Genomic DNA, 57671 nt, shown 5'->3' with positions numbered 1-57671 from the left:
CGGCGGTCCATCGGCACCACGATCGCCACGGTGCCGTCCACCTCGGCCAGCAGCCGCTCCAGCTCGGCCCGGGCGGCCTTGCCGAAGGCCTCCGGCGAGGGGTCGGCGGTGGCCGCGAAGCGCGGCTCCACGCCGACGTGGCGCACCGCGCTCGGCGACGGGGTGCCCGGCGCGGCCAGCGCCAGCACCTTGGCCGCGACCTCGGCGATCTCGGCCGGGTTGCGGTAGTTCACGGTCAGCGTGAAGCGGCGGCGCGGCTTGCCGGAGAGCACCTCGTCCATCGCGGCCTGGGCCTCCTGCGGGAACGGCCAGGAGGACTGCGCCGGGTCGCCGACGATCGTCCAGGTGGCCGTCCGGGACCGGCGGCCGATCATCCGCCACTGCATCGGGGTGAGGTCCTGTGCCTCGTCCACGATGATGTGCGCGTACTCCGTGCGCTCCACCGGCCGGCGGTCGCGCTGGCGGGCGCTGCGGTCGGCGAAGGTGGTGACCTCGTCCAGACCGCTCAGCAGGTCCACCGCGTCCACCTCGCGGATCTTCGGGCGGGCCGGCTCGCCGAGCAGCACCTGGAGCTCGTCGATCAGCGCGACGTCGTGCGCGGACAGCGCGCCCTCGCCCGCCGCCGACAGGTGGCGCCAGGAGGCGGCCAGCAGCCTGGCCTCGTCCGGGGTGACGGCGCGGCGGGCGATCCGGTTGGTGTGCCGGTGCTGGCGCAGCGTGGCGAGCACCCGGCGCGGGGTCAGCGCCGGCCACCAGGCGTCCAGGAAGTCCAGGAAGGACGCCTCGTCCGAGACGTACTCGTCGAAGGACTCCTTCTCCTCCTGGCGCTGCTCGCGGGCGTAGTGGTCGGCGGGCTTCGGCAGGTCCCTGGTGGCCTGCTGCCACAGGGCGTCCAGCAGCAGCCGGCGGGCGCGCGGGCGCAGCAGGTTCAGCGGGGTGCCGCCGGAGCCCACCACGTTGCCGCGCACGGCCTTCAGCCGGGAGGCGTCCAGCTTCAGCACCTCGCCGCGGGCGACCACCTTCAGCTCCTGCGGCGCGCCCAGCTCCAGGGCCGCGCGGGCGGCCCGGCGCAGCAGCTGCACCATCCGGGCCGAGCCCTTGACCCGGGCCGCCTCGGGGGTGTCGTAGGTGTCCGCCTCGACGCCGTCCACCAGCGAGCCGATCGCCCGGATGGCGACCTGGCCCTCCTCCCCCAGCGCGGGCAGCACGCCCTCGGTGTAGGAGACCAGCAGCGGGGTCGGCGAGACCACCAGGATGCCCCCGGCGTAGCGGCGGCGGTCCTGGTAGAGCAGGTAGGCGGCGCGGTGCAGGGCGACGGCGGTCTTGCCGGTGCCGGGGCCGCCGGTGACCAGGGTGGCGCCCGCGGCGGCGGCGCGGATCACCTCGTCCTGCTCCCGCTGGATGGAGGAGACGATGTCGCGCATCGAGTGGCTGCGGGCGCGGCCCAGCGAGGCCATCAGCGCGCCGTCGCCGACCACCGCCAGCTCCTCGCCGTCCAGGGTCGGGGTGAGGTCCGGGCGCAGCAGGTCGTCCTCGACGCCGATCACCTTGCGGCCCTTGGACCGGATGACGCGGCGGCGGATCACCCGGCCCGGTTCGACCGGGGTGGCCCGGTAGAACGGGGCGGCAGCGGGCGCGCGCCAGTCGATCACCAGCGGGCCGTACTCGGCGTCCAGCACCCCCAGCCGGCCGATGTGGAGGGTCTCGGCGACGGCCGGGTCGGCCGGGTCGAGCGGGGTGTTCGACGGGATCCCGTGCTCCTCCGGGGCGTCCGCCCGCTGGAGGTCGATCCGGCCGAACAGGAAGTCCTCGAACTCGTTGTTCAGACGCTGGAGGTGGGCGCCGGCCCGGTAGACCTGCGCGTCGCGTTCGGCGAGCGCGCCGGGAGTGCCGACCTGGACCCGTTTGGCGGCGTCCTCCAGGATGTACTCGGCCTCGGCGAGCTTCTCCTCCAACCGGTGGTAGACGGTGTCGAGGTGCTGCTGCTCACCGGCGATCTCGCGCGTGCGGACGGTCTCGTGGTCGGTGGCGGGGGTGGTGGGCGTGTTGCTCTGCATGGCCTCGGTGGTAGCGACGGAATCGGGCTCCGGAAAACGAGCGGACGGATGATCCTACGCCGCGACCCCCCGGCCGCGCTGCTCCGGAGCGGACAAAAGTCGAAGGCCGCCCTCCGCGGAGCGGAGGACGGCCTTCGACGTCAACATGGGGTGGTGGAGATGCCGGGAATCGAACCCGGGTCCAGTGGAGTTAATTCAGGGCTTCTCCGAGCGCAGTCCGCTGTGCTTTTCTCGGCCCTGGCGGTCACACGGACAAGCCGCCAACAGGCCCAGCTGCTGTTTGATTTCCCATCCGCCCTCGCAGCCCGGGCGGACGGTTGAGTTCCCTAGATTATGCCAGGGTCCGGGTCGGGAACTCCCCGGTCTGACACCCAAGCGCTATCGGTGCTTATTAGGCAGCGAGAGCGAACTGCTGGGAATCGCGCTTAGAGTTGGCGATTATTTTTTTGCGACACGTGGTTTACGAGATCATTGCCGCGTTCCTCGGCTCGCTTCCCCTGTTTCAACATCCCCTGTCGAAACCGATCATCCCCATGTTTTGTTGAGAAACAGCTCGGACGGTGAGCGTCCGTGTTGCTTGCGCCATAGTACGCGAGGCGACGGGCGAGGGTCCAGCGGATTAACCCTGGCGTCGGCGGGCCGCCGCCACCGCGCGGGCCGTCTCGCGGGTGTCCTGCTTCTCGCGCAGCGTCTGGCGCTTGTCGTACAGCTTCTTGCCGACGGCGAGCGCCAGTTCGAGCTTCACCCGGCCGTCCTTGAAGTACAGCGACAGCGGGACCAGGGTGTGGCCCGCGTCGCGGACCTTGGTCTCGATCTTGCGGATCTCCAGCTTGTGCAGCAGCAGCTTGCGCTTGCGCCGGGCCGCGTGGTTGGTCCACGTCCCCTGGGTGTACTCGGGGATGAAGACGTTGTCGATCCACGCCTCGTGGTTCTGGATGTACGCGTAGCCGTCGACCAGGTTGGCCCTCCCCTCGCGCAGCGACTTGACCTCGGTGCCGGTGAGCACGAGGCCGCACTCGTAGGTGTCGAGGATCGTGTACTCGTGTCGCGCCTTCTTGTTCTGCGCGATCAGCTTCTGTCCGGTTTCCTTTGCCATAGCCCGGTCATTCTCGCACTTCGACGCCCGATGGGGCAGCTGCTTTAGGCGCGGGTGCCGAGCCCGGCGAGGACCCGCAGGGCGAGCTCGTCGGCCTCCTCGCCCGAGCCGGCCTGGACGTCGGGGGTCAGACCGGTGCCGTCCGGGGAGCGTCCGGCCGGGGTGTAGTAGCGGCCGACGGTCAGCTCCAGCACGGCGCCGTCGGCGAGCCGGCTGGGCTGCTGGACGGTGCCCTTGCCGAAGGTCCGCGAGCCCACCACCACGGCGCGGCTGCGGTCCTGGAGGGCGCCGGCGAGCAGTTCGGCGGCGCTCATCGTGCCGCCGTCCACCAGCAGCACCAGCGGGGTGCGCTGGTCGCCGCCCGGCGGGGCGGTCAACTCCCTGGTCTCGCCGCGCTCCTGGTACGAGCCGACCGCTCCGCCGTCCAGGAAGATCCCGGCGGTGCCGGCCGCCTCGTCGACCAACCCGCCGGAGTTGCCGCGCAGATCGAGCACCACGCCGGTGTGCGGGGCGCGCAGCGCGGCGCGCACCTGGTCGGCCACGCCGCTGGTGAAGGCGCGCACGGTCACCCGCAGCACGCCCTTGCCCAACTGCTCGGCGGTGACCTGCCGGCTGTCCAGCAGGACGCGCCGCAGCCGCAGTTCGCGCTCGGCGCCCTCGCCGCGCCGGACCGCCAGGGTGACCTCGGAGCCCGCCCGGCGCTCCTCGCCCTGGCCGCGCAGCCGCGCGACCACCTCGGTGACCGGGAGGTGGTCGGCCTGGTCCTGGCCGATCCGCACCAGCCGGTCGCCGGGGGCGATCCCGGCCGCGGCGGCCGGGCCGCCCGGCGCGACCTGCGAGACCTCGGTGACGCCGTCCTGGCCGCGGCCGACCGACAGGCCGACGCCGGGGTACCGGCCGTCCAGGCCCTGGCTGAACTCGGCGTACTCCTGGGCGCTGTAGTACGCGCCCCAGCGGTCGCCGCCGGCCGCCAGCAGGTGCTCGGCCTGCTGCTCGGACAGGGCGGCGCCGGCCGGGTCGGCCGGGAGCCCGCCGGCGGCCCGGACGGTGTCGGCGGAGGGCCGGTGCGGCGGATCGCCCGGGTCGCCCCAGGCACCGGTCGCCGCGCCGGTCAGCAGCACGGCGCCGAACACCAGGCTGAGGGCGGCCACCTGGCGGGCCCTGCGCGGAGTTTGCAGCATGGCATCGGAGTGTAGACACCGGTCCGCGCGGGACGGGCCCGAACGGTGGACCGCGGAACGCCGACGGCCCCGGACGGCGCAGTGCCGTCCGGGGCCGTCGGGGCGTCCGGGGATCAGACCTTGAGGTACTTGCGCAGCGTGAAGAACGCCGCGACGCCGGCCATGCCCATACCCACCACGATCAGCAGCGGTATCACCGCGAGCACCGAGCCGAGGCCGATGAAGTGGATGAACTGCACCCGGTCGGCCAGCCAGTTCTGGACGAAGAAGTGCCCGCCGATCAGGAGTCCGGAGGCCATCATCGCGCCGAGCAGCGCCGAGAAGGCCGCCTCGGCGATGAAGGGCATCTGGACGTAGAAGTTCGAGGCACCGACCAGGCGCATGATCCCGGTTTCGCGCCGTCGGCTGTACGCCGACACCCGGACGGTGTTGACGATCAGCAGCAGCGCGACGAACAGCATCAGCACCATGATCACGAAGGCCGCCGTCTGGAGGCCGTTGAGCAGGCCGAACAGGTTCTCCAGGATCTTCCGCTGGTCCTCGACCGACTTGACGCCGGGCTTGCCGGCGAAGGCGCTCTGGATCACGTCGTACTTGGTCGGGTCGTTGAGCTTGACCCGCCAGGACTGCGGCATGGCGTCCGGGCCCAGGACGGAGATGAGCGGGTTGTCCGGGTTCATCTCCTTCCAGTGCTTGTACGCATCGGGGGAGCTCTCGTAGGTGGACGACTGGACCACCGAGGTCATCTTGTCCAGCTGGTCCTTGATGTCCTGGACCTGCTGGTCGGTGGCCGCACCCTTGTCGCACTGGGGCGAGTTGCGGGCGTCCGCCTTGGTGCAGAAGTAGATGCTCACCTCGACCTTGTCGTACCAGTACCCCTTCATGGAGTTCACCTGGTCGCGGACCAGGAGCGAGGAACCGGCGAGGGCGAGGGAGAGCGCGACGCTGACCACGACCGCGATGGTCATGGTCAGGTTGCGTCGGAGACCCACACCGATCTCCGACAGGACGAACTGGGCACGCATGCGGGAAACAACTCCAGGGTCGGTACTGCTCCGGGACTGGCGGTTCGGGCCGACGGCCCTACGGGTCAGCGCTGGGTCAGTGCTGGTACCCGTAGACGCCGCGGGCCTGGTCGCGGACCAGCAGCCCCTTGTCGAGCTCGATGACGCGCTTGCGCATCTGGTCGACGATGGCCTGGTCGTGGGTGGCCATCAGCACCGTGGTGCCGGTGCGGTTGATGCGGTCGAGCAGCTTCATGATGCCGACCGAGTTCTGCGGGTCGAGGTTGCCGGTGGGCTCGTCCGCGATGAGCAGCATCGGACGGTTCACGAAGGCGCGGGCGATCGCCACGCGCTGCTGCTCACCACCGGACAGCTCGCCCGGCATGCGGTCCTCCTTGCCGCCGAGGCCGACCAGCTCCAGCACCTCGGGCACCACCTTGCCGATGGCGCTCTTGGGCTTGCCGATCACCTCCAGGGCGAAGGCGACGTTCTGCGCGACCGTCTTGTTCGGCAGCAGGCGGAAGTCCTGGAAGACGGTGCCCAGCTGGCGGCGCATGTGCGGCACCTTCCAGTTGGACAGCTTGCCGAGGTCCTTGCCCAGCACGTGCACGGCGCCCGTGGAGGGGCGCTCCTCGCGCAGGCACAGGCGCAGGAAGGTGGACTTCCCCGAGCCGGACGAGCCGACCAGGAAGACGAACTCACCCTTCTCGATCTCCAGCGAGACGTTGTCCAGGGCGGGACGATTCTGCTTGGGATAGGTCTTGGAGACGTTGTCGAATCTGATCACGGCTGCATCACGGAGGCCATCCTAGGCGGCGCCAGTCCTCGGTCGGTCCGCCCCGGAGGCCCGGTCCATGGGCGGGCGACGGGAACGCAGAGGGCCGCTCCCGGACTGGGACCATACGCGAATCGGGAACTGGCCCGCAGGGCCCGCCCGTGACAACGGCCACCCCTTGGGGGAGAATGTCCGCTTATGCCCCGAATATTGGGAGGCATCTCACAGCCCGGGAGCCGGAACCGCCGGAACCTGGCAGAGTGGAGGGGGCGACCGTGTCACGGCCGCTCCCCCCGTACAGGGCAGTGCGTGGAACCAAAGCCCCGTCCGGTGCGTTGGCTGTAGCAGCAAGGAGGAGATCGCATGACCTGCGACCATCTGGTGTGCGCCAACTGCAACGGCCGCGTCAGCGACGGGCGTTGCCCGGTGTGCCGGGCCAACCGCGCCCGGATGCAGGAGCAGCAGGGGCCGTTCGCCGCGCTCTCCCCCGCGATGCTGCTGGCCGTGCTGGCCGGGCTGCTCGCGGTGGCGCTGATCGCCCGGCAGGCACTGGCCTGATCCCCACGAGACGTGACGAGAAGGCCCCCGACCACTGCGGTCGGGGGCCTTCTGCGGTGTTCGGCGCCCAATCGGCGCCGTGCCTACTCGGCGCGGTGCCTACTCGGCGCTGGTCTCGCGCTGCTTGCGCCAGCGGATGCCGGCCTCGATGAATCCGTCGATGTCGCCGTCCAGCACGGCCTGCGGGTTGCCGGCCTCGTACGCGGTGCGGACGTCCTTCACCATCTGGTACGGGTGCAGCACGTAGGAGCGCATCTGGTTGCCCCAGGAGCTTCCGCTGTCCTTGAGCGCGTCCATCGCCGCCTTCTCCTCCTGGCGGCGCCGCTCCAGCAGCTTGGCCTGGAGGACGTTCATCGCGGACGCCTTGTTCTGGATCTGCGAGCGCTCGTTCTGGCAGGAGACCACGATGCCGGTCGGGAGGTGGGTGATGCGCACCGCCGAGTCGGTGGTGTTGACGCCCTGGCCGCCGGGGCCGGAGGCGCGGTAGACGTCCACCCGCAGGTCGCCCTCGTCGATGTCGACGTGGTCGGACTGCTCGACGACCGGGAGGACCTCGACGCCGGCGAAGGAGGTCTGCCGGCGGCCCTGGTTGTCGAACGGCGAGATGCGGACCAGGCGGTGGGTTCCCTGCTCGACCGAGAGGGTGCCGTAGGCGTACGGCGCCTTCACGGTGAAGGTCGCGGACTTGATGCCGGCCTCTTCGGCGTACGAGGTGTCGTACACCTCGGTGGGGTACCCGTGCCGCTCGGCCCAGCGCAGGTACATGCGCATGAGCTGCTCGGCGAAGTCGGCGGCGTCCACGCCACCGGCCTCGGCACGGATGTTGATCAGCGCCTCGCGGGCGTCGTACTCGCCGGAGAGGAGGGTGCGGACCTCCAGCTCCTCGACGGCCTTCTGCAGCGAGACCAGCTCGGCCTCGGCCTCGACGCGGGTGTCCGCGTCGTCCTCGGACTCGGCCAGCTCGAACATCACGCCCAGGTCGTCGATGCGGCTGCGGAGGCCCTCGACGCGGCGCAGTTCGCCCTGGAGGAAGGAGAGCCGGCTGGTCACCTTCTGCGCGTTCGCGACGTCGTCCCACAGGGTGGGGGCGGCTGCCTCCTCCTCCAGGACCGCGATGTCGGCCCGGATCTTGTCCAGGTCGATGACGGCCTCGATCGACCCCATGGTCGTATCGAGGTTCTTGAGCTCTTCGGAAGGATCGACGGCTGCCACGCCCCCAGGGTAATGGTTCCGGGAGTGGTCATGACGACACCCCCGGTTCCCCCGGCGTCACGACGGCGGTCAGGGAGCCCGCGGGGCCGTGCCCGAGACCGCCGGGCGGGTGTGCTGAGCGCCGTCCGGGACGGTGGCCGCGAAGGCCGTCCAGGCCGCGGCGGCGCCCGCCAGCAGCAGCACGGTGGCGATCAGGACGGCCAGCAGCCGGCGGCGGCGCAGCAGCGCCTGGCGGTCCCGGCGGTGGCCCGGGGCGGCGCGCTGGGCGCGGGACTCGAGGGCGTAGGCGGCCAGCTCGTCGGCGGACGGGCGGCGCAGGCTGGTGTGGGTGTCCCGGGTGGAGTCCGGGACGGCGCCGGGCACCAGCGGCACGGCCGGGCCGCGGCGGCGCTTGTGGGTGCCGGGGCCGGCGTCGATCTCGGCGTAGACGGCCTCGCCGGGGGTCAGCTGCTCCTCGGCCGGGGCCCGGCCCTGGACGGGCACGGCGAGCACCGGCAGACCGGCCAGCGAGGGCAGCTGCTCGCGCAGCCGGGCCGCCAGCTCGGCGGCGCGCAGCCGGGAGGCCGGGGCCTTGGCCAGGCACTCGGAGATGATCCGCCACAGCCCGTCCGGCAGACCGGGGATCGGCGGCACCTGCTCGGTGACGTGGCGGCGCAGCACCGCGCCGGTGTGGCCGCCGCCGAACGGGGTGGAGCCGGCCAGCAGCTCGTACAGCACGGTGGCGAGGGCGTAGATGTCGACGGCGGCGCGCGGCTCCAGGCCCTCGATGATCTCGGGGGCGAGGTAGTCGGGGGTGCCGATGATCCGGGTGGCCCGGGTGCGGCGGGGGGCGTCGACCAGGCGGGCCACGCCGAAGTCGGTGAGCTTGGCGCGCGGGGCGCCGCCCGGGCCGGGGGCGGCGGCGAGGTCGAGCAGGACGTTCTCCGGCTTGACGTCGCGGTGGACGATCCCGGCCGCGTGCGCGGCGGCGAGGCCGTCGGCCACGTCGGCGATGATCGAGGCGGCGGTCTGCGGCGGCAGCGCGCCGTCCCGCTCCAGCCGGGAGCGCAGGTCGGTGCCCTGGACCAGCTCCATCACCAGGGCGAGGTCGCTGCCGTCCACCACCATGTCGCGCACGCCGACCACCCGGGGGTGGTCGAGGCTGGTCAGCGCGGTGCGCTCCTGGACGAAGCGGCCGACCAGCACCTGGTCGGCGGCGAGGTCCTCGCGCAGCAGCTTGACCGCCACCGGGCCGTCCGGGCCCTCACCGAGCCAGACCGTCCCGGCCGAACCCCGGCCGATCACCTGGTGGACGGTGTACCGGCTGCCGATCTTGCGTGCCAATGCTGCTCCGTGGGCGGCGCGGGAGCGCTCCGGGGGTCCGGCGCGCTCGGTGGGGCGGGACAACAGCGACCAACCTACGCGCCCGGAGGCCCTGCGCGGGCCGCCTGAGGGGCCCTGGGCGGGACTCCCGGCCGAGAAATCTCGCGAATTGTCGACATAGCGTCAATATCGCCGTCCGGCGGGGCCCAGGCCCGGATCGGTCCCGGCACCGAGCGGGCGTCGGCACCGGCTCGGGCTCGGGGCGGCGCTACTTGCCGAAGACGCTGTCCACCCAGTCGCGTGCCGAGTCGTACCAGCCCACCACGTTGTCCCAGTACTGCGGAAGCGGCGTGAAGTTCCACAGCGCCACCCCGGCCACGGCCAGCACCAGCAGGACCATCAGGCAGCCCTTGAGGCAGCCGAGCCCCGGGATGTACATCCGGTTGCGGCTGCGCGGACGCGGCTCGCGGGCCGGCGCGGGCTCGCGGCGGGCCGGTGCCGACGGCTCCTCGCGGCGCTGCGGCGGGGCCTCCCGGTACTGCGGCGCGGGCGGCTCGGCCCGGCGCGGCGCCGGGGCGGGCGCGGGCGGCGGCGGGTAGCCGCCCTGCGGCTGCCCGTACCCGGACGGGGCCTGCCGGTAGCCGCCGGGCGGCTGCGGCCCGGGGCGTCCGCCCTGGCCGCCGTGGCCGCCCTGGCCCGCCTGCCCGGCCTGGTAGGGCGGCGGGGCCACCGGCGGGCGCTGGGCGTAGCCGGGCGGGGGCGGGGCCTGGCGGTAGCCGCCGGGCTGCTGCGGTCCGGGGCGTCCGCCCGGGGCGCCCTGGCCCGGCCGGCGGCCCTGGCCGGGGTGGCCGCCCTGGCCTGCCTGGTAGGGCGGCGGGGCGACCTGCGGCTCCGGGTAGTCCTCGTAGTCGTCCGGGCCGAAGTAACCGACCTGGGTCTGCTGGTTGCGGTCCCGCGCCGCGCGCAGCTGGGTCTGCCACGGGTGCGGCGCCTCCTCCTGGGGCGGCGCGGCGGGCGGGGGCGGCGGCACGGCGGCGGGCGGCATCACCCGGGTGCGGTCCTCGGCGCCCTGCGGGGGCGCGGGCGGCGGCTGGGTGCCCATCACCCGGGTCGCCCCGGCCGGGTCGTACTGCGGCCCGCCCGGGGGCGGCGGCAGCACCTGGGTGCGGTCGTCGGCGCCCGGGGCCGCGGCGCCCGGGACCATCGCGCCCGGCACCGTCGCGGGCGGCAGCGGCGACGCGGTGGAGGGGACGGCGGTCGGCTGCGGGTCCGGCAGCAGCAGGGCGCCGACCGCCAGCGCCTCGTCCACCGCCGCCGGGGAGGCGTGCACGCCGACGCCCGCCGCGACCACCCGCAGCGCGTGGGCCAGCGAGGTGGCGCCGGGCCGCTGGGCCGGGTCCTTGCGCAGGCAGCGCTCGATCACCGTCCAGAGCGGCTCGGGCATGGTGCTGGGCCGCTGCGGCTCCTGCGCCAGGTGGGCCTGGAGCACGGCGAGCGCGCTGTCGCCCTGGAACGGCTGGCGGCCGGTGACCAGCTCGTACAGCATGATCCCGGCGCCGTACACGTCCACCGCGGAGGTCTGCGGGCGGCCCTCGGCGGACTCCGGCGCGACGTAGGCGGGGGTGCCGACGAACTCGTGGGTACGGGTGACGCCCGGGGAGTCGGCCAGCCGGGCGATGCCGAAGTCGGTCAGCAGCGGGTGCATCCGCTCGACACCGTCCACCAGGGTGGAGGCGAGCAGCACGTTGGCCGGCTTGAGGTCGCGGTGGACGATCCCGTCCGCGTGGCTGGCCGCCAGCGCGTCCGCGACCTGGGCCATCAGCAGGGCGCCCGCGATCGGGCTGAACGGGCCGTTGGCGCGCAGGTAGCGGGCCAGGTCGGGGCCCTCCACCAGGTCCATCACCAGGGCCAGCAGCTCGCCCTCGACGACCAGGTCGCGGACCCGGACGATGTTGGGGTGGGTCAGCCGCAGCAGCAGCGAGCGCTCGCGCAGGAAGCGCATCACCACGTCCGGGTCGGCGGCCAGCTCCTCGCGCAGCACCTTGATGGCGACCCGCTGCCCGGGCGCGCAGCCCGGCACCTGGACGTCCTCGCGCACCACGCCGCGCCAGACGGTCCCGGTCGCACCCCGCCCGAGGGTCTCATCCAGCAGATACTTGCTGCCGACTGGCCGCACCTGTCGCACTCCTCGCCGTGCCGCCCGCGCGGGGCGCTCCTCCGCTGGTGCGGTGAGCCTGCCGGGCCCGTGTCTGCGGCCACTCTAACCGTGTCCGTTCGGGATTCAGAGGTGGCTGGTAGGCCATCCGCACGGTCTGGGGAAGGGTTGGGGGACATCCCCTAGGGAAGGTCCCGGGCACCCCGCGAAGGGCCGGTCGACCTGACCCTCCGTCGCCCCCGCCACGGCGATGATCGCAAGATCGTCAAATCCGGTACGGTGCGCGGACCGTCCTCGACGGATGGCAGGATGGACACTCGCCACTCATGTGGCCCAACGGTGCCCACGGCACCGGGCAGCGGCACCAGGCTTCACATCAGCAGAAGGGACCCGCGGGCGAGATGCAGATCCGGCTGACCGTCCTCCGACCGCGCAGCGGCCCGTCCGCCGCCGGCTCCGCCATCCCCTACGTGGACGTGCTGGTCACCGCGCCCGTCGGCACCGCACTCGGCGCCATCGCGGGCGCGCTCGCCGGCGCCGTGGGCGTCCGCGGACCGCGGGCCGCCACCCACGTGCACCTCTATGCCGGGGCGCACCGGGTCGACGAGCACACCCTGCTCGGCCACCCCCCGCTGCTCGACGGCGCCGTGCTCAGCCTGAACGAACCCGACCCCACCGCCGACGACCCCGACGACGCCCCCGCCGCCGCCGAACTGCGGGTGGTCGGCGGCCCCGACGCCGGCGGCGTGCACCGGCTGCACGGCCGGGAGATCCGGGTCGGCCGCTCCGCCGAGGCCGACGTCCCGCTCGACGACCCGGACGTCTCCCGGCTGCACCTGTCCCTGCACCTCGCCGAGGACGGCCGGGTCTCCGTCCGCGACCTCGGCTCCACCAACGGCACCGCCCTGGACGGCCGGCTCGTCCCGCCCGGCCCGCCGGAGGCAGCCGTCCCGCTGGAGCCCGGCGCCCTCCTGCGGATCGGCGAGTCCACCCTCCAGGTGACCGCCCCCGAACCGGCCGAAGCCACCGGGGCCGTCCGCGCCGCCCTGCCGGACGGCCACGGCCACCTCCAGCTCGCCGCCCCCGGCCCGGTCCGGCCCGCGCCGACCGTGGTCGAACCGCCCGCCGCCCCCGAACCCGCCCCGGGCCGCGGCCGCGGCCTGTTCTCCCTGCTGCCCGGCCGCGCCGCCGAACCGCCCGGCCAGGAGAGCGCCGAACGCCACCACGCCGCGGTACGGCTGCGCCAGACCGCCGCCCAGCGCGAACGCTGGCCCGACCTCGCCACCCTGCTGCTCAACGCCGTCGGCCCCGGCCCCCGGCTCTGGGAACGCGGCCCCGGCCACCCCGACGCGCTCACCCTGCGCCTCGGCACCGCCGACCGCCCCGGCGGCCCCGGCACCACGCCCGGCACCACGCTGCCCGCCGTCCCGGTCACCCTCGACCTCCAGACCGCCGGCAGCCTCGGCCTCAGCGGCCCGCGCGAGCGCCTGGACGCGCTCACCCGCGCCGTCGTCGCCCAGCTCGCCGCCCTGCACCCGCCGACCGGGCTCAGCCTGGTCGTGGTCGACGCCGACCCGGCCCGCCCCGCCGAGGACCGCGCCGACACCTGGGCCTGGGCCCTGTGGCTGCCCCACCTGCGCCCGGTCGACGGCCAGGACTGCCGGCTGCTGGTCGGCCTCGACGACGAACAGGCCACCGCCCGGCTGACCGAGCTCACCGCCCGGCTCAGCGGCCCCAGCGGCCTCGGCGGCCACCCCGCCACCGTGGTCGTGGTGGACGGCCGCCCGGCCACCGAGGCCGCCCGGCAGGCGCTCGACCTGCTGCTGCGCCAGGGCCCCGCCGTCGGCATCTTCCCGATCTGCCTCGCCGAACAGCCCGAACTGCTCCCCCGGGGCCTCGGCGCCACCGCCGTGATCACCGGCGAGGTCGGCACCCAGTTCTCGCTGGACCGCCCGGTCGCCCGCGGCCGGGAGGCCCTGCACGAGGTCTCGCTGGACGCCGTCTCGGACGCCTGGGCCGAACGGCTCGCCCGGCTCCTCGCCCCGCTGCGCGAGGCCGCCCCGGCCGCCCGCGGCCCGCTGCCCGACGCCCTGCGGCTGCTCGACCTGCTCCAGCTCGACACCGTCACCCCGGCCAAGCTCTCCGCCCGCTGGGACGCGCACGCCGGCGGCATCGGCGCCGCCACCGCGCTGCTCGGCACCACCCGGGACGAGCTCTGCACGCTCGACCTCGCCGACCCCGAACTCACCCTCCCCTCCCCCGACCCGGGCGGCCCGCACCTGCTGATCGGCGGCGCCCGCGGCTCCGGCAAGACCGAGCTGCTGCGCACCCTGGTCGCCTCGCTCGCCGTCTCCGAGCGGCCCGAGCGGCTGAGCGTCACGATCATCGAGGGCCGGGCCGTGTCGGACGGCCAGGACGGGCTGGACGGCTGCACCGAGCTGCCGCACGTCGCCGGCCGGGTGAACGCCGCCGCCGACCCGCGTGCCGCCCTGCTCGCGGCCGAGGCGCTGGAGGACGAACTCACCCTGCGGGAGCGGCTGTTCGACGGGTTGGACTTCGCCTCCTGGCACGCCGCGCGCATCCTGGACGAGCAGAGCCTGGACGGGCCGGAGGCGGACGCGGAGCACACCAAGGTCCCGGTGCCCGCAGGCGTCGGCGGCGGAGCCGCCACCACGCCCCGGATCATCCCGCCGCGCAGCGCGGAGGGCCCCCGCCCGACCGGGCCGGCCGCTCCCCCGGCCCGACTGGTCGTCGTCGTCGACGACTACGACGCGCTGCTCTCCCCCACCTCCGCCGCCGGTCGGCCGCTCGCCCGCGCGCTGGCCGCCGTCGCCCGCCGGGGCGGGCCGCTCGGCATCCACCTCGCCGTCGCCACCGGCCGCCCGGAGGAGAGCGCCGGCACCGAGGTGGACGAGTCCGCGCTGCTCCGGATCGCCCTGCGCACCGACGACCCGGCCGACTCCGACCTGCTGATCCACCTCGGCGACGCGGCCGCCCTCCCGGAGGACACCCCCGGCCGCGGCTACCTCCGGCTCCCGGACGGCGGGGTCACCGCCTTCCAGACCGCCCGGATCAGCGGCCGCATCCCGCGCACCGCCACCCTGCGGCCCACCGTCGTCGCCATAGACCCGCTCCAGCTCGGCGCCCCACCGGCCCGCCGCCCGGTCCGCGAACTCGGCAACGGCCCCACCGACCTCGCCCTCCTCGCCAGCGCCCTCCAACGCGCCGCCGCCCGCTGACCCGCCTTTCCCGTTGCCCTGCGCAGGAAGTCGGCCCGTCCGACTTCCTGTGCGGGGGCTTCGGCCCCGGCCATAGGTGGCCGGGGCCGCCCCGGTCTCGCCCTCAGCGGCGGCAGATCAGGATGCCGCCGAGGCCGTTGATCTCGAAGACGCCTTCGGTGGCGATCACCGCGGCGACGATCTCCGCCGCCCGGCCGACGGTGTCGTGGAACGGGACACCGCTCTGGTCGGCCCAGGCCTCGTACGAGGCCAGGTGGGCGACGACCGGCGCGGGGTCGGAAACCCGGATGACCCCGGGCAGTTCCCGCACCCGGATGTCCTCGAACACCGCACCGAGGTAGCCGGAGGCCTTCTCCAGCGAGAACCGGGAGCTGAGGGTGACCCTCCCCGGGCCCTCGGGAACCCCGAGGACGTCCCCTGCGGCCCTGGCCCAGAGTTCGTCGAGCTCCTGCTTGTCGGTGTCGCTGTTGGTCGAGGCGATGAGCACACCGCCAGGCCGGAGGACGCGGGCCAGTTCCTCGATCGTGGCCTCGATGTCGCCCACGTGGTACAGCATGTGCAGGGCCAGTACCGCGTCGGCGCTGCCGTCGCCGAACGGCAGGGCCTGGGCGTCGGCCACCAGGACCGGCTTCGGGACGTCGGCGAGGATGCCCGCCGAGATGTCCACTCCCACGACCTGGAGGTCCGGTCGGTCCCGGTGCAGGCGGTTGACGTACCTGCCGTTGCCGCAGCCGATGTCGATCACGGTGCCGCTGGTGCCGGCCAGCTCTTCGACGACGATCCCCGGCAGGTCGTACCGCGGCCGCTGCCACTGGTAGAGGGACTGCCGGGCGGCCAGGTGGCGGCCGTCGGCGTAGGCGCTGTTCGCGAGGATCGCCTTGTCGGCGACGGCGGCGTCCTGCTGTGCGATGTTGCTCGTCACTGTGGCAGCTCCGGAGGATTCGTGAGTGCGGGGCGAGAGCAGGCTTCTCCGCCATTCTCACGACGCCTCGGGACGATTGGGAAGCCCGCCCCGCCTCTCCTTCTCCCCGTCGCCGCTTCGGTGAGCCGAACGACGACGGGGAGGTCCGGCCGTCTGCGCGGGAAGTCGGCGGGGCCGACTTCCCGCGCTCACAGGCAGGTTGCGCGGGTGCGGCAGTGGGTGAGGGCGTACCTGATGCGGTGGTCGGAGGGGAGGGTGGTGGCGAGGAGTTCGCCGGCGGTGACGAGGCTGGCCCAGTAGCGGGTGGGGTCACCGGTGCGGGGCAGGGGACGGGCGGCGGCGAGGGAGAGGTAGGCGGTGGTGAGGTTGCCGGTGGTGAACCAGCGCTGGAGGCCGTGCTGGTGGCCGGGCCGGATGCCGCCCATGGCCTCGATGGCGACCAGGAAGTGCTCGACGACGGTGAGTTCGGTGTCGGTGAGGGCCTTGGGGACGTCGAAGACGCCGAGGGCTTCGAGGAGTTCGCCGGTGTCGTGTTCCGAGTCGGGGCGGGGGTCGGCGAGCAGGGCGTCGTGGCAGTCGCCGAGGCGGCGGACGGTCTCGGCGAGGGGGATGCCGAGGGCGAGGCAGACAGCGCGGGCGGTGGTCAGGGGCTGATGGCCGAGGCGGGCGATCAGGGCGTAGGTCGCGGCCGGGGTGGCGCCACGGGAGAGGGTGTGCCGGGCGAGGGTGGCGAGGTGCATGGGGAATCGGGCTTTCAGGGGATGGTAGCGGGGGCGATGAGGGCCCAGACGTACTTGCCGATGCCGCAGGGACGGGAGGTGCAGCCCCAGCGTTCGGCCAGTTCGCCGACGAGGAACAGGCCACGTCCGTGCTCGTCGTCCGGCGCGGCGGTATACGGAGGAGGGGGCGGGTGGTGTCGGCGTCGTGCACTTCGAGGCGCAGGAGGTCGTCGGGGGTGAGGGTGAAGCGGACCTCGACGTGCCGGTCGTCGGGCGCGTCGGAGTGCTGGACGGCGTTGGCGAAGAGCTCGCCGAGGAGCAGCTCGGCGGTGTCGCGGTAACGGTCACCGGTGGGGAGGCCGGAGAGGTAGGCGCGGAGCAAGTAGCGCGCCAGGGGCGCGGATTCGGTGCGGGAGTCGAGGCGCGCAACGAACATGCGGGGACAGTGGGTTTCGAGCATGGAGGCCTCGTCGGGGGCATAGGGGCGAACGAAGGGAGCGTGATTTCCGGTGAGCTGCCGCTGTGTTGGGCCGACACTTCGCGGATATGCACACGCCACCTCTGTGAACCTTGAGTTCGAGAACGGTGCTGCTGCGGCAGGCCGATCGGAGCGTCGACGCAGATGACAGGTGTCACGTACTCAGCGTCGTCCGGTGTTCCGTCACGCCCGATACCCTGCCGGTAATCTCACTGTGAGATATGTGCCCGAGCGCCTGGGAGCGACCCATGGGAACCGCCCTGGAACCGATCAAACTGCCGGAGCTCGCATGGCAGAACGCCGAAGTCCGTGACGCGCTCCGACGCAGGGACATGGCGGCCTTGTTCCGCTACGTCCAGCACCACAGCGGCGCCAGCCAGGCTCGGCTCGCGGTCCAGGTAGGAATGACCCAGAGCCGCGTGAACGAGATCATCAACGGTCGGCGGGAGGTCGTTCGCCTCGACGTGTTCGAGCGAGTCGCGGACGGCTTCCAGATGCCCGACCCCGCACGCCGCCTCCTCGGGCTGGCGTCACGAACTTCAGGGCAACGCACAGTTGGATCAGCATTCGATCTTTCTGCGTTCCCCGAAGTGGTCAGGGTGTACAACGATCAGGCCGCCGCGACCGCCGAGATCCAGCGCGCGGCACGGTCCGCAGTTGAGCTGGACGTGCTGGCCGTACGTGGCCTCGGACTCCTTGCCCTCCGGGACTCCCTGCTGCGCCAGCACCTCAATCGCAACGACGTCCCGGCGCCGCGCCTACGTGTGCTTCTCCTCGATCCGGATTCGCCTGCGGCCAGGCAGCGTGCGACTGAAATCGGCGAGTCGACCGAGTCCCTCGCCAGTGGGATCCTCCTTGCCGAGGCCCGGCTCCGGGAGCTCGCCGATGCGGGCCACGTCGAGGTCTACCGGTACACCGCAGTGCCGGTCTGGCGGATCATCCGACTGGACAGCACCCTCTATGTGGGGGCATTCGATGCGGGCTGGGAGGGGCATGAGTCGGCAACGTATAAGGTGCTGCCCACTCCGTCCGGCCCGCTCTATCGGGGCTGGCAGCGGCAGTTCGAGGTGCTGCTGGACGGCGCTCAACGCGTGATCTGAAGGAGGAACCGGCATGGCGATCGAGGCGGAGCTCAAGGCCGTCGTACGCGACCCCGAACTCGTCCTCGCACGACTGGAGAAGTCGTACGGCGCCGGGCGCGCCGAGGTGTACCGCGACACGTACTACGAAGCCTCGGACGGCAGCCTGATGGGAGCCGACCGCGAGCTGCGGATTCGCACCGTTCACGGACCCGACGACACCCGCACCGTGCTCACATACAAGGGCGCCCGGGTGGACGAGGCGTCCGGGTCGAAGTGGGAGGCCGAGACCCGGGTAGAGGACGCCGAGGCGGCCGACGAGATCATCCAAGGCCTCGGCTTCACCCCGCGCATCCGGTTCGAGAAGCGTTGCCGCAACTACGACTTCGAACGCAGCAGTCGGCGCTTCCTCGCCACGCTCGTCCGCGTGCCGGAGCTCGACGCGACATTCATCGAGGTCGAGACCGCTGCGACCGCCCAGGGTGACCTAGCGGCGGCACTCGACGCCGTGCGGGCCGTACTGGCCGACCTCGGGATCAACGAGGACGACCTGACAACGGAGCTCTATACAGACGCGGTGGCCGCAGCTCGCACTTGATCCCGGGGGAGCGCGAGCGGGCAGTGTGTGTTCACGCCTGCGGGCTGTCGCACCCCGCCCCACCGGTAGGGCCGCAATGCCCAACGGTTCGCACTCTGCGTAGCCGATGTGCTACTTTCCGCATCATCAACAGAACATAGGAGACCCCGGCGGTGGTGACACACCCCGGGGTCGGGCACCAGGAGCAGCAACTCCAGATGCAGATTCATCGTAGCGTTCACACGCGCGCGTTCACCGTCCTTCCCAACGGCCTGTTGCAGGACCGTCGGCTTTCCTACACCGCTCGCGGCCTCCTCGCCGATCTCCTCTCCCGCCCGGACGGGTGGCGGGAGGACGGGCGGCAGATGGCGGACAGCAGTCCGCAGGGGCGGGGCGCCGTGCGGCGGGCGCTCAAGGAGCTGAAGGACGCCGGGTACTACCGGGTCGACACCGTCCGGATGGCCGACGGGACGGTCCGCTCCGAGGCCCACGTCTTCGACACCCCGCACCGCGCACCGGCTGTCCCCCGTCCGGATTCCGGTGGAGGAGGGACCGGCGGCGCTGTCACCCCTCCCGTAAAGAACCCGGAGCAAGAACCCACCCTCCCGGATGAACGGACGCGGGCGGCCGTGGCCACCCTGTTCCGGGTGATCCGGCCCGAGCCGCGCCTGCGCCTCGGCGAGGCCGAGGCGCGGACGCTGGCGCCGCTCGTCGCGCAGTGGCTGGAACGGGGGTGCGGCGAGGCCGAGTTGGCGCACGCTCTACTCCCCGGACTGCCACAGCCGATGCACTCCCCGGCGGCGATCCTCCGGGACCGCCTCCAGCGCAAGCTGCCGCCGGAACGCCCCGTAGCCCCACCCCCGCCCCATGCCGAGTGCGGCCGCTGCCACGACCCGGTGCCCCGGCCCGGCATCTGCCGCGCCTGCGCGGGCCTGGGCACGAGAACGGTCGCCGTCGGCAGCGGAGCGCCCGCCACCCCCGGCGGCGTCGCCCTCGCCCGCGCGGCCCTGCGCGGGCTGCCCCTGCCGAATCGTCAGGCCGTCACGCGCACTTGACGTCGCGGTTCACCACGGCCATCCCGGTGACCTTGCCGCCGTCCACGGTGAACTCGTACTGCCAGCCCTGCTGACCCTCGACCGGCATCACGTACCTGCCGCTCTTGTCGAGCTGGAGGCCCTTGGCGCCGTACGCCTGCTGGAGTGCCTCCACGGTGGAGCCGGCGCCGACGCCCTCGGCCGTCCTCGCCTCCGCCGGGGCTGCAAGCTCGCGCAGGCCCGTCGCGGCGAAGGAGACCCGGCCGGTGGCCAGGTACGCCTTGTCCTTGGCCTCCTGCGCCACGCGCAGGTCGACCAGCGCCATCGTCGCGTCCGCGATCGTCTTCGCGGCGGCGGCCGAGTCCTTGGCGGAGGCGGCCGACCCCGCGGCGGCGGCCGCCGCGTCCTTGGCGGAGGCGTTCGGCGGCAGGGTGCCGCCGCCCGGGGCGGGCCCCCTGCCCGAGGCCGCGTCGGCCTGGGCGTTCAGGTCCTTGTAGCGGGCCTCGGTGGCCGCCTCGGCTGCCATCCGGGCCTGGTCCGGCGCCGGGCCGCCCTTGTAGACGAAGTCCGTGCAGCCGCCGAGCAGCGAGACCGGCGCGCTCTCCAGGGCGTCGGTGGCCAGCCCGGCGTCCTTGGCCATCCCGGGCTTCAGCCCCCGGTACCCGGCGGCCGCGAAGGCCTCCGGGCCCTTCGGGGCGGTCGCGGACGCGGACGCGCCGGTGGCGGCCGGGGCCGCCTTCGCCGCGTCCTTCTCGTCGTCGGACGAGCAGGCCGCCGCTCCGGCGACCAGCAGTACCACCGAGATGCCCACGCCCACCGCGCGGACCGAGGCTCGATCGCTCCCCATGCCGTACCCCCACTTGATCGTTCGAAGGTCACCGTACCGAGGGTGCGACCACGATCCACAACCGGTTTCCGCGCGCGTGCGGAGGAGGGGCACGGGCGCCCCTCCTCCGCACCGCCGGTCAGTCGACCGGGTGCTGGGTGGCGAGGCCGCGGGCGTAGTGGGCAGCGGCGAGGACGGAGGCCATCAGCTCGGAGTCCAGCACGGAGGCGTCGGCCAGCCGGGTCGCCGACGCGTGGGAGGCGAGCAGCGTCTTGGTGACCCGCAGGGCCGCCTCGGGGCGGCGGGTGACGGGCCTGGCCCACTCGGCCACCGCCCCGTCCAGGTCCTCCTCGGCGACGACCCGCTGAAGGATGGCCAGCTCCCGCGCCTCCACCGCGCCGACCGGGCGGCCGGTGAGGATGATCTCCCGGACCCGGGCCGGGCCGACCTCGTTGAGCAGCCGGGGCAGCAGACCGCCCCAGGCGACCGGCAGGCCCAGGGCCAGCTCGGGCAGCCGGAAGACGGCGTTGTCGGCGCCGACCCGCAGGTCGCAGGCGAGCGCCAGGGCGAAACCGGCGCCGGTCGCCCGGCCCTGGACCCGGGCGACGGTGACGGCGGGGCTGTTGGTGAGGGCGTCGCAGACCCGGCGCGCCTTGTCCCCGTACGTCCGGATCCGGCCGCCGGTCGGGTCCTCGTCCAGGCCCGCGAACAGTTCGTCGCGATCGCCGCCGAGGCAGAAGTCCCGGCCGGCCGCGGACAGCACGATCACGCGCACGGCCGGGTCGGGTACGGCGAGGACGGCGAGGAGTTCGTCCAGCATCGCCAGGGTGACGGCGTTCCCGGTCTCCGGGCTGGCCAGCTCGACGTGGAGCACCGCGCCCCGGAGCTCGGAGCGGACGGTACGGGCCGGCGCGGGCTCGGGCTCGGGGGCCGGCGCGGGCTCGAAGGCAACGGGCCCGGGGGCCGCGCCGGGCTGCGGGACGGACGGGTACCAGTCGGCGGGCGCCGAGGGGTGCGCGACGTACGGGGGTTGCATCGCGTACGGGTGGTACTGGGGAGCCTGCGGGGAGACGCTCATGCGGCGACTCTCAGGGACGTCACCCGGTGGAAGACCATCCGGGGCGCGTGCTCGGGCGGGCTCACCGCCCGCAGCGTCGGGAAGCGCTCCAGCAGCTGGCCGAGCAGGGCGCGCGCCTCCAGCCGGGCCAGGCCCGCGCCGAGGCAGTAGTGGGCGCCGCCGCCGAAGGTGAGGTGGGTGCCCCGGCGCAGCGGGTCGAAGGTGTGCGGGTCCGGGTTGCGACGCGGATCGCGGTTGGCCGCGCCGTACATCACGTGGACCATGGTGTCCTTGGCGAGGAACACCCCGGCCAGCTCGGTGTCCTCGCCCGCGATGCGGCTGTTGACGCGGATCGGCGGGTCGTAGCGCAGCGCCTCGTCGATCACCCCGTCGATGTGCTCCGGCCGCTCCCGCAGCCACTCCCACTTCCCCGGCGAGCGCAGCAGCTGCCACACCATCGAGGAGAGCATCGTCGCCGTGGTCTCCAGCGAGGCGATGGTGACGAACATGGTGAGCTGGTAGACCATCCGGTCGGTGGCCTCGCGGTCGGACTCCAGCGCGTCCCAGGTGCGGATCCAGCCGGCGATCACGTCGTCGCCGTCCCGCTCGCGGCGCTCCTGGACGAGGCGGGTGAAGTACCGGCGCAGCTCCGTGGTGGCCTGCTCGGAGATCGCCAGCTGGCTCTTGGTGGGCAGCAGTTCCTGGGCGTGCACCTGGTTGTGGGTCATCGTCAGGATGTGCGGGTAGTCCACGGGCGAGATGCCCAGCCAGCGCCCGACGGTGCCGATCGGCAACTGCTCGCTGACCACGGCGGCGAAGTCCGCCTCGCCGTCCGTCCGTATTCGCTCGGCGAGCTGGTCGAGCAGCCCGGCGGCGTCGGCCTCGATGTCCGGCGCCATGTCCCGGAGGGTGTTGCGGTCGAAGAGGCTCCCGAGGCTGCGCCGTTGCCGGGTGTGCTCGGGGGCGTTGAGCCGCGAGAGGGTCCGGCTCATCTCCTGGGTGGCGACGGCCTCCCAGCGCTCCGTGCCGGTCTGCCGCTCCTGCCAGGCGAAGTCGGGGACGAGCCAGTTCCTGCCGCGCAGGACCTGGTCGCACGCCTCGTATCCGGTGACCAGGTAGCCGCCCCAGGGCGCCGGGACGAGGTCGCCCAGCGCCCGCAGCTCGTCGTAGACCGGGCTCGGGTCGGCGAGCCCCTCGGGTGACCGCAGCCTCCGCAGCAGCGGCACGGCGGCGCGGCGGTCGGCCCTCCCGTCTGGTCGCTCCGGCGCGGGGCGGGCTTCCAACACAGCGGTCACACGGGGCTCCTTAACGCGCGGGCGGGCAGTACGGCGGCGTACTACCCAGCACCAGCGCGCTCAAGCGTCGATCCGTGTTGCCCCCGTCACGTACTGCACCGCCGTCGCACGCCGTTCACCTCGCGGTGACCGTAGGATCCTTGACGGCACCTCCGATGACGCCCCGACCGGAGCCCGGGCCCCGGCCGGCCCCGACCCTGGGCCCCCGGAGCCCGGACCCGGAACTCCCCGGGGCCCGAGGACGCCTCAGAGCCGGAAGACGTCCAGGAAGGAGCTCCACCACCCCTTCTTCTGCGGAGCCCGGCCCGCCGCCGGGGCGGTGGCCTGCGGGTACGCCTGCGCCGGCTCGGAGCCGGCCGGCGCCGCCGACGGGGCCGGTGCGGCGTCCGCCCCCGCGGCCGGCCCGGTGGTCCGGGCGGGCGCCGGGCTGAACCGCACCGGCAGCGAGACCAGGCCGCGCTGGAACGGGCCGGGCCGCCACTCCACGCTCTCCGCGGGCACCGCGAGCGTGACGTCCGGCAGCGCGTTGAGCAGGCACTCGATCGCGCTCAGGGCGATCAGCTGGGCCGGGGACTTGGCCGGGCAGGCGTGCGGGCCGGCACCCCAGGCCAGGTGGGCGCCCTTGCTGAGGGTCAGCCGGGCGTCGGTCAGCGCCGGGTCACTGTTCGCGGCGGCGAAGCTGATCACCACGGGGCTGCCGGCGTCCATCGGGACGCCGCCCAGGTTGAGGTCCTGCATCGGGTAGTGCGTCGCGTAGTTGGCGATCGGCGGGTTGTTCCACAGCACCTCGTCGAGGGCGTCCTCGATGCGCAGCCCGGCGCCGCCCTCGCCGGAGAGCAGCAGGAGCAGCGCGTTGCCGATCAGGTTGCGCTCGGGCTCGACGCCGGCGCCCATCAGCATGACCAGCTGGTCCTTGAGCTCCTCGTCGCGCAGGCCTGCCGGGTGCTGGATGAGCCAGGAGGTGATGTCGTCGCCGGGCTGGCGGCGCTTCAGCGCGACCAGGTCCATCAGGCAGGAGGTCAGCTCCTCGTTGGCCTGGATCACGTCGAGGCCGTCGAAGAGCGCGGACATGCTGCGGGTCAGCCGGTCGCCGATGTCGGCCGGGCAGCCGAACAGCTGGTTGAACAGCAGCAGCGGCAGCAGCTTGGCGTAGTCGTTGAGCAGGTCTGCCCGGCCCAGCGGGCTGAACTGGTCTATCAGGTAGCCGGCTATCCGCTCGACGTGCCGGTTGAGCCGGCTGTCGTTGAGCCGCTCCAGGCTCTCGGTGACGGCCTTGCGCAGCCGCAGGTGCTCGGCGCCGTCCGTGAAGAGGCAGTTGGGCCGGTAGAACATCATCGGCAGGACGGGGCTGTCCATCGGCACCCGGCCCTCGTTCAGCGCCGCCCAGCGCCGCGAGTCCCGGGCGAACATCCCCGGGTTCTGCAGCACCCGCAGCGCGGCCTCGTGCGAGGTGACCAGGGTGGCGTCCACCCCGGGGGCCAACTCCACCGGCGCGGCGGGGCCGTGGACGCGCAGCTTGTCGTAGACCGCGCCGGGGTCGGCCGAGAACATCTCCCCGTAGAGCGGGGTGCTCACGCCGGCGTGCATCGGGCAGCCCGGCGGGGGCGACGGGACGGGTCGCGGCAGAGATTCCATGGGTCGTTCCTTGGAGGTGGCCCCGGGCGGATGCGGACCCGGGAGGCGGGGGGCGGAGGCGTGGGGGGAGGAAGGCGTGGGAGGTCAGGAGGCGCGGTCGAGCAGGTGCCGGACGAGCGTCAGCAGGGCGTTGGCCGAGGAGCGCTGGTCCCGCGCGTCGCAGAACACCACCGGGGTGTGCGGCAGCAGGTCGAGCGCCTCGCGCAGCTGGTCCTCGGTGTAGTCGCTCTGCCGGTCGAAGCTGTTGACCGCCACCGCGTACTCCAGGCCGTACTGCTCGATCAGGTCGATGACCGGGAAGGTGTCCGCGAGGCGGGTGGGGTCGGCCAGCAGCAGCGCTCCCAGCGCACCCCTCGCCATGTCCTCCCAGAGCTGCATGAACCGCTGCTGCCCCGGGGTGCCGAACAGGTACAGCACCAGGTCGTCGCCGAGCGTCAGCCGGCCGAAGTCCAGGGCGACGGTCGTGGTCTTCTTGTCCGGTACGCCGCGGAGGTCGTCGACGCGGACGGACGCCTGCGTCATGCTCTCCTCGGTGCTCAGCGGGGCGATCTCCGAGAGGGCCCCGATGAGCGTCGTCTTGCCGACCGCGAAGTGCCCCACGACCAGGATCTTGACGGCGGTCGTCACCGCGCCCGGGACGTAGATGTCCTCAGGCGAACCGGCGTTGAAGTCCATGCAGTACCTTCTCTAGAAGTCTCGGGTCCGGAGCCTGGGCCGGAGGCGGGGCCGACCGGCGCAGCAGCCGTCCCTCCCGGATCAGGTCCGTCAGCAGCAGCCTCACGACCCCCACCGGAAGCTCCAGCCGTGCCGCGACCTCGGCCACCGAGAGGTAGCCGCCGGAGCACAGCTCCCAGATCGCCCGGGTCTCCGGGCTCGGCAGGACGGGCAGGCCCTGCTCGGGCGCGACGGTGACCAGGGTGATCAGAGACAGGTCGTCCGCATTCGGTAACTCGCGTCCACCGGTGATGACGTAGGAGCGGATGAAGCCGCCGGTGACCCGTTGTTCCTCGCCGCCGGCCGTCATGAGCCGCTGAGTGTGCTCTGGCGCGGCGCCGCCGACATCGCCCGGCCCAGTGCGCCCACCTGCTGCTGCATCCGGAAGGACATCGCCTCCATGTCGACGTCGGGGGCGGTGGAGGCGGCCAGGTACGCGCCGCTGCCGGCCGCGATCAGGAAGATCCAGCCGTGGTCGTACTCCAGGAGGGTCTGGCGCCAGGTCCCGCCGCCTCCGCCGACGAACGGGGCGACCGCGCGGCTCAGCGACTGCATGGAGCTCATCGCGGCGGCGTTGGTCTCCGCCTCGTCGCGGCCGATCTCGCTGGACCGCTCGAGCAGGAGGCCGTCGGCGGAGACGAGGATAGCGTGCCGGGCGCCCGGTACCTGGAGTACGTCGTTGAGCACCCAGGAAAGATCGCGGCTCACTGGATCTCGGTTCCTTCCGTGGTCATGGTGTTGCGCCCGGACAGCGTGCCGCGCTGGAACGCGCCGAGGCGGGACGGCGTGTGCTGGCCGGTGCTCCGCACCGGTTCCTCGACCCGGACGGGGTCCTGCGGGGCGGGGACGACCGACACGGGGCGCTGGCGGCGCCGCCGGGGCAGCAGTCCGTCCGCGGTGGTCTCCGGTGCCGCCGGGGCCGCCGGCTGCGGCGCCGGCACCGGGGCCAGCGGCGCGGCCGGCTCGGACAGCGACACCAGCCGCTGGCCGGCGGCGGGCGCCCAGGCCTGCGCGGGCTGCTCCACCGGCGCGGGCTGGTAGTCGGTGCGCTCGGCGACGGGCGGGGCGGCGACCTCGCTGCTGAGCAGCTCGGCCGGCAGCAGCACCACGGCCCGCACGCCCCCGTACGGGGAGACCGAGTCGACGGAGACCCGGAAGCCGTAGCGGGCGGCCAGCATGCCGGAGACCGCGAAGCCGAACTTCGGGGGGTTGCCCAGGCTGGTGAGGCTGATCGGCGCGCCCGGGTTGAGGAGCAGCGCCGCGCGGTCCTTCTCCTCCTGGCCCATGCCGAGGCCGGCGTCGTCGATGATCAGGCAGACGCCGGTGGGGACGGCCTGGACGCTGACCTCCACCGGGGTGTCCGGGGCGGAGTAGTTGGTCGCGTTGGCGAGCAGCTCGGACAGCACGACGGCGACCGGCTCGACGACCTTGCTGGCGAGCGAGACGCTGACCCGGGAGTGGATCCGCACCCGGTCGAAGTGCCGGATCCGGCCCTGGGCGCTGCGGGCCACGTCGTAGACCGAGGCGACGCTCTCGCGGCGGCCCAGCCAGCCGCCGCAGAGCACCGCGATGCCCTGGGCGCGCCGGCCGAACTGGCTGTTGGTGTGGTCGATCGTCATCAGGTCGGCGAGGATCTGCGGGCTGTCGCCGTACTTCCGCTGCACCTTGTCGATGACGACCTGCTGCTCGTCGGCCAGGCCCTGCAGCGTCCGCATCGCCGCCTTGAGGACGGCCTTGGTGTCCTCCTCGGCGTCCCGGCGGACGGCGGTCAGTTCGGACGCGTGCTGCGCCTGCGAGCGGTCGTGCAGCGCGGCGACCTCGTCGCGCTGCCGCTGTGCCAGGGCGCTCTCCTCCTCCAGGGCGGCGTTGCGCCGCCGCAGGGCGAGGTTCGTTCTGCGTGCTTGGAGGGCCGCTCCGACGGCCACGAGCATCACCACGATGAAGACCCAGAAAAAGGGTTCCTGCACAAATGACGTCATGAAACTCTCTTCAGGTGGCATCGCGTGGAGCCGGTCCGGGCCCCGAAGCGCGAATGGGACTGGCGGCCCGAACCTCCCCGAAAGGCACCTGATGTCACATCACATCGAAGTGCTTTGCGGCATGAGACCTGCGGCGACGCCTATCGCGGAGTCAGCCTACTGCAACTCATGCCAGGTCAGAACAGCTGCCAAAAAGGGCAGTTGGGGCGAAATTCCGCGACCCGCCGGGAACTCCGGCGGTAATTGGCGGAGTTTGTGATGCCGCGTTAACCGCAGGGACACATCCCGGGCCCGACCCGGTTCACGCGCAGAGTGATCCGGCCGTCACGCTCCGGAATCCGGGCGGTGTCCCGGAACGCGGAAGGGGCCCGCGTCCGAAGACGCGGGCCCCTTCCGGTACGGCCGTCCGTCAGCGCATCGAACCGGTGCGCAGCAGGGTGCGGATGACGCGCATCGCGACCGAGAGGCTGGACAGCTCGTAGTTGTCCGAACCCCTTATGTCGTCGAGGGTGCTCTTGGCGCGGTTCAGCAGGGTCGAGTTGAGCTCGGCCCAGGCGGTGTACCGCTCCTCCGGGGTGGCCGCCTCGGGGCCGCAGGCCAGGATGTCGGCGGTCAGCGCCGCGTGCGCCGCGAAGAGGTCCTCGCGGATCGCGGCCCGGGCCATCGACGACCAGCGGTCGGTGCGGGGCAGCTCGATGATGCGGTCGAGCAGGTGCGAGATCTGGAGCCGGTCGCCCAGGTCGTAGTAGAGGTCGGCGACCTCGGCGACGTCCTTGCCGGAGCGGTCCGCGACCTCGACGATGTCCAGGGTCGGGAAGACCGAGGAGAGGCCGGCGATCCGGGTGGCCAGCTCCTCCGGCACCCCGGCCGCGGCGAGCTCGTCGTACACCGACTCGAACCAGGTGAGGTCCTCGCCGCGCAGCGGCTTGGGCAGCGAGGCCCAGACCTGGTTGACGCGGTCGTGGAAGAACTCGATGGTGCCGGCGATGTCGAGCGGCTGGCGGCGGTTGTTGAGCATCCACCGGGTGGCGCGCTCGACCAGGCGCCGCGAGTGCAGGCGCATCTTGGTCTGCACCCGGGCCGGGACCTTGTTGTCCAGGCCCTCGATCTCGGCCCAGATCGGCTCCAGGTCGAAGACGGCCCGCGCGGCGGTGTGCGTCCGGGCGATCTCCTCGTAGGTCGCGCCGGTCTCCTCCTTCAGGCGGAAGGCGAAGGTGCAGCCACCGCGGTTGATCGTGTCGTTGACGATCAGCGTGGTGATGATCTCGCGGCGCAGCGCGTGGTTGTCGATGGCGTCGGCGAACCTCGCCCGCAGCGCGCTCGGGAAGTACTCGTGCAGCGCGGTGCGGAAGAACGGGTCGTCCGGCAGCTCGGTGGCCAGCAGCTCCTCGGCCAGGATGATCTTGGTGTACGCGAGCAGGACGGACATCTCGGGCTGCGAGAGGCCGCGGCCGCCCTGCTGGCGCTCACGGATCTGGCGCTCGGTGGGCAGGAACTCCAGCCCCCGGTCCAACTGGCCGGCCGACTCGAAGCGGCTGATCATCCGGGCGTGCACGTTGACCATGCTGTGCGCCTGGGCGACGGCGTTGGCCAGCACCACGTTCTGCGCGTAGTTGTTGCGCAGCACCAGGTGGCCGACCTCGTCGGTCATCTCGGCCAGCAGGGCGTTGCGCTGCTTGACCGTCATGTCGCCCTCGGCGACGACCTGGTTGAGCAGGATCTTGATGTTGACCTCGTGGTCCGAGGTGTCCACGCCGGCCGAGTTGTCGATCGCGTCGGTGTCGATCCAGCCGCCGGCGCCCTCCGGGCCGCCGGTGGCCGCGTACTCGATGCGGCCGAGCTGGGTGCAGCCGAGGTTGCCGCCCTCGCCGATGACCCGGGCCCGGACCTGCTCGCCGTTGACCCGGATGGCGTCGTTGGACTTGTCCCCGACCTCGGCGTTGGTCTCGGTGGAGGCCTTGACGTAGGTGCCGATGCCGCCGTTCCAGAACAGGTCGACGGGCGCCTGGAGGATCGCCTTCATCAGCTCGGCCGGGGTCAGCCGGGTCTCCTCGACGCCGAGGGCGGCCCGGACCTGCGGGGTCAGCTGGATCGACTTCGCCGACCGGGGGTGCACCCCGCCGCCGGCCGAGATCAGCGACTTGTCGTAGTCGTCCCAGGAGCTGCGCGGCAGCTCGAACAGGCGGCGGCGCTCGGCGTACGAGGTGGCCGCGTCCGGGTTCGGGTCGAGGAAGATGTGGCGGTGGTCGAAGGCGGCGACCAGGCGGATGTGCTCACTGAGCAGCATGCCGTTGCCGAAGACGTCGCCGGACATGTCGCCGATGCCGATGACGGTGAAGTCCTCGGTCTGGGTGTCGACGCCGAGCTCGCGGAAGTTGCGCTTGACCGACTCCCAGGCGCCGCGGGCGGTGATGCCCATGCCCTTGTGGTCGTAGCCGGCCGAGCCGCCGGAGGCGAACGCGTCGCCCAGCCAGAAGCCGTAGGACTCGGCGACGCCGTTGGCGATGTCCGAGAAGGTCGCGGTGCCCTTGTCGGCGGCGACGACCAGGTAGGTGTCGTCCTCGTCGTGGCGGACCACGTCGGCCGGGTGCACGACCTCGCCGCCGACCAGGTTGTCGGTGATGTCGAGCAGCGCCGAGATGAAGGTCTTGTACGAGGAGACGCCCTCGGCCAGCCAGGCGTCGCGGTCGACCGCCGGGTCCGGCAGCTGCTTGGCGACGAAGCCGCCCTTGGCGCCGACCGGGACGATGACGGTGTTCTTGACCATCTGCGCCTTGACCAGGCCCAGGATCTCGGTGCGGAAGTCCTCGCGCCGGTCGGACCAGCGCAGACCGCCGCGGGCGACCTTGCCGAAGCGCAGGTGGACGCCCTCGACCTGCGGCGAGTAGACCCAGATCTCGAACGCCGGGCGCGGGGCCGGCAGGTCCGGGATGGCCTTCGGGTCGAACTTCATCGACACGTAGGAGTGCCACTCGCCGGAGCCGGAGCGCTGGAAGAAGTTGGTCCGCAGGGTGGCCTTGATGAGGTTCAGGAAGGAGCGCAGGATGCGGTCCTCGTCCAGCGAGACGACCTCGTCGAGGGCGCCGGCCAGCTCCTCCAGGATGCCCTCGGTCAGCTCCAGGGCGCCCGAACGGTGGCTCGGGCTCAGCCGGGCCTCGAACAGGTTGACCAGCAGCCGGGTGGTGTGGGTGTTGTTGCGGAGCGCGTCCTCCATGTAGTCCTGGGAGAACGTGGAGCCCGCCTGGCGCAGGTACTTGGCGTACGCGCGCAGCATCATCGCCTGGCGCCAGGTCAGCCCGGCGGTGAGGACCAGCTCGTTGAAGCCGTCGTTCTCGGCCCGGCCGGTCCAGGTGGCGGCGAAGGTCTCCTGGAAGCGCTCGCGGGCCTCGTCGGTGAGCTCGGTGGCCTCGCGCAGCTTCAGGCCGAAGTCGTAGACCCACGCGGTGGTGCCGTCGGAGCGGCGCAGCGCGTACGGGTGCTCGTCCAGCACCTCGACGCCCAGGCGCTGGAGCACCGGCAGGACCTCGGTGAGCGAGATCGGGCCGCCGACCCGGTAGATCTTGAAGCGGCGCTCGTCGTCGCCGGCGCCGACCGGCTGGTACAGGTTCAGCCGGAAGTCGCCCTCGCCGTGCAGCGCCTCGATCTGCTTGATGTCGGCGACGGCGGTGCGCGGCGGGAAGTCGGCGCGGTAGCCGTCGGGGAAGGCGTTGGCGTACTTGTGGCCGAGCTCGGCGGCCTTCTCCTCGCCCAGCTCGGTGTGCAGCTGGTCGTGGAAGCCGTCCATCCAGAACCGGGCGGCCTCGGCCAGGCGGTTCTCGATCCGCTCGATGTCCGTCTCGGTGAGCTGCGGCAGCTCGGTGCCCGGGGCGACCCGGACCACGAAGTGCAGACGGGTCAGCACCGACTCGGTGGCGTACACCGTGTAGTCGATGGTGGCGCCGTTCAGCTCCTCCTTGAGGATGTCGGTGATCAGCAGCCGGATGCGCGTGGTGTAGCGGTCGCGCGGCAGGTAGATGAACGCCGAGAAGTAGCGCCCGTACTCGTCCTGGCGCAGGAACAGCCGCAGCTTGCGGCGCTCCTGGAGGTAGAGCACGCTCGTCGCGATGGAGAGCAGCTCGGAGGCCGGGGTCTGGAAGATCTCGTCCCGCGGGAAGGTCTCCATGATCTGGAGCAGGTCGCGGCCGTCGTGGCTCTCGCTGGAGAAGCCGGACTCCTCCAGCACCTCCTGGACCTTGCGGCGCACCACCGGGATGCGGGTGACCGACTCGGTGTAGGCGGCGGAGGAGAACAGGCCGAGGAAGCGGCGCTCGCCGACCGGCTCGCCGTTGGCGTCGAACTTCTTCACGCCGACGTAGTCCAGGTAGGCCGGGCGGTGCACGGTGGCACGGCTGTTGGCCTTGGTGAGGACGAGCAGCTTCTTCTCGTGGGCCTTGGCGCGCACCGGCGCGGAGAGCCGGCCGAAGGCTTCGCTGACCGCGTGGTGGCGGTCGTCGTGGCTGTGCGGGTCGGAGCGCAGGATGCCGAGGCCGGTCCCGGCGACGGCCTTGAGGACCTCCTCGCCCTCGTGCTCGACCAGGTCGTACTCGCGGTAGCCGAGGAAGGTGAAGTGGTCGTCGGCGAGCCAGCGCATCAGCTCCCAGGCCTCGCCGACCTCCTGCTCGGGCAGGCCGGCCGGGGGCTGCTCGGCCAGCTCGTCGGCCAGGCGCAGGGCGCTCTCGCGCATCTTGCCCCAGTCCTCGACGACCTCGCGGACGTCGCCGAGCACGCGGCGCAGGTCGGACTCGATGGCGCGCAGGTCGTCGCGGTCGGTCTCGCGGTCGATCTCGATGTGCATCCACGACTCGACGGTCGCGTCGGCCGGCCACTCGGTGCCGGCGGCCTGGCTGCGGGAGCAGGCGTCGACGTCCAGGATCTCCAGCAGCTTGCCGGTGATGTCGCGGCGGACGACCAGCTGGGGGTGGATCACGACGTGGATGCCGCGGTCCTGGCGGGACAGCTCGTTGGTGACGGAGTCGACCAGGAAGGACATGTCGTCGGTGACGATCTCGACGACCGTGTGGCCGCAGGACCAGCCGTTCTCCTCGACCGAGGGGGTGTGGACCCGCACCTCGGCGGTGCCCTGCGGGCGCTTGAGCCCCAGGCGGTAGTGGGAGGCGGCCGCGCCGTAGACGTCGACCGGGTCGCGGTCGACCAGGTCCTCGGGCGCGGTGTGGAGGTAGTAGTGGTGCAGGTACGCGGTCAGAGCACCGTTGCTCAGACCCTCCCCCGGCGCCGCTCCCCCCACCTGGCTGTTCTCAGCGGCTGCGGCTGCCTTCTTGAGCAGTTCGGCCTTGGCTGCGTCCAGCTTGGTCTGCATGACTTCTTGGCTCCTGTCGCGCGCCGTTGCGTGACTCGGTGGTGTGTGGATGTACACCGACGGGTCACCGCAATCCTGCCGCACCATCCGACTGAAAGGCTCATGCACGCATGAAACGTCCTCCCAGCGGGTAGGACGTCACGTTCGTCCTGCAAGCCACCCGACGACGCCAGCCAGCCTAACCGGATCAATCGAAGGTGCACAGGGACAGGTAGGAGCAAACCCGCAGGAAGTGGCGTCCGTCCTGGACACCTTGTCCAAACCGGACCCCGATGTTCACTCTCAGCCCATGTGCGGGTAGCCGTGGTGGGTCGGCGGGACGAAGGTCTCCTTGATCGACCGGGCCGAGGTCCAGCGGAGCAGGTTCTGCGCGGCACCCGCCTTGTCGTTGGTGCCGGAGGCCCGGCCGCCGCCGAAGGGCTGCTGGCCGACGACGGCGCCGGTGGGCTTGTCGTTGATGTAGAAGTTCCCCGCGGTGAAGCGCAGCTCCTCGACGGCCTGGGCGATGGCGTAACGATCCTGCGCGACGACCGAGCCGGTCAGGCCGTACGGGGCGCCGCCGTCGACCCGGCGGAGCACGTCGTCCCAGCGGGAGTCCTCGTAGACGTGGACGGCGAGGATCGGGCCGAAGTACTCGGTCCGGAAGATGTCGCCCCGGTGGTCGGAGGAGACCAGTACGGTCGGCCGGACGAACCAGCCGATCGCGTCGTCGTACTGCCCTCCGGCCGCCAGTTCGATCGTCGGATCGGCCTTCGCCCGGTCGATGGCGTCCCGGTTCCTCTCGAAGGCCCGCCGGTCGATCAGGGCGCCCATGAAGTTGGACAGGTCGGTCACGTCGCCCACCGGGAGCGCGTCCACCTCGGCCAGGAAGTCGTCCTTGATCCGCTGCCAGAGGCTGCGCGGCAGGTAGGCGCGGGAGAGCGCCGAGCACTTCTGGCCCTGGTACTCGAAGGCGCCGCGGACCAGCGCGGTCCGCAGGATGTCCGGGTCGGCCGAGCGGTGGGCCAGCAGGAAGTCCTTGCCGCCGGTCTCGCCGACGATCCTCGGGTACGTGCGGTAGCCGCCGATGTTGGCGCCGATGGTCTGCCACAGGGACTGGAAGGTGGCGGTGGAACCGGTGAAGTGCAGCCCGGCGAACGCCGGATCGGCCAGCACCACCGGGGAGACCTGGAGGCCGTCGCCGGTCACCAGGTTGATCACCCCGGGCGGCAGGCCGGCCGCCTCCAGCAGCCGCATCAGGTGGTACGCGGCCAGGGTCTGGGTCGGCGCGGGCTTCCAGACCACGGTGTTGCCCATCAGCGCGGGGGCGGTGGGCAGGTTGCCGGCGATCGCGGTGAAGTTGAACGGGGTGACCGCGTAGACGAAACCTTCCAGCGGGCGGTGGTCGGTGCGGTTCCACACGCCGGGCGAGGAGACCGGCTGGTCGGCCAGGATCTGCCGGGCGAACCGGACGTTGAACCGCCAGAAGTCGATCAGCTCGCAGGCGGAGTCGATCTCCGCCTGCTGGGCGGTCTTGGACTGGCCGAGCATGGTGGCCGCGTTGAGCGTCTCCCGCCAGGGGCCGGCCAGCAGGTCGGCGGCGCGCAGGAAGACCGCCGCGCGGTCGTCGAAGGAGAGCGAACGCCACTGCCGCCCGGCGGCCAGCGCCGCGTCCACCGCCGCCCGGGCGTCCTCCCGGGTGGCGTTGCCGAGCACGCCCAGCTTGGCGGCGTGGTGGTGCGGCTGGACCACCTCGATCCGCTCACCGCCGCCGAACCGCTGCTCGCCGCCGATGGTCATCGGCAGCGGGACCTGCTCGGCCGCCAGCTCGTCCAGCCGCCGGACCAGCCGGTCCCGCTCCGGGCTGCCGGGCGCGTACGACCGCACCGGCTCGTTGACCGGCACCGGCACCTCGGTGACTGCGTCGATGGGCATGGGGCTCCGTCCTGGCGGCTGGTCGGGTGTGACACCAGCCTGACCAGCCGGAGCGCGATCCGCCCGTTCAGACACGCGGACGGCGGACGTGGCGCCCGCCACGTCCGGCCGGTCGGGGGCGGCCCGTGAACCGTCCGCGTGTCTGAACCGGGGGGTCAGCCCGCGATCCGGCCGGCCAGCTCGACCGCCTCGGCCAGGCTGTCCACCACCGGCACGCCGACCGGCTCCAGCTTCTCCCGGGTGTGCGAACCGCCGGTGTAGAGCACCGCGTGGGCCCCCGCGCCGAGCGCCGCCAGGGCGTCGTCCGCGGCGTCGCCGATCAGCACCGTACGGGCCGGGTCCACCCGCTCGCCGAGCGCGGCCAGGTGCCGGGTCAGGTGCTCCGCCTTCTGGCCGCCGGACGGGCCGCTGCGGCCGTCCACCCGCAGGAAGCCGCCGGTCAGGCCGAAGGTGTCGACCAGCGGCACCAGCCGGTCGTGCTCGTACATCGACAGCAGCGACTGGCTGTTCCCGGCCTCCCGCCAGCCGTCCAGCAGCTCGCGCACGCCCTCGGCCAGCCCGCAGGCCCGGCTGAGCTCCCGGTAGCGGTCGTGGAACGCGTCGTCGAGCCTCAGCCACTCCTCCGTGGAGGGCATCCGGCCGAGCAGTCGCTGGTAGAAGCGGGGGATCGGGACCTCGTACTGCTCCCGGTACTCCTGGAGGGTCATCGGTCCGATGCCGATGGTCGCGAAGGCGGCGTTGCTCGCCCCCAGCACGGCCTCCATGTCGTGGAAGAGCGTGCCGTTCCAGTCCCAGACGATGTGAGTGCGCACAGGGTGAAACGGTAACCCGGCCGGGTGACACGCCGGTAGGACGGAACTCACGCCGACCGGGCCCACGCCGACCAAGGCTCAGGCCGACCAGGGCTCAGGCCAGCAGGGAGGGGATCTCCTGGGTCGCGTACCAGAGCAGGTCGTGGTCCTCGGCGCCGTCCACGGTGAACTGGGCGTCCTGGTCGCCCGCGTCGGCCGCGGCCACCGCGGCCACCGCCGCCGCGACGTCCGTGACCACCTCGTCGTCGGCCACGTCGGCGTGCACCGCGGCCGCCTTGGCCAACCGCACCGGGCCGGCCAGCACCACCCGGCCGAGCGAGGCCTGGTCCTGGTACTCGTCACCGGGGAAGGGCCGCACCGAGGCGTCGGCCACGTCCAGCGCCACCACGACCCGGCGGCGCGGGGCCCGCGGGTCGGCGGCCAGCTGCCGCAGCGAGGCCTGCGCGGCCCGGTTCAGCGCCGCGTACTCCAGCTCCTCGAGGTCGTCGCTGACGTACCACTCGCGCAGCGCGGGGGTCACGGCGTACGCGGCGGACTGCTCCAGGGAGCCGCCCTCGTGCGCCGCCGCCAGGCCGGTCAGGGTGGTGGGCAGGTACACGCGCATCGGTGGCACTCTCCGGTTCGTCCAGCGGGGTTCGTCCAGCGGCACAGATTCTGCAGCGCCCCCAGAATAAGCGCCGCCGGACCGGCCGTGATCACCTCCGGTGCGGGGGCGGGCGCTCACCGCTGGGCGCCGAGCGCCTCCCGGCTGGTGCGCAGGGCGCTCTCCAGGACGGCGCCCCGGCGGGCCGGGTCCATCATGTTCGGGCCCATCACGGCGAGGTCCGCCGGGGTCGGCGCGAGCAGCCGCACCCGGACGCCCTCGGCCCGCAGCAGCGCGGCCTCGCGCAGCAGCTGCCGGGTGACGGCGCGGCGGTAGCGGCTGACCAGCTGGGCGAGGACGCCGCGCGGGCGGTCCCGGGCGCGCCACTCGCGCAGGGCGGCCAGGACGTCGCGGCCGCGCCGGAGCCGCCCCTGACCTCCGGCCCGCCCGGGCCGGGGGTCCAGCCGCAGGGCCATCGGGGCGAGCACGTACACCTCGTCCAGCCCCCGGCCGAGCATCAGGTCGGCGTTGGTGGCGGACCAGCAGCCGCCGTCCACGTACGCCGAGCCGTCCAGCCGCACCGGCGCGAACCAGCCGGGGATCGCGCAGGAGGCCATCACCGCGTCGGGCACCGGGACGGCGGGGGCGTCCGGGTCGCCGAACACCACCCGGCGGCCGCTGCGGTAGTCCACGGCCACCACCCGCAACGGCGATCCCCCGCCACCGGGCGGCCCACCGGCACCGGACGTCGCACCGGAGCCGGACGTCGCACCGGAGCCGAGCAGGCCGCGGACCAGCTCGCCGACCGGCGTCAGCGAACCGCGGCCGTGCGGCGCGATCGCCGAGACCATGGTCAGCAACGGGTAGGTGCGCGGGTGCCGGACGGCGTCGCGCAGCAGGCCGGGCGAGCCGATGCCGGCCCGGGGGCGGGGCGGCAGCGCGCCGCCGACGGCGGTGTCGTAGTCGAAGGCCGCCCCGGCCAGCGGCCCCTCGGTGATCGGCAGGCCGCGCTGGTGGTCGCGCAGCTGGTCGGGGCGGATGCCGCCGGCCAGCATCGCGGCGAGGATCGCGCCGGCCGAGGTGCCGAGCAGCACGTCGGCCTCGCCCGGTTGGCGCCCGGTCACCTCCTCGACGGCGCACAGCGCACCGACCGTCCAGGCCGCGCCGAGCATCCCGCCGCCGCCCAGCACCAGGCCGCGCCGGGGCGCACCCGCGCCGGCCGGGGCACCGCCCGCGGCCCGCGCCGCCGCCCGTGTCGTCATACCGGCCGCCCCTCGTCGTGGGAGCCCCCGTCCGCTCCCGGCCAGGCTCCGATGGTGCGCGCCGGGCCGGTACGGCGCAATGCGGCGGCCGGGCGCCGCCACCCGGTCCGCCCAGCCGGAGCGTCCCCTTTCGGACCGTACGGCCCGTCCCCGCACGTCAACCGGACGCCGCGGCCCGACCCTCCGACCCGGCGCCGCACTGGCCGGTTCACCCGGATAGGTGAAGTCGGCAGCCCGCTCCGGCCGCCCCGGAAACCCGTTGCCGCCCCGCGTGGGACGCCCCCAGCCTGGACCCGTCCGTACCCGCACCACCCGGCCGAGGAGCCCCGCCGTGACCGTCCGCTGCAACGCCCACCCCACCGTCCACCCGCACCGCCGTCCGCGCACCGCCGGCGGCTGCGACCCGGCCGGGCGCCGCCCGCGCCACCCGCGCGCCGCCTGCGCCGCCGCCCCCGGGGCCACCCCCGGACCCGACTCCGGGGCGCTGGCCGGCCGGTTCGCCCGCCGGCTGGTCGAGGTGCTCACCGGCGCACGGCCCTCCGGCCAGCTGATGCGGCACACCAGCCTGGACGGCTACGGGCAGCTCGCCTCGCTGGTCCGGGCCGGCGCGCTGCGCCGCGGCGGCCCCGCCGACCGGCCCCGGCTCGGCCCGGTGCACGAACGCTCGCCCTCACCGGACGCGGTCGAGGCCTGCGTACGGGTCGACCTCGGCCGACGGCACCACATGGTGGCCTTCCGGCTGGAGCAGCGCGGCCCGGCCGGGCAGTGGCAGTGCACCGCCGTGGAGGCCCGGTGAGCGTCCTGTCGCACCCCCGGCGGTACCCGACGGCGCAGGGCGCCGCCCCGGTCCGGGAACGGCGCCCTGCGAGGCGTCCTGGCTGGTCTCCAGCGGCGGGCTCAGCCCTTGCGGCGGCGGCCCTTGGCCGACTTCGCGGCCTTGCGGCGCTCGGCGCGGGTCAGCCCGTCGCCCTCGTCCTCCGGCGCGAGGTCCTCGAAGTCGCCCTCGATGACACCGCCGCCGATCTCGTCCGAGGGGGCCGTGTAGTGCAGCCGCTGCGGCTTCGGGGCCTCCAGGCCCTTGGCCTTGATCTCCGGGCGGGCGGCTTCCTTCTCCAGCTTGTCGAGCACCACCTGGGCGTCCTCGACCGGGACCTCCTCGACCTGCTGCTCGACCTGGACCTCCAGGTTGAACAGGTAGCCGACGGACTCCTCCTTGATGCCCTCCATCATCGCGGTGAACATGTCGAAGCCCTCACGCTGGTACTCGACCAGCGGGTCGCGCTGCGCCATGGCCCGCAGGCCGATGCCCTCCTGGAGGTAGTCCATCTCGTAGAGGTGCTCGCGCCAGCGGCGGTCCAGCACCGACAGCACGACCCGGCGCTCCAGCTCGCGCATGATCTCCGCGCCCAGCTGGTCCTCACGGGCGCCGTACTGCGCCTGGATGTCCTCCTGGATGGACTTGATCAGGAACTCGGGGGTCAGCCCGGCCTGGCCGCCGGCCTCCTCCTCCAGCTCCTCCAGGTCCAGGGTGACCGGGTAGAGCTGCTTGAGCGCCGTCCAGAGCTTCTCCAGGTCCCAGTCGTCCTCGAAGCCCTCGCCGGTGGCCGCCCGGACGTACGCCTCGACGGTGTCGTCCATGAAGTGGCCGACCTGCTCCTGGAGGTCCTCGCCCTCCAGCACCCGGCGGCGCTCGCCGTAGATGACCTCGCGCTGGCGGTTGAGCACCTCGTCGTACTTGAGGACGTTCTTGCGGATCTCGAAGTTCTGCTGCTCGACCTGGGTCTGCGCGGAGGCGATGGCGCGGGTGACCATCTTCGACTCGATCGGCACGTCCTCGGGCACGTTGGCCATCGAGAGCACGCGCTCGACCATGCCGGCCTTGAACAGGCGCATCAGGTCGTCGCCCAGCGACAGGTAGAAGCGGGACTCGCCCGGGTCGCCCTGACGGCCGGAGCGGCCGCGCAGCTGGTTGTCGATCCGGCGGGACTCGTGCCGCTCGGTGCCGAGGACGTAGAGGCCGCCGGCCTCCTTGACCTCGTCCTGCTCGGCCTTCACCGAGGCCTTGGCCTTCTCCAGCGCGGCCGGGAAGGCGGCCTCGTACTCCTCCGGGGTGTCCGTCGGGGTCAGCCCGCGCTGCGCCAGCTCGGCGGCGGCCAGGTGGTCGGCGTTGCCGCCCAGCATGATGTCGGTGCCGCGGCCGGCCATGTTGGTGGCGACGGTGACGGCGCCCTTGCGGCCGGCCTGCGCGACGATCTGCGCCTCGCGCTCGTGGTGCTTGGCGTTCAGCACCTCGTGCGGGATGCCGCGCTTGCGCAGCTCCTGCGACAGGTACTCGGACTTCTCGACCGACACGGTGCCGACCAGCACCGGCTGGCCCTTCTCGTGCTTCTCGGCGATGTCCTCGACCACGGCGGCGAACTTGGCCGGCTCCGACTTGTAGATCAGGTCGGGCTGGTCGATGCGCAGCGGCGTCTTGTTGGTCGGGATCGGCACCACGCCGAGCTTGTAGATCTGGTGGAACTCGGCGGCCTCGGTGGTGCCGGTACCGGTCATGCCCGCGAGCTTGTCGTACAGGCGGAAGAAGTTCTGCAGGGTGATGGTGGCCAGGGTCTGGTTCTCGTTCTGGACCTCCACCCCCTCCTTGGCCTCGATCGCCTGGTGCATGCCCTCGTTGTAGCGGCGGCCGGCCAGGATGCGGCCGGTGTGCTCGTCGACGATCATGACCTCGCCGTTCATCACGACGTAGTCCTTGTCCCGCTTGTACAGCTCCTTCGCCTTGATGGCGTTGTTCAGGAAGCCGACCAGCGGGGTGTTCACCGACTCGTAGAGGTTGTCGATGCCCAGGTAGTCCTCGACCCGGGAGACGCCCTCCTCCAGGATGCCGACGGTGCGCTTCTTCTCGTCGACCTCGTAGTCGCGGTCGATCTTCAGGCGCAGCACCAGCTTGGCGAAGTCGGCGTACCACTTGGTCGCCTGGTCGGCCGGGCCGGAGATGATCAGCGGGGTGCGGGCCTCGTCGATGAGGATCGAGTCGACCTCGTCGACGATCGCGAAGTAGTGGCCGCGCTGGACGAGTTCGTCCTGCGACCAGGCCATGTTGTCGCGCAGGTAGTCGAAGCCGAACTCGTTGTTGGTGCCGTACGTGATGTCCATCCCGTACTGGCGCTTGCGCTCGACCGGCGTCATGCTGCCGAGGATCACGCCGACTTCGAGGCCGAGGAAGCGGTGCACCCGGCCCATCCACTCCGAGTCGCGCTCGGCGAGGTAGTCGTTGACGGTGATCAGGTGGACGCCCTTGCCGGTGAGCGCGTTCAGGTACGCCGGCAGGGTGCCGACGAGGGTCTTGCCCTCACCGGTGCGCATCTCGGCCACGTAGCCGTAGTGCAGCGCGGCGCCGCCCATCAGCTGGACGTCGTAGTGCCGCTGGCCGAGGACGCGCTTGGCGGCCTCGCGGACGGTGGCGAACGCCTCGGGGAGGAGGTCGTCCAGGGTCTCGCCGTCGGCGAGCCGCTGCTTGTACTCGTCGGTCAGTGCGCGCAGCTCGGCGTCGGTGAGGTTGACGAAGTCCTCTTCGATGGAGTTGACCTGGGCAGCAATCCGCTGCAGCTTGCGAAGGATCTTGCCCTCGCCTGCGCGCAAGATCTTGTCGAAGACGGACACGTGAGCGGGCTCCTTGCCTGTATTGGCACTGGACGACTGCACGGGGGGTCCACCCCACCGCACGGGCCATCGTATGCGAGGAGTCCAACCCCCCGGGAGGTGCGTCAGCACGGTATTCCCGTGTCACCCGCGCGAGCACATGGCCCGATAGCACCGTCCACCGGGACAAAACGGTCGGCGGGCCGGAGAGTTGGCCGTCCGCGGTACCGGCGGACCGGCGGACCGGCGGAATAACCGGATGCCCGCTTTCCTCGTCCGGCGAAATAATCCGTTCATGGAAGAAACCAGCACCGAACCGGTCGTCCTCACCACCGAACGACTCGTCCTGCGCGCTCCGCGGGAGTCCGACATCGACGCGGTCTTCGCCGCGTGCCAGGACCCGGAGATCCAGCGCTGGACCGTCGTCCCGTCCCCGTACCGGCGCGAGGACGCGGAGTTCTTCGTGCGCGATCTCGCCATTGAGGGCTGGCGTACCGGGGCGAACCGGATCTGGTGCGTTTTCGAGCGCGATTCCGGCACCCTGGTCGGCTCCCAGGGCCTCGTCCTGCGCGCCCACGACCCGGGCTCCGCCGAGATCGGCTGGTGGGCCGCGAAGGAGTTCCGCGGCCGCGGTTACACCACCGAGGCCGCCCGCGCCGTCTCCCACTACGGCCTGCGCGAGCTCGGCCTGCGCCGCCTGGAGTGGCTGGCCTACGTCGGCAACGCGGGCTCCCGCGCGGTCGCCGAGAAGGCGGGCTACCGCTTCGAGGGCACCCTGCGCTCGTACGCGGAGCAGCGCGGCGTCTTCCACGACGCCTGGGTCGCCTCCCTGCTGCCCTCCGACCTGGGCTGAGTCCGCGCTGTCGGTGCCCCCGGCTACGCTCGCCGGCATGACCGCCGCTGCCGCCCGCCCCGCCCCCGTCGCCGTCCTCAGCGCGGACGACGCCCGCCGGATCGCCCTGCGCGCCCAGGGCCTGCTGGGCGCGCCGGACCGCCGCGGCGGGGTGCGGGGGGTGCTGCGGCACCTGGGCGCCGTCCAGTTGGACACCATCTCGGTGCTCGCCCGCTCGCACGAGCTGGTGCCGTACGCCCGCCTCGGCGCGGTCGGCCGCCCGGCCGTCGAGGCGGCGTACTGGGGCGGCGGCACGAGCTTCGAGTACTGGTCGCACGCGGCCTGCGTCCTGCCGGTCGAGGAGTGGCCGCTGTTCGCCTTCCGGCGCCGCCGCTACCGCGACCGCGGCCACCTCTGGGGCCACCAGGTCGCGCCCGAGACCTACCGCGCCGTGCTCGACAAGCTGCGCGCCGAGGGGCCGTTGACCTCCACCGAGCTGGGCGGCGCCAAGCGGACCGCCGAGTGGTGGGACTGGTCCGACACCAAGATCGCGGTCGAGCGGGCGCTGGCCTTCGGCGACGTGGTCTGCACCGAGCGCCGGAGCTGGAAGCGGGTCTACGCGCTGGCCGAACAGGCCGTCCCGGACGCCCTGTTCGGCCAGGACCTGCCGGACGAGGAGTGCGTGCGCACCCTGGTCACCCAGGCCGGCGCCGCGCTCGGCGTGGCCACCCGGGCCGACCTGCTGGACTACCACCGGCTGCGCGCCGAGCAGTTGGACCCGGTGCTCGCCGACTGCGGGCTCGTCCCGGTCGAGGTGGCCGGCTGGGGCCCGGACGGCGCCCCGGCCCCCGCCTGGGCGGACCCGGCCGCCCTCGCCACCGCCCCGCGCGGGCGCCACCGCACCACCCTGCTCTCGCCGTTCGACTCGCTGGTCTGGGACCGCGCCCGCACCGAGCGGATCTTCGGCATGACGCACCGGCTGGAGGCCTACACGCCCAAGCACAAGCGGGTGCACGGCTACTTCGCGATGCCGCTGCTGGCCGGCGGCCGTCTGATCGGCCGGGTCGACCCGGCCCGCGAGGGCCGCACGCTGGTCGCCCGGCAGGTCTCGCTGGACGGCGGCCGGGCAGGCGGCGCCCGGCACGTCGAGGCCCTGGCGACGGCCCTGCGCGAGGCGGCCGCCTGGGTCGGCTGCGAGGAGGTGCGGGTCGGGACGCTGCACGACGAGCGGCTGCGCCCGGCCCTGGAGAAGCTGCTGGCCGGCCGCTAGCGGCAGCCCCCAAGTCCCTTCCCGCTCACCCTATTTCGAGGATCTTCTCGCGCATCGCGTACACCACGGCCTCCATCCTGGAGTGCAGCTGGAGCTTCTCCAGGATGTTGCGCACGTGGTTCTTCACGGTGTTCTCGCTGATGAACAGCTCCTTGGCGATCTCCCGGTTGTTCATCCCGGTCGCCACCAGCTTGAGCACCTCCAGTTCCCGGTCGGTGAGCCGGGGTGCGGGCACCAGGTCCCGGTCGTCGGAGCGGCGCTGGATCATCGACTTGAACTCGGTGAGCAGCTTGGAGGCCATCGACGGGCTGATCTGGGACTGCCCGTCGGCGACCGCGCGGATCGCGGTGGCGACCTCGTCGGTGGAGATCTCCTTGAGCAGGTAGCCGGTGGCCCCCGCCTTGATCGCCTCGTAGAGGTCGGCCTCCTCGTCGCTTATCGTCAACATGATGATCTTGGTGCTGGGCGCCACGTCCTTGATCGCCGTACAGGCCTCGATCCCGCTGCGGCGCGGCATCCGGACATCCATCAGGATGATGTCGGGCAGCAGGTCGGCGGCCTTCAGCACGGCCTCCGCGCCGTCCCCCGCCTCGCCGACGACCTTGATGTCCGGCTCCTCCGCGAGGACGATCTCCAGCCCCCGGCGGAACAGCGCGTGGTCGTCCACCACCAACACGCGGATCGGCTCACCCCGGTGCGGCTCGTACGCGGGCTCGTCCTCCGCCCCCAACGGCAGACCAGGCCCGGCCCCGGGCCCCAGCCCGAAGTGATCCCCCATCCGCTCCTCCCCCTTCGCGGGTCGTCGTACGCCAATCATTCCACGCTCCGACACCGCCACGGTCACCCTCCGATGCCGATTCCCCCGCATCGGGTGACCCCTCGCCCCGGGACGCGACGCGTTCGAACCGCCCCTACCCCGAACGCCGGTGACCCCGGCGGCCACGGGCCGCCGGGGTCACCACTCCATCGCTGCTCGGACGGTCAGTCCTCGTCGTCGGCCCCGCCGATCGCGCCGCCCGCCCCGCCGCCCGGCCCGGCCGCCAGGTCGGTCTGCAGGTGGATGACGCCGTAGTGGTAACCGTGCCGGCGGTAGACCACGCTCGGCAGGCCGCTGTCCTTCTCCACGAAGAGGTAGAAGTCGTGGCCGACCAGCTCCATCTCGTAGAGCGCCTGGTCCAGCGCCATGGGGGCGGCCGGGTGCGTCTTCTCCCGGACCACCAGCGGGCCTTCGCCCTCCACTTCCAGGGATCCCATCATGGTCTTGCGGACGGCGCCGTTCGTCTCGCCCTCCGGCGCCGTCGTGTCCGGCAGCGCGGCCAGGGCCGCGGTCGCCTCGGCGACGCTGATCGGGGTGCGGCCGTTCGCGCCGCCCTTGTGCACCCGACGCCGGTCCGCGGACTTGCGCAGCTGCGCGTCGAGCTTCGCCGAAGCCAGGTCGAGCGCCGCGTACGGGTCGCCGGCGGCGGCTTCGGCCCTGATCACGGGGCCGCGGCTGCGGAGAGTGATCTCCACCCGATCGGACCGGTCGGCCTGCCGCGGGTTGTGCTCCTTGGACACCTCGACGTCGAGGCTGATGGCCTTGGCGTCGAACTTCTGGACCTTCTCCAGCTTCTCGGCCACGTGCTCGCGGAACCTCTTGGGCACCTCGGTCTTGCGGCCCTTGACGACGATGTCCACGCAGAACTCCGATCCCTCGTGCTGACGCCGATCCGGGTGCTACCGGACCGGACTGAGACCCAGCTGGACCAGCCCATCCACTGCCGGCCCCCCGCCCCCGCCGCCAGCGGCGGGAAACGACTGGCCCTCACCTCACTTCCTCCCCACCAGGGACGGTTGAAACCCCCTGGGCCTTATCGAACACCTCACACGGGCTTTTCGCCTCCCCGGGCGACAAGGAGGGTATGACCCGATACTGCGGCCGGGCGGTCAAGCTGGTGCACCCTGTCTACCCTCCCGCGGGTGAAGTATGGGTAACTACCTGGACAACGCCCCCCATACGGCGCATCCTTTGCTGACTCTCCGTGCCTGCCGCCGCCAGGAGCAGCCGTGCCGCCGTCCCCCTCCCCCGCCCGTCCGCCCTCCGCCCAGGGGCCGTTCGGCCACGCACTGGCCGGGCTGCTGGACGTCCTGCTGCCCGCCGACTGCGCGGGCTGCGGCAGCGAACGGACCCAGCTCTGCCCGGCCTGCCGGCACGTGCTGGCCACCGCCCGGCCGGCCCCCACCCCGCTGCCCTGGACGCACGCCGCCGCGCCGTACACCGGTCCGGTCCGGCAGTTGCTGCTCGCCCACAAGGAGCGCGGCGCGCTGCGGCTGGCCGGGCCGCTCGGCGAGGCCCTCGGCCGGGCGGTGCGCTCCGCCCTGGGGGCGCGGGCCGGGGCCGCGCCGCTGCTGCTGGTCCCGATGCCCTCGGCGCGCTCGGCCGTCCGCGCCCGCGGGCACGATCCGACGCTGCGGCTGGCCGGGGCGGCCGCCCGCTCGCTGCGCCGGGCCGGCCTGGACGTCCGGGCCGCCCCGCTGCTGCGGCACGCCCGGCCGGTCGCCGACCAGGCCGGGCTGAACGCGGCCGAGCGGCGCCGCAACCTGCACGGCGCGCTCACCGTGCTGCCGCGCGCCCGGACCGGGGCGGCGGGTCTCGCGGGCTTGGCGGGCCCATCAGGCCTGGCGGGCCGTCACCCGGTGCTGGTGGACGACCTGGTGACCACCGGGGCCAGCCTCGCCGAGGCCGCCCGGGCACTGGCCGACGCCGGCCTGCCGGCCCGGGCCGGCGCCACGGTCGCGGCCACGGTGCACCCGGCCCACTGAGCGGGCGGACGTGCCGACCCACCGGGCCGTCAACCGGCCGACCGGTCAGCCCGGGTAGAAGAACGAGCGGGGCTTGTCGATCAACTGGGCTTCCCGCCACTGGTTGTTGAGCAGCCGGTAGACCTTGGTGTCCGACACCGCGAGCACCGGCGGCGCCTGGGTCAGCACGTCCCCGCGGGACTCCGAGGCGGAGACGGTCCGCATGCTCTCGCCGATCCCCAGCCGGGTGTCCGAGCTCTGCGATCCGTCGGTGCTGATGTAGTGCAGCTGCTGGGTCCGGTCGACCTCCTTGCCGAGCACCAGCAGCTGGTCGGTCTCCACCCAGGACACCGAGGCGACGTCGGTGATGGTGGGGGCCGCCCGGCGGATCCCGGTGATCTTCGCGGTCGGCGCCTCCTTGGTGCCGCCGTGCACCACCAGGCCGAACACCAGCGAGCTGGTGGCCACGCCCGGGGTCTTGACCACCAGGGCGACCCGGGCGCCGTCCGAGGCGATCTTGAGCGACTCCACGGTCTGCCCGGTCAGCCCCTCGACCGGCACGGTGTACGACTTGTTGCCGCGCACCATCACCACCCGCGGGTTCTGCTTGTTGCGGTCCACCACCCAGAGGTCGCCGCGGCCGTCCCAGCTGGGCGAGGCGAAGCCCTCGTCCTTGTCGCCGCCCTTGGCCGGCGCGCTGAGCACCGGCTCGCCCATGCTCGCCGTGCTGTCCGACAGCGGCACCGAGAAGACCTGGCGGCCGTCCCCGCTCACCGCGGCGGCCCAGCCGCCGTCCCGGCTGACGGCGACCGTGCCGAGCGGCGGGGTGCCGTTCGGCTGCGGCTTGCCGAGGGGGCCGCGGACCGGGTCGCCGGTGCGCCCCTCGTCGATCTTCATCAGCACGCCGTTGTCGGCGCGCTGGTAGTACTGCTGGGTGGACGCGCTCCCGGCCAGCGAACCGGGACCGGTGGCCGGTCCGTCGTTCCGGCTGGCCGTGCAGGTGCCGTGCCGCCCCTTCAGCTCCAGCCGGTCGAGGCCCTTGCCCTGGTCGGCGAGGGTGTAGAAGAGCTGGGTCGCCATCCGCCGGCAGCCCGTCGGCTCGCCGATGTCCGCCCCGCCGAGCCGCACGTGGGCGCCCCGGTTGTCGTCGATGCCGACCTCCTCGACCGTGGTGCCGGTCGGGAACGCCGTGCCGACCACCGGCGAGAGCCAGGTGGAGGGGCCCTGGACGAGCGCCCGGGCGGCCGAGGCGAGCGGGTCTATCCGGCGCCGCAGGTAGATCGGGTCGGCGACCAGCACCTCCTGGCCGGTGTTCCCGGTGACCGCCGAGGACGGGTCCGGCGCGGTGTAGAAGAAGCGCTCGACCTGCCGGAAGCTGTTCCGGAAGTTGGTCTCGTTCATGATCACGCCGGGCGGCAGCTTGTCGATCCGCCACTCGCCGCCCTCCCGGACGAACGTGAAGTCGGAGGAGACGTTGTTCTGCCCGGCCACCAGCAGGTACGAGTGCCGCTCGTCGACGGTGGCGACCAGCTGCCCGGTCACCGTCGCGGAGACCACGGTGTCCGTGTCGGTGACGTCCTGGCCGGCCGTGGTGGAGGTGGCGGTGAGCACCTGGGTCCCCGCGTCCGGGTTCCAGGTGGCGGCGGCACTCTCGGTGAGGTACTTGCGCGCGGTGTCGTACCCCTCGTCGGCGGTCACCGCGTCCAGGAACCCGGTCAGCAGCTCGCGCGGCTTGGCGCCCCGGCCGGGCGCCATCGGGTAGACCCGGGCCTGCAGGTTCTTGTCGGCCGAGCCCTGGGACAGCTCCACCTTGGTGATGCCGCCGGAATCCGGCATGGCCGCGCAGCCGCTCGCCACCAGGGCGCCGAGCAGCCCGCCGACCGCCGCGAGGAGCCGCGGCTCAGTCCTGTTGCTCGTCCTTCGCACGCTGCGGCCCCTCCGCCGTCGTCCCACCCGTCACGTCCGGCTCCGCCGTCCGCTGTGCCACCGACGGCCGTCCCGGCGTCGGGTCCACCATGACCTGGGCGCCGGTTGCCCCGTAGGCCGTCCACACGTCCGAGGGATCCGCGCGCGGCCCCTCGGGCAGCCGGCTCCGGCCCAGCCCGGGGCCGATGTTCAGCACCCCGCCGAGCCCGCTGCCGAGGCCGTTGCCGACGGCCTCCGGCGTCTCCGCCTGGTCGTCGACGGCGGCCGTCGCCGTCGCGCCGGCCGGGCTGATCGCCCGCCGGTACGGCGTGCCCTGCGCGCCCAGGCCCCGGTTGTTCCGGGAGTCCTCCGGCTCCAGCCGGAACGGCGCCCGGGTGATCTCCCCGCCGCGGGTGCGCGGCAGGGTCAGCCGGAAGTGCGAGCCGCCGCCGGGCTCGCCCCAGGCCTGGAGCCAGCCGCCGTGCAGGTGGGCGTCCTCGACGGCGATGGACAGGCCGAGGCCGGTGCCGCCGGTGGTCCGCACCCGGGACGGGTCGGCCCGCCAGAAGCGGTGGAACACCCGGGACGCCTCGCCCGGCTTGAGGCCGATGCCGTAGTCGCGCACGCCGACCGCGACGGCGCCGTCCGCGGAGCCCAGCCGGACCACCACGTCGCGGCCCTCGCCGTGCTCCAGCGCGTTGACCACCAGGTTGCGCAGGATGCGCTCGATCCGGCGGGAGTCCACCTCGGCGAGCACCGGCTCGCCGTCGCCGCGGATCACCACGGCGCTGCCCTTGGCCTCGGCGAGCGGTTCGGCGGCCTCCACCACGCGGGCGACGATCTCGCGCAGGTCGACCGGCTCGGCGTCCAGGATCGCGGCGCCGGCGTCGAAGCGGCTGATCTCCAGCAGGTCGGCGAGCAGCGACTCGAAGCGGTCCAGCTGGCCCTGGAGCAGCTCCGCCGAGCGGGCCGCCATCGGGTCCAGGTCCTCGCGGCTGTCGTAGATGAGGTCGGCGGCCATCCGGACCGTGGTCAGCGGCGTGCGCAGTTCGTGCGAGACGTCCGAGACGAAGCGGCGCTGCACCCGGGACAGCTCCTCCAGCTGGCGGATCTGCGCCTGGAGGGCGTTGGCCATCCGGTTGAAGGACTCGCCGAGGCGGGCGATGTCGTCCGTCCCGGTGACCTTCATCCGCTCTTCCAGGTGTCCGTCGGCGAGCCGCTCGGAGATCCCGGCGGCCATCCGGACCGGGGTGACCACCTGGCGCACCACGACCCAGGCGATGCCGCCCATCAGGATCACCACGAACACGCCGGCGGTCGCCAGGGTGCCGGTGACCAGGTTGAGGGTGTCGGTCTCCTGCCCGAAGGAGAACACGTAGAACAGCTGGTAGCTCTTGTCGGCCGGGCCCATGAACTGCATGCCGAGGGCCAGCCCGGGCTCGGACTTCCCACTGCTCTCGGGCGAGCGGTGGATCCGGGTCGGCTGGTCGAACATCTGGTTGGGCTCGGCGAGCAGCTTGGCCCGCAGGGAGTCGGGGATGCTGCTGGGCTGGATGTCGCCCGAGTAGCGCGGCGCGAAGCCGGCGGTGTCCGGGACGACGGCGCCGGTGCCGGGGGCCATCGCGATCACCGAGTAGACGGTCTGCCCGCTCCCGGCCAGGTCGTTGACCTGCCGCAGCAGCCAGGTGCCGGTCTCGTCGAGGGTCGGGTCCGCGGTGCCCCGCAGTTTCTGGTCCCGGGCCTCGTCGATCTTCTTCTGCTCGACCTGGAAGCCGATCCTGGCCTGCGCCCGGGCGGCGTCCATCTTGGTGTCGAGCAGGCCGTTGCGCACCTGCGCCACCACGACCACGCCGAGCACCAGGACGACGGCGATGGACGCGAGCAGTGACACCGCGACCACGCGCAGCTGGATCGACCGCCGGTACAGCGCGGCCGTCCGGTGCACGGGACGGCGCAGCTGACGCTTCACCAGCGCGACCACGCCGGACGGGCGCCGGCGGCGGGTGGTCGAGCTCAGCACGTCGCCGCGCACGGCCCCGGCCCCGTCGGTCGCGGTACCCGACGGGGTGTCGTCTGCCCGGTCCGTCACGTCAGCTGGGTCCGGCCTTGTAGCCGACGCCGCGGACGGTCACCACGATCTCGGGGCGCTCCGGATCCTTCTCGATCTTGGAACGCAGGCGCTGCACGTGGACGTTGACCAGCCGGGTGTCCGCCGCGTGGCGGTAGCCCCAGACCTGCTCCAGCAGCACCTCGCGGGTGAACACCTGCCAGGGCTTGCGGGCCAGCGCGACCAGCAGGTCGAACTCCAGCGGGGTCAGCGGGATGCCCCGCCCGTCCCGCTTCACGGAGTGGCCGGCCACGTCGATCACCAGGTCGCCGATGGTCAGCTGCTCGGGCGTGGGCTCCTCGGCGCGGCGCAGCCGGGCACGCACCCGGGCCACCAGCTCCTTGGGCTTGAACGGCTTGGTGACGTAGTCGTCGGCACCCGACTCCAGGCCCACCACGACGTCGACCGTGTCGGTCTTCGCGGTCAGCATGACGATCGGGATGCCGGACTCCGCCCGGATCTGCCGGCACACGTCGATGCCGTCCCGGCCCGGCAGCATCAGGTCGAGCAGGACCAGGTCCGGCTTGGTCTCCCTGAACGCGGCCAGCGCCCTGTCCCCATCCGCGACGAAAAACGGCTCAAAACCCTCACCACGCAACACGATGCCGAGCATCTCGGCCAGTGCGGAGTCGTCATCAACGACGAGGACGCGTCCCTTCATGCGTCCATCTTCTCATTACCGGATTGTGACCTGCCGCACAGCAGTGCCATTGCTCCAGAACGGCCAACTCCCCCACCGGTGCATTCCGGCCATACCGGGCGAATGACCCCGCCGCAAACGCCTCCGGACCCCCTCCCGCCCCACCGCGGACCACCACCCGGCCCGTCACGGAGGCCCGTTGCCGATCAGCAACCGGATCGCGCTGGGGCCGGTTTCCGGCCCATGGCACGATGGGCGCTGCGCGCGGGCGGAAGATCCGTTCGCAGTCGCGCCCGTGACGCCCTCCGAGGAGCAGTGATGACCGACACTCCGGGCTGGGCCTCGCCCAGCTCGTCCGAGCCGCCCCGCGACGACGCCCGGCCCCCGGCCGACGCGCCCGCCGCCGCGCCCGGGACGTCGGCACCACCGCAGGCCGCCCCCGGCTGGACCGGCCCGGCCGGCGCCCCCCACGGCGGACAGCAGTGGGGACAGCCCTCCGGCGGGCACCGCCCGTACGGCTGGGGCGCCCCGGCGAGCCCCAAGCCCGGCGTCATCCCGCTGCGGCCGCTGAACATCGGCGAGCTGCTGGACGGTGCCGTCGCCACCGTCCGCCGGAACTGGCGCACCGTGCTCGCGCTCTCGCTCGGCCTCGCCGTGGTCTCCCAGGCCGGCACCGTCCTGGTCAACCTGATGGTCAAGGGCAGGACCGGCGAGGCCACCCAGATCCTGCGGATGCTGGCCGGCCTGCCGCTGGAACTGCTGCTCAACGTGTTCGCCACCGCACTGCTCACCATCGTGGTCAGCCGCGCCGTCCTCGGCCGGTCGGCGACCGCCGGGGACGCCTGGCGCGACGCCCGCCCCCGGCTGCTGCAACTGCTCGGGCTGACCCTCATCACCGCCCTGCTGGGCCCCGGCGTGGTGCTGCTCGGCTTCGTCCCGCTGCTCGGCTACGAAGCCGGCGGCGCGGGCTCACCCGCGATCAAGGGCCTGCTGGCGCTGGTCGCCCTGCTGATCGTCCCGGTCGCCGTCTGGCTGTGGATCCGCTTCAGCCTCGCCGCCCCCGCCCTGATGCTGGAGAAGCAGGGCGTGCTGACGGCGCTGTCGCGCGCGCGGCGCCTGGCCCGCGGCGCCTGGTGGCGGATCCTCGGCATCACCCTGCTGGGCCACCTGCTGGCGTTCGTCGTCGCGCTGGTCATCGCCGTCCCGGCCCAGTTCATCGGCCTGGCGCTGGGCTTCGAGAGCCTCGACAGCCAGGGCCTGCCCGACTCCGCCGACCGGGGCGTCGCCATGCTGCTCCTGCTGGCGGTCGCCGGGATCATCGCCGGCACCTTCACCACCCCGTTCATCGCCGCCGTCGGCGTGCTGGTCTACATCGACCAGCGGATCCGCCGCGAGGCCCTGGACATCGAGCTCGCCCGCGCGGCCGGCCAGCCCGAACACGGCGGCACCGGCCCGGCCGGGCCGGGCGACCCGACCGCGGCGAGGCGCTGAACCGGATGTCCGACTGGGGGGACAGGCTCCTCGCCGCGGGTGGCGCACCGGTCACCGTGCCGCGTGACCCGGCCCGCGAGGCCGCCCGCGACGAGCTGCTCGACGCGGAGTACCACAAGCACGACCCGTCCGTGCTGCAACGGATCACGGACTGGTTCTACGACCACATCGCCAGCGCGCTCGACAGCATCTCCGGCGACGGCACCACCGGCACCACCGGACTGATCCTCTTCCTGATCGTCGCGGTACTGATCGGCGCCGCGCTCTGGTGGCGCCTCGGCGCGCCCCGCCGCGCCGCCCGCACCGTCCAGGACGTGTACGGCGCCGACGGCCCGCGCAGCGCCGACCAGTACCGGGCGGACGCCGCCGGGCACGCCGCCGCCGGACGCTGGACCGAGGCCGTCCGCGCGCAGATGCGCGCCCTGGTGCGCAGCCTGGAGGAGCGCACCCTGCTCGACACCCGCCCCGGCCGCACCGCCGACGAGGCCGCCGCCGAGGCCGGCCGGGCCCTGCCCGAGCACGCCGCCGCCCTGGCCGCGGCCGCCCGGACCTTCGACGACATCGCGTACGGCGAGCGCGCCGCCGACCAGGACGCGTACCGGCTGCTGCACGAGCTCGACCGGACGCTGGAGCGCACCCGCCCGGTCCTCGCACCCGAAGCCGCCGAAGCCGTCCTCCCGGCCCCGACCCCGGGAGGAGCGGCATGACCGGTACCGTCCCCGCCCCCGCGACCCCGCCCGACGCCGGGGCAGCCGCCCCCGCCGCCCCGACCAGCCTCGCCCCCACCACGCGCGGCCTGTGGCGCCGGGCCCGCTGGTACCTGGCCGTCCTCGCCGCCCTGCTGATCGGCGCCGCCGCCGTCTCCGCGCTCGGCCAGGACCGCCGCTACCCGGCGCTGGACCCGCGCTCGTACGACCGCGACGGCACCCACGCCGTCGTCGCCCTGCTCGAACGCCAGGGCCTGAAGGCCGAGTTCGGCACCGACCCGGCCGCCGCCCCGGACGGCCCGGACACCCTCGTGCTGCCCGAACCCGACCTGCTCAGCCCGGCCCAGCTGCGCGCCGTCGCCGCCGCCCGGCACCGCCGGCTGGTGCTGGTCGCCCCCGGCCCGGCCGCGCTCACCGCGCTCGCCCCCGGCATCCGGCTGTCCGACGACGCGGGCGGGCTGCCGTACGCCGCCGTCCGCTCCACCACGGCGGAGTGCTCGCTCACCGAGGCCGTCCGGGCCGGCAGCGCCCAGCAGGGCGGCATGCTCTACACCAGCGGCAGCCGCGGCCAGGGCTGCTACCCGCGCGGCCACGGCTACCCGCTGGTCAGCCTCCCGGTCGGCGACGGCGGCCGCGACGTGATCGTGCTCGGCAGCGGCACCTTCCTGCACAACGGCGAGCTGGCCAAGGACGGCAACGCCTCCCTCGCGCTGGGCCTGCTCGGCTCGCAGCCCCGCCTCAGCTGGCACCTGCCCGACTACTCCCTCCCGGCCCCCGAGGGCGCCCGCACCAAGACCCTCGGCGACTACCTGCCGAGCGGCTGGCACTGGGCCGGCTACCAGCTCGCCGTCGCCGCCGTGCTCGCCGCCCTCTGGCGCGGACGCCGGCTCGGCCCGGTGGTCAGCGAGAACCTGCCGGTGGTGGTCCGCGCCGCCGAGACCACCGAGGGCCGCGCCCGGCTCTACCGGCGGGCCAGGGCCCGCGGCCGCGCCGCCGAGGCGCTGCGCGGCGCCACCGCCCACCGCCTCGCCCCCGCCCTGGGCGTCCCGCTCCAGGCCGGCGCACCCGACCCCGACGCGCTCTGCGTCGCCGTGGCCGGCCGACTGCCCGAACGGCCCGCCGGGGACGTCCGGGCCCTGCTGTACGGCCCGCCCCCGACCGACGACGCCGCGCTGCTGCGGCTCGCCGACGACCTCGACGCCCTCGAAAGGCAGGTACGGAACCCGTGACCGACCAGGCAACCGCCCAGCTCCGCCCCGTCCCCGGCACGGCACCCGCTACCCCCGCCACCGACCCGCGCGCCGCGCTGACCGCCCTGCGCGCCGAGATCGGCAAGGCCGTGGTCGGCCAGGACGCCGCCGTCACCGGCCTGGTCGTCGCCCTGCTCTGCGGCGGCCACGTGCTGCTGGAGGGCGTCCCCGGCGTCGCCAAGACCCTGCTGGTGCGCACCCTCTCCACCGCCCTGAGCCTGGAGACCAAGCGCATCCAGTTCACCCCCGACCTGATGCCCGGCGACGTCACCGGCTCGCTCGTCTACGACGCCCGCACCGCCGAGTTCTCCTTCCAGCCCGGCCCGGTCTTCACCAACCTGCTGCTCGCCGACGAGATCAACCGCACCCCGCCGAAGACCCAGGCGGCCCTCCTGGAGGCCATGGAGGAGCACCAGGTCACCGTGGACGGCGAGCCGCGCGCGCTGCCCGTCCCGTTCCTGGTCGCCGCGACCCAGAACCCGGTCGAGTACGAGGGCACCTACCCGCTGCCCGAGGCCCAGCTGGACCGCTTCCTGCTCAAGCTGATCCTGCCGCTGCCCGACCGCGACCAGGAGTTCCAGGTGCTCTCCCGGCACGCCGCCGGCTTCGACCCGCGCGACCTCGCCGCGGCCGGCGTCCGCCCGGTCGCCGGGCCCGGGCACCTGGCCGCCGCCCGCGAGCAGATCGCCAAGCTGACCGTCTCCCCCGAAGTCCTCGCCTACATCGTCGACCTCTGCCGGGCCACCCGGCAGTCCCCGTCGCTGTCGATCGGCGTCTCCCCGCGCGGCGCCACCGCCCTGCTGGCCGCCTCCCGGGCCTGGGCCTGGCTGGCCGGCCGCGACTACGTCACCCCGGACGACGTCAAGGCGCTGGCGCTGCCCACCCTGCGGCACCGGGTCGCGCTGCGCGCCGAGGCGGAGATGGAGGGCGTCACCGCCGACTCCGTCATCCAGGCCGTCCTCGCCCAGACTCCCGCCCCCCGCTGACCCGGCACACCGCACCCGCACCGCACCCGTTCGGCCCTCCCGCCCACGGGCTTCCGAAGGAGCGCACCGCATGGCCCTCACCGGGCGAACCGCCCTGCTCGCCGCACTCGGCGCGCTCGTCGTGGGCCTGCTGCTGCCGTCCTGGACCGGGATCGGCCTGGTCACCGGCGCGGTACTGGTCACCGTCGCGGTCGACCTGGTGCTCGCCGCCCCCGTCCGCGACCTGCGGTTCGGGCGCGGCGGCGACACCACCGTCCGGCTCGGCGAACCCGCCACGGTCGAGCTGACCGTCACCAACCCGTCCGGCCGACCGCTCCGGGGCCTGCTCCGCGACGCCTGGGCCCCGTCCGCCTGGCGCCCCGGCACCGCCGAGGCCGCCTCCCGGCACACCCTGGCCCTCCCCGGCGGCGAACGGCGCCGGATCACCACCGTCCTCACCCCCACCCGCCGCGGCGACCACCACGCCCACCGGGTGACGGTCCGCTCCCTCGGCCCGCTCGGCCTGGCCGGCCGCCAGGGCTCGCACCTCGTCCCCTGGACGGTCCGCGCACTGCCCCCGTTCGCCAGTCGCAAGCACCTGCCCTCCCGGCTCGCCCGGCTGCGCGAACTCGACGGCCGCACCTCGGTGCTGACCCGAGGCCAGGGCACCGAGTTCGACTCCCTGCGCGAGTACCTGCCCGGCGACGACGTCCGCTCCATCGACTGGCGCGCCAGCGCCCGCCGGAACACCGTCGCCGTCCGCACCTGGCGCCCCGAACGCGACCGGCACATCCTCGTCGTCCTCGACACCGGCCGCACCTCGGCCGGCCGGGTCGGCGACGCGCCCCGCCTGGACGCCGCCCTCGACGCCGCACTCCTGCTCACCGCCCTCGCCACCCGGGCCGGCGACCGGGTCGACCTGCTCGCCCACGACTCCCGCAAGCGGGTCGCGGTGGCCGGCAGCTCGGCCCACGAGGTGCTGCCCGCCTTCACCAACGCCATGGCGGGCCTGGAGCCCGCGCTGCACGAGACCGACATGCGCTCGCTGGTCGCCACCGCCCTCAAGATGGCGCCGCAGCGCTCGCTGATCGTGCTGCTCACCGGCCTCGACGCGGCCCCGGTCGAGGACGGCCTGCGCCCGCTGCTGCCGATGCTCACCAAGCGCCACGAGGTCGTCCTCGCCTCGGTCGCCGACCCGCGGCTGGACGACCTCGCCACCGGGCGGGGCACCGTGGAGGCGGTCTACGGCGCGGCGGCCGCCGAGCAGACCCGGGCCGACCGCCGGGCCACCGCCGAGCGCCTCACCCGCCACGGCGTCACCGTCCTGGACGCCCCGCCGACCCGGATCGCCCCGGCCCTGGCCGACACCTACCTGGCGCTGAAGGCGGCCGGCCGGCTCTGAGCCGACGCGTCACCTCGCCCGACCGGCCTTCAGCACCGTGTTGAGCCGGGCCGCCTGACGGGTCAGGTGGTCGCGCTCGGCGAGGTTGGACGCCCGGTGCGCGGCCTGCGCGTACAGCCGGGCCGCCGCCGGCAGGTCCCCGTCGCGCTCGTGGAGGTACGCCGCCACCGCGGCGTACCTGGGCAGGGTGTCGTCCAGCTCCGCGAGCGCCGCCAGCCCGGCGCTCGGACCGTCGGCCTCGCCGACCGCCACCGCCCGGTTGAGCCGCACCACCGGGCTCCCGGTCAGCCGGGCGAGCTCGTCGTACCACTCGACGATCTGTGTCCAGTCCGTCTCCTCGGCGGTGGGCGCGTCGGCGTGCAACGCCGCGACGGCCGCCTGCGCCTGGAACTCGCCCAGCCGGTCCCGGGCCAGGGCCGCCTGGAGGATCCCGATGCCCTCGGCGATCATCCCGGTGTCCCACCGACCGCGGTCCTGCTCGGCCAGGGGCACCAGCGTGCCGTCCGGCCCGGTCCGGCCGGCCCGCCGGGCGTGGTGCAGCAGCATCAGGGCCAGCAGCCCCGCCACCTCGGGATGGTCGATCACCGCCGCGAGCTGCCGGGTCAGCCGGACGGCCTCCGCCGCGAGGTCGATGTCACCGGAGTAGCCCTCGTTGAAGACCAGGTAGAGCACCCGGAGCACGGTGGCGACGTCTCCCGGCTGATCGAACCGGACGGCGGAGACGGTGCGCTTGGCCCGGCTGATCCGCTGCGCCATGGTCGCCTCGGGCACCAGATAGGCCCGGGCGATCTGCCGGGTGGTCAGCCCGCCCACCGCCCGCAGGGTCAGCGCGACCGCCGACGAGGGCGTCAACGACGGGTGGGCGCACAGGAAGTAGAGCTGGAGCGTGTCGTCCACGGCGACCCCGGGCCCCGGCTCCGGCTCCTGGTCGACCAGGTCCTCCCGGCGCCGGCGGGCGGCGTCCGACCGGGTCGCGTCCAGGAACTTGCGCCAGGCCACGGTGACCAGCCAGCCCTTGGGATCGCGCGGCTGGTCGACCGGCCAGAGCCGGATCGCCTCGATCAGCGCCTCCTGAACGGCGTCCTCGGCCGCCGCGAAGTCTGCTCCGCGGCGGACGAGGACACCGATGACGCCCGGCGTGAGGCTTCTCAGCAGGGCCTCGTTCATCGGAGCGGTCACTCCGTGACGGTCGGCGGCATCGTCAGGAACGGCCGCAGCTCCAGCCACTCGTGGATCGGCTTCCCTCCGGCGCCGGGGGCCGCCGACAGTTCCCCGGCCAGCTCGACGGCGCGCTCGTAGCTGTCGACGTCGATCACCATCCAGCCGGCGATCAGGTCCTTGGTCTCGGCGAACGGACCGTCGGTGACCGGCGGGCGCCCCTCACCGTCGTACCGGACCCACGTCCCCTCCGGAGCGAGCGCCTGGCCGTCGACGAACTCGCCGGTCTTCTCCAGCCGGGCGGCGAACTCCTGCATGTACGTGATGTGCGCCGTGACCTCCTCCGGCGTCCACTGGTCCATCGGCACGCAGTTGACCGCTTCCGGGGCACCCCGGTAGTGCTTCAGCAGCAGGTACTTGGCCATCGTCTTCTCCTCGGAGCCTGGTGCGACCCATTGTGGCCGCGTCCACCCCGGGGACGGCGCCGGGCACGGGTTCTCGACACGGCTGGCCAAGATTTTTTCGGGCGACCCGTCCGCCCGTGGCCGTCCCGGCCCGGAAACGCAAAGAACCCCCATCCGGATCCCGGATGGGGGTTCTTCAGCAATGATTGTTCGGCGGCGTCCTACTCTCCCACAGGGTCCCCCCTGCAGTACCATCGGCGCTGTAAGGCTTAGCTTCCGGGTTCGGAATGTAACCGGGC

General features: G+C 73.3%; 45 protein-coding genes, 1 rRNA gene, 1 other RNA gene and 1 pseudogene (1 of these 48 running past the window's edge). 14 read left to right on the top strand and 34 right to left on the bottom strand.

All coding sequences use genetic code 11. The annotated features are described in order from the left end of the window. From ACZ7RU_RS26470 to ftsE, 6 genes are all read right to left on the bottom strand, one after another. Positions 1 to 2057 carry the 5' portion of a HelD family protein gene (locus ACZ7RU_RS26470; RefSeq protein WP_470343459.1) on the bottom strand. It extends 247 nt beyond the left edge of the window, so 2057 of the gene's 2304 nt are visible here — the first part of the coding sequence; it begins with the start codon at positions 2055 to 2057; the stop codon falls past the left edge of the window. Between the two features lie 151 nt (positions 2058 to 2208). After that, positions 2209 to 2590, bottom strand: a transfer-messenger RNA (tmRNA) gene (gene ssrA, locus ACZ7RU_RS26465). 86 nt (positions 2591 to 2676) lie between these two features. Next, entirely contained in the window at positions 2677 to 3153 is a 477-nt protein-coding gene (gene smpB / locus ACZ7RU_RS26460; protein ID WP_045695776.1) for an SsrA-binding protein SmpB, read from the bottom strand. A gap of 44 nt (positions 3154 to 3197) precedes the next feature. Beyond that, positions 3198 to 4334, bottom strand: a complete 1137-nt coding sequence (locus tag ACZ7RU_RS26455) for a S41 family peptidase (protein WP_470343458.1) — start codon at positions 4332 to 4334, stop codon at positions 3198 to 3200. 113 nt (positions 4335 to 4447) lie between these two features. Beyond that, positions 4448 to 5359: a permease-like cell division protein FtsX gene (gene ftsX / locus ACZ7RU_RS26450; RefSeq protein WP_470343457.1), complete on the bottom strand. Its 912-nt coding sequence runs from the start codon at positions 5357 to 5359 to the stop codon at positions 4448 to 4450. A 76-nt stretch (positions 5360 to 5435) separates the two neighbouring features. After that, positions 5436 to 6125 (bottom strand): cell division ATP-binding protein FtsE, encoded by a 690-nt coding sequence (gene ftsE / locus ACZ7RU_RS26445; protein ID WP_188307673.1) that lies wholly within the window; start codon positions 6123 to 6125, stop codon positions 5436 to 5438. Between the two features lie 351 nt (positions 6126 to 6476). On the opposite strand from ftsE, the gene ACZ7RU_RS26440 reads away from it, so the two are divergent. After that, positions 6477 to 6671 carry a hypothetical protein gene (locus tag ACZ7RU_RS26440; RefSeq protein ID WP_470343456.1) on the top strand — a complete coding sequence of 65 codons (195 nt, stop codon included), beginning with the start codon at positions 6477 to 6479 and terminating at the stop codon, positions 6669 to 6671. A gap of 99 nt (positions 6672 to 6770) precedes the next feature. Here ACZ7RU_RS26440 and prfB read toward each other — a convergent pair whose 3' ends face one another. The 3 genes from prfB to ACZ7RU_RS26425 form a co-directional block, all read right to left on the bottom strand. Then, the gene (prfB, locus tag ACZ7RU_RS26435; RefSeq protein ID WP_470343455.1) at positions 6771 to 7883 is read right to left on the bottom strand and encodes a peptide chain release factor 2; all 1113 of its coding nucleotides are present in this window, start codon (positions 7881 to 7883) and stop codon (positions 6771 to 6773) included. Positions 7884 to 7952: 69 nt separating this feature from the next. Beyond that, the gene (locus ACZ7RU_RS26430; protein ID WP_470343454.1) at positions 7953 to 9206 is read right to left on the bottom strand and encodes a serine/threonine-protein kinase; all 1254 of its coding nucleotides are present in this window, start codon (positions 9204 to 9206) and stop codon (positions 7953 to 7955) included. A gap of 247 nt (positions 9207 to 9453) precedes the next feature. After that, positions 9454 to 11361 carry a serine/threonine-protein kinase gene (locus tag ACZ7RU_RS26425; protein WP_470343453.1) on the bottom strand — a complete coding sequence of 636 codons (1908 nt, stop codon included), beginning with the start codon at positions 11359 to 11361 and terminating at the stop codon, positions 9454 to 9456. 305 nt (positions 11362 to 11666) lie between these two features. On the opposite strand from ACZ7RU_RS26425, the gene ACZ7RU_RS26420 reads away from it, so the two are divergent. Next, positions 11667 to 14579: an FtsK/SpoIIIE domain-containing protein gene (locus ACZ7RU_RS26420; RefSeq protein WP_470343452.1), complete on the top strand. Its 2913-nt coding sequence runs from the start codon at positions 11667 to 11669 to the stop codon at positions 14577 to 14579. 103 nt (positions 14580 to 14682) lie between these two features. Here ACZ7RU_RS26420 and ACZ7RU_RS26415 read toward each other — a convergent pair whose 3' ends face one another. The 3 genes and pseudogenes from ACZ7RU_RS26415 to ACZ7RU_RS26405 all read right to left on the bottom strand — a co-directional run. Beyond that, positions 14683 to 15501 carry a class I SAM-dependent methyltransferase gene (locus ACZ7RU_RS26415; RefSeq protein WP_470343451.1) on the bottom strand — a complete coding sequence of 273 codons (819 nt, stop codon included), beginning with the start codon at positions 15499 to 15501 and terminating at the stop codon, positions 14683 to 14685. Positions 15502 to 15689: 188 nt separating this feature from the next. After that, entirely contained in the window at positions 15690 to 16241 is a 552-nt protein-coding gene (locus tag ACZ7RU_RS26410) for a hypothetical protein (protein ID WP_470343450.1), read from the bottom strand. Between the two features lie 193 nt (positions 16242 to 16434). Beyond that, positions 16435 to 16656, bottom strand: a pseudogene (locus tag ACZ7RU_RS26405) (ATP-binding protein); the annotation flags it as partial. Between the two features lie 290 nt (positions 16657 to 16946). On the opposite strand from ACZ7RU_RS26405, the gene ACZ7RU_RS26400 reads away from it, so the two are divergent. The 3 genes from ACZ7RU_RS26400 (at position 16947) to ACZ7RU_RS26390 (ending at position 19409) form a co-directional block, all read left to right on the top strand. After that, complete coding sequence (locus ACZ7RU_RS26400; RefSeq protein ID WP_470343449.1) at positions 16947 to 17798, top strand: helix-turn-helix domain-containing protein; 852 nt, start codon at positions 16947 to 16949, stop codon at positions 17796 to 17798. 13 nt (positions 17799 to 17811) lie between these two features. Continuing rightward, positions 17812 to 18375 (top strand): class IV adenylate cyclase, encoded by a 564-nt coding sequence (cyaB, locus tag ACZ7RU_RS26395; RefSeq protein ID WP_470343448.1) that lies wholly within the window; start codon positions 17812 to 17814, stop codon positions 18373 to 18375. Positions 18376 to 18719: 344 nt separating this feature from the next. Then, a complete protein-coding gene (locus ACZ7RU_RS26390) occupies positions 18720 to 19409 on the top strand; it encodes a hypothetical protein (RefSeq protein ID WP_470343447.1) in 690 nt (229 codons plus the stop codon). On the opposite strand, the gene ACZ7RU_RS26385 is transcribed toward ACZ7RU_RS26390, so the two are convergent. The 13 genes from ACZ7RU_RS26385 to ACZ7RU_RS26325 all read right to left on the bottom strand — a co-directional run bounded on the left by ACZ7RU_RS26385 (position 19396) and on the right by ACZ7RU_RS26325 (position 36821). Further along, positions 19396 to 20235: a hypothetical protein gene (locus tag ACZ7RU_RS26385; protein ID WP_470343446.1), complete on the bottom strand. Its 840-nt coding sequence runs from the start codon at positions 20233 to 20235 to the stop codon at positions 19396 to 19398. The two genes, ACZ7RU_RS26390 and ACZ7RU_RS26385, sit on opposite strands and share 14 nt — an antisense overlap. A 118-nt stretch (positions 20236 to 20353) precedes the next feature. After that, a complete protein-coding gene (locus tag ACZ7RU_RS26380) occupies positions 20354 to 21292 on the bottom strand; it encodes an enoyl-CoA hydratase/isomerase family protein (protein WP_470343445.1) in 939 nt (312 codons plus the stop codon). Then, positions 21289 to 22479 (bottom strand): cytochrome P450, encoded by a 1191-nt coding sequence (locus ACZ7RU_RS26375; protein ID WP_470343634.1) that lies wholly within the window; start codon positions 22477 to 22479, stop codon positions 21289 to 21291. The genes ACZ7RU_RS26380 and ACZ7RU_RS26375 overlap by 4 nt, the downstream gene beginning before the upstream one ends. A 333-nt stretch (positions 22480 to 22812) precedes the next feature. Beyond that, positions 22813 to 24201 carry a cytochrome P450 family protein gene (locus ACZ7RU_RS26370; RefSeq protein WP_470343444.1) on the bottom strand — a complete coding sequence of 463 codons (1389 nt, stop codon included), beginning with the start codon at positions 24199 to 24201 and terminating at the stop codon, positions 22813 to 22815. A gap of 84 nt (positions 24202 to 24285) precedes the next feature. Continuing rightward, complete coding sequence (locus tag ACZ7RU_RS26365; RefSeq protein WP_387756854.1) at positions 24286 to 24876, bottom strand: GTP-binding protein; 591 nt, start codon at positions 24874 to 24876, stop codon at positions 24286 to 24288. Further along, positions 24851 to 25225 (bottom strand): DUF742 domain-containing protein, encoded by a 375-nt coding sequence (locus ACZ7RU_RS26360; protein WP_401118032.1) that lies wholly within the window; start codon positions 25223 to 25225, stop codon positions 24851 to 24853. The genes ACZ7RU_RS26365 and ACZ7RU_RS26360 overlap by 26 nt, the downstream gene beginning before the upstream one ends. After that, positions 25222 to 25623, bottom strand: a complete 402-nt coding sequence (locus tag ACZ7RU_RS26355; protein WP_470343443.1) for a roadblock/LC7 domain-containing protein — start codon at positions 25621 to 25623, stop codon at positions 25222 to 25224. Before ACZ7RU_RS26355 ends, ACZ7RU_RS26360 begins: the two co-directional genes overlap by 4 nt. Then, positions 25620 to 26894, bottom strand: a complete 1275-nt coding sequence (locus ACZ7RU_RS26350) for a histidine kinase (RefSeq protein ID WP_470343442.1) — start codon at positions 26892 to 26894, stop codon at positions 25620 to 25622. Before ACZ7RU_RS26350 ends, ACZ7RU_RS26355 begins: the two co-directional genes overlap by 4 nt. Before the next feature lie 409 nt (positions 26895 to 27303). Further along, positions 27304 to 32250: an NAD-glutamate dehydrogenase gene (locus ACZ7RU_RS26345; RefSeq protein ID WP_470343441.1), complete on the bottom strand. Its 4947-nt coding sequence runs from the start codon at positions 32248 to 32250 to the stop codon at positions 27304 to 27306. A 282-nt stretch (positions 32251 to 32532) separates the two neighbouring features. Continuing rightward, positions 32533 to 34158, bottom strand: a complete 1626-nt coding sequence (gene pruA, locus ACZ7RU_RS26340; protein ID WP_470343633.1) for an L-glutamate gamma-semialdehyde dehydrogenase — start codon at positions 34156 to 34158, stop codon at positions 32533 to 32535. Between the two features lie 161 nt (positions 34159 to 34319). Next, positions 34320 to 34976 carry an HAD family hydrolase gene (locus tag ACZ7RU_RS26335; RefSeq protein ID WP_470343440.1) on the bottom strand — a complete coding sequence of 219 codons (657 nt, stop codon included), beginning with the start codon at positions 34974 to 34976 and terminating at the stop codon, positions 34320 to 34322. Between the two features lie 94 nt (positions 34977 to 35070). Next, positions 35071 to 35580 (bottom strand): DUF6912 family protein, encoded by a 510-nt coding sequence (locus tag ACZ7RU_RS26330; RefSeq protein WP_470343439.1) that lies wholly within the window; start codon positions 35578 to 35580, stop codon positions 35071 to 35073. A gap of 116 nt (positions 35581 to 35696) precedes the next feature. Then, entirely contained in the window at positions 35697 to 36821 is a 1125-nt protein-coding gene (locus ACZ7RU_RS26325) for a patatin-like phospholipase family protein (RefSeq protein ID WP_470343438.1), read from the bottom strand. Between the two features lie 331 nt (positions 36822 to 37152). Here ACZ7RU_RS26325 and ACZ7RU_RS26320 point away from each other — a divergent pair, with 331 nt between their 5' ends. Beyond that, on the top strand, positions 37153 to 37617 hold the full coding sequence (locus ACZ7RU_RS26320) for an Rv3235 family protein (protein ID WP_470343437.1): 465 nt from the start codon (positions 37153 to 37155) through the stop codon (positions 37615 to 37617). Between the two features lie 101 nt (positions 37618 to 37718). On the opposite strand, the gene secA is transcribed toward ACZ7RU_RS26320, so the two are convergent. Next, positions 37719 to 40481 carry a preprotein translocase subunit SecA gene (secA, locus tag ACZ7RU_RS26315; RefSeq protein ID WP_470343436.1) on the bottom strand — a complete coding sequence of 921 codons (2763 nt, stop codon included), beginning with the start codon at positions 40479 to 40481 and terminating at the stop codon, positions 37719 to 37721. 274 nt (positions 40482 to 40755) lie between these two features. Between secA and ACZ7RU_RS26310 the strand changes: the two genes are divergently transcribed. Further along, positions 40756 to 41313: a GNAT family N-acetyltransferase gene (locus ACZ7RU_RS26310; RefSeq protein WP_470343435.1), complete on the top strand. Its 558-nt coding sequence runs from the start codon at positions 40756 to 40758 to the stop codon at positions 41311 to 41313. Between the two features lie 37 nt (positions 41314 to 41350). Continuing rightward, complete coding sequence (locus tag ACZ7RU_RS26305; protein WP_470343434.1) at positions 41351 to 42562, top strand: winged helix-turn-helix domain-containing protein; 1212 nt, start codon at positions 41351 to 41353, stop codon at positions 42560 to 42562. Between the two features lie 25 nt (positions 42563 to 42587). Here ACZ7RU_RS26305 and ACZ7RU_RS26300 read toward each other — a convergent pair whose 3' ends face one another. After that, positions 42588 to 43340, bottom strand: coding sequence for a response regulator (locus ACZ7RU_RS26300; RefSeq protein ID WP_387756842.1), 753 nt, complete (start codon positions 43338 to 43340; stop codon positions 42588 to 42590). Positions 43341 to 43543: 203 nt separating this feature from the next. Then, positions 43544 to 44239, bottom strand: a complete 696-nt coding sequence (gene hpf, locus ACZ7RU_RS26295; protein ID WP_387756841.1) for a ribosome hibernation-promoting factor, HPF/YfiA family — start codon at positions 44237 to 44239, stop codon at positions 43544 to 43546. 369 nt (positions 44240 to 44608) lie between these two features. Between hpf and ACZ7RU_RS26290 the strand changes: the two genes are divergently transcribed. Continuing rightward, a complete protein-coding gene (locus ACZ7RU_RS26290) occupies positions 44609 to 45364 on the top strand; it encodes a ComF family protein (protein ID WP_470343433.1) in 756 nt (251 codons plus the stop codon). 45 nt (positions 45365 to 45409) lie between these two features. On the opposite strand, the gene ACZ7RU_RS26285 is transcribed toward ACZ7RU_RS26290, so the two are convergent. Genes ACZ7RU_RS26285 through mtrA form a run of 3 tightly spaced genes read right to left on the bottom strand, consistent with a single transcriptional unit; the run spans position 45410 to position 50016 of the window. Beyond that, positions 45410 to 47269, bottom strand: coding sequence for an LpqB family beta-propeller domain-containing protein (locus tag ACZ7RU_RS26285; protein ID WP_470343432.1), 1860 nt, complete (start codon positions 47267 to 47269; stop codon positions 45410 to 45412). After that, positions 47244 to 49337 carry an MtrAB system histidine kinase MtrB gene (mtrB, locus tag ACZ7RU_RS26280; RefSeq protein ID WP_470343431.1) on the bottom strand — a complete coding sequence of 698 codons (2094 nt, stop codon included), beginning with the start codon at positions 49335 to 49337 and terminating at the stop codon, positions 47244 to 47246. The genes ACZ7RU_RS26285 and mtrB overlap by 26 nt, the downstream gene beginning before the upstream one ends. Position 49338: 1 nt before the next feature. Then, on the bottom strand, positions 49339 to 50016 hold the full coding sequence (gene mtrA, locus ACZ7RU_RS26275) for an MtrAB system response regulator MtrA (protein WP_030247322.1): 678 nt from the start codon (positions 50014 to 50016) through the stop codon (positions 49339 to 49341). 297 nt (positions 50017 to 50313) lie between these two features. On the opposite strand from mtrA, the gene ACZ7RU_RS26270 reads away from it, so the two are divergent. The 5 genes from ACZ7RU_RS26270 (at position 50314) to ACZ7RU_RS26250 (ending at position 55810) form a co-directional block, all read left to right on the top strand. Then, positions 50314 to 51486: a hypothetical protein gene (locus ACZ7RU_RS26270; RefSeq protein ID WP_470343430.1), complete on the top strand. Its 1173-nt coding sequence runs from the start codon at positions 50314 to 50316 to the stop codon at positions 51484 to 51486. A 5-nt stretch (positions 51487 to 51491) separates the two neighbouring features. Beyond that, positions 51492 to 52193 (top strand): DUF4129 domain-containing protein, encoded by a 702-nt coding sequence (locus ACZ7RU_RS26265; RefSeq protein ID WP_470343429.1) that lies wholly within the window; start codon positions 51492 to 51494, stop codon positions 52191 to 52193. Continuing rightward, the gene (locus ACZ7RU_RS26260) at positions 52190 to 53422 is read left to right on the top strand and encodes a DUF4350 domain-containing protein (protein WP_470343428.1); all 1233 of its coding nucleotides are present in this window, start codon (positions 52190 to 52192) and stop codon (positions 53420 to 53422) included. Before ACZ7RU_RS26265 ends, ACZ7RU_RS26260 begins: the two co-directional genes overlap by 4 nt. Beyond that, the gene (locus ACZ7RU_RS26255; protein ID WP_470343427.1) at positions 53419 to 54429 is read left to right on the top strand and encodes an AAA family ATPase; all 1011 of its coding nucleotides are present in this window, start codon (positions 53419 to 53421) and stop codon (positions 54427 to 54429) included. The genes ACZ7RU_RS26260 and ACZ7RU_RS26255 overlap by 4 nt, the downstream gene beginning before the upstream one ends. 70 nt (positions 54430 to 54499) lie before the next feature. Continuing rightward, a complete protein-coding gene (locus ACZ7RU_RS26250) occupies positions 54500 to 55810 on the top strand; it encodes a DUF58 domain-containing protein (protein WP_470343426.1) in 1311 nt (436 codons plus the stop codon). A 9-nt stretch (positions 55811 to 55819) separates the two neighbouring features. Here the strand turns inward: ACZ7RU_RS26250 and ACZ7RU_RS26245 are convergent, their stop codons facing one another. The 3 genes from ACZ7RU_RS26245 to rrf form a co-directional block, all read right to left on the bottom strand. Beyond that, positions 55820 to 56977 (bottom strand): RNA polymerase sigma factor, encoded by a 1158-nt coding sequence (locus ACZ7RU_RS26245; protein WP_470343632.1) that lies wholly within the window; start codon positions 56975 to 56977, stop codon positions 55820 to 55822. Positions 56978 to 56985: 8 nt separating this feature from the next. Next, complete coding sequence (locus ACZ7RU_RS26240) at positions 56986 to 57393, bottom strand: YciI family protein (RefSeq protein ID WP_470343425.1); 408 nt, start codon at positions 57391 to 57393, stop codon at positions 56986 to 56988. 187 nt (positions 57394 to 57580) lie between these two features. Next, a 5S ribosomal RNA gene (gene rrf, locus ACZ7RU_RS26235) occupies positions 57581 to 57671 on the bottom strand; the annotation flags it as partial.

Source organism: Kitasatospora sp. NPDC114501, assembly GCF_055633695.1.
This window is presented reverse-complemented; position numbering and strand designations above follow the sequence as displayed.

Bases quoted from the DNA above. Each gene is read 5' to 3' on its own strand.
- smpB (WP_045695776.1), bottom strand. From the start codon at position 3,153: ATGGCAAAGGAAACCGGACAGAAGCTGATCGCGCAGAACAAGAAGGCG.
- ACZ7RU_RS26455 (WP_470343458.1), bottom strand. From the start codon at position 4,334: ATGCTGCAAACTCCGCGCAGGGCCCGCCAGGTGGCCGCCCTCAGCCTG.
- ftsX (WP_470343457.1), bottom strand. From the start codon at position 5,359: ATGCGTGCCCAGTTCGTCCTGTCGGAGATCGGTGTGGGTCTCCGACGC.
- ACZ7RU_RS26440 (WP_470343456.1), top strand. From the start codon at position 6,477: ATGACCTGCGACCATCTGGTGTGCGCCAACTGCAACGGCCGCGTCAGC.
- ACZ7RU_RS26420 (WP_470343452.1), top strand. From the start codon at position 11,667: ATGTGGCCCAACGGTGCCCACGGCACCGGGCAGCGGCACCAGGCTTCA.
- ACZ7RU_RS26410 (WP_470343450.1), bottom strand. From the start codon at position 16,241: ATGCACCTCGCCACCCTCGCCCGGCACACCCTCTCCCGTGGCGCCACC.
- ACZ7RU_RS26400 (WP_470343449.1), top strand. From the start codon at position 16,947: ATGGGAACCGCCCTGGAACCGATCAAACTGCCGGAGCTCGCATGGCAG.
- cyaB (WP_470343448.1), top strand. From the start codon at position 17,812: ATGGCGATCGAGGCGGAGCTCAAGGCCGTCGTACGCGACCCCGAACTC.
- ACZ7RU_RS26390 (WP_470343447.1), top strand. From the start codon at position 18,720: ATGGCGGACAGCAGTCCGCAGGGGCGGGGCGCCGTGCGGCGGGCGCTC.
- ACZ7RU_RS26385 (WP_470343446.1), bottom strand. From the start codon at position 20,235: ATGGGGAGCGATCGAGCCTCGGTCCGCGCGGTGGGCGTGGGCATCTCG.
- ACZ7RU_RS26380 (WP_470343445.1), bottom strand. From the start codon at position 21,292: ATGAGCGTCTCCCCGCAGGCTCCCCAGTACCACCCGTACGCGATGCAA.
- ACZ7RU_RS26370 (WP_470343444.1), bottom strand. From the start codon at position 24,201: ATGGAATCTCTGCCGCGACCCGTCCCGTCGCCCCCGCCGGGCTGCCCG.
- ACZ7RU_RS26365 (WP_387756854.1), bottom strand. From the start codon at position 24,876: ATGGACTTCAACGCCGGTTCGCCTGAGGACATCTACGTCCCGGGCGCG.
- ACZ7RU_RS26360 (WP_401118032.1), bottom strand. From the start codon at position 25,225: ATGACGGCCGGCGGCGAGGAACAACGGGTCACCGGCGGCTTCATCCGC.
- ACZ7RU_RS26350 (WP_470343442.1), bottom strand. From the start codon at position 26,894: ATGACGTCATTTGTGCAGGAACCCTTTTTCTGGGTCTTCATCGTGGTG.
- ACZ7RU_RS26345 (WP_470343441.1), bottom strand. From the start codon at position 32,250: ATGCAGACCAAGCTGGACGCAGCCAAGGCCGAACTGCTCAAGAAGGCA.
- ACZ7RU_RS26330 (WP_470343439.1), bottom strand. From the start codon at position 35,580: ATGCGCGTGTACCTGCCCACCACCCTGACCGGCCTGGCGGCGGCGCAC.
- ACZ7RU_RS26325 (WP_470343438.1), bottom strand. From the start codon at position 36,821: ATGACGACACGGGCGGCGGCGCGGGCCGCGGGCGGTGCCCCGGCCGGC.
- ACZ7RU_RS26310 (WP_470343435.1), top strand. From the start codon at position 40,756: ATGGAAGAAACCAGCACCGAACCGGTCGTCCTCACCACCGAACGACTC.
- ACZ7RU_RS26305 (WP_470343434.1), top strand. From the start codon at position 41,351: ATGACCGCCGCTGCCGCCCGCCCCGCCCCCGTCGCCGTCCTCAGCGCG.
- ACZ7RU_RS26300 (WP_387756842.1), bottom strand. From the start codon at position 43,340: ATGGGGGATCACTTCGGGCTGGGGCCCGGGGCCGGGCCTGGTCTGCCG.
- mtrA (WP_030247322.1), bottom strand. From the start codon at position 50,016: ATGAAGGGACGCGTCCTCGTCGTTGATGACGACTCCGCACTGGCCGAG.
- ACZ7RU_RS26270 (WP_470343430.1), top strand. From the start codon at position 50,314: ATGACCGACACTCCGGGCTGGGCCTCGCCCAGCTCGTCCGAGCCGCCC.
- ACZ7RU_RS26265 (WP_470343429.1), top strand. From the start codon at position 51,492: ATGTCCGACTGGGGGGACAGGCTCCTCGCCGCGGGTGGCGCACCGGTC.
- ACZ7RU_RS26260 (WP_470343428.1), top strand. From the start codon at position 52,190: ATGACCGGTACCGTCCCCGCCCCCGCGACCCCGCCCGACGCCGGGGCA.
- ACZ7RU_RS26250 (WP_470343426.1), top strand. From the start codon at position 54,500: ATGGCCCTCACCGGGCGAACCGCCCTGCTCGCCGCACTCGGCGCGCTC.
- ACZ7RU_RS26245 (WP_470343632.1), bottom strand. From the start codon at position 56,977: ATGAACGAGGCCCTGCTGAGAAGCCTCACGCCGGGCGTCATCGGTGTC.
- ACZ7RU_RS26240 (WP_470343425.1), bottom strand. From the start codon at position 57,393: ATGGCCAAGTACCTGCTGCTGAAGCACTACCGGGGTGCCCCGGAAGCG.